Origin of the sequence: Actinoplanes sp. NPDC049598 (assembly GCF_040675435.1) — a bacterium.
GTDB lineage: Bacteria > Actinomycetota > Actinomycetes > Mycobacteriales > Micromonosporaceae > Actinoplanes.
In genome coordinates, this window is sequence record NZ_JBFAOX010000028.1 from 1 (window position 1) to 57,007 (window position 57,007).

Genomic DNA, 57,007 nt, shown 5'->3' on the forward strand with positions numbered 1-57,007 from the left:
GCCGAGGCGGCCAAGACGGTGACGATCTCCCGCAAGGGCTTCGCCGCGGTCGGCGGCACGCTCGGCGCGGGCATGCTCATCCCGATCGGCTGTCGGCCTTGGGGGTGCGGCGGGAGCGGATGTTGGCGACGACCGCGAAGAGGACGCCGACCGCGAAGATCAGGGTGCCCATGACGTTGACCTGGGGTGGGATGCCGACGCGGGTGGCACCCCAGATGAACAGCGGGAACGTCTCGGTGGTGCCGGCCGTGAAGTTGGTGACGATGAAGTCGTCGATCGACAGGGCGAACGCCAGCAGCACCCCGGAGAAGACCGCGGGCAGGATGATCGGGAAGGTGACCTTCCAGAACGTCACCAACGGGGTGGCGCCCAGGTCGGCCGCCGCCTCCTCGACCGAGCGGTCCAGCGTCATGACGCGGGCCCGGACCACGGTGGCCACGAACGAGATCGAGAACATCACGTGGGCGATCGTGATCGTCACCGCGCCCAGGCCGATCTGCAGCGAGGCGAAGAGCGTCAGCAGCGACGCGCCCATGATCAGCTCGGGCGAGGAGATCGTGGCGAACATGATCAGGTTGAGCGAGCCGGAGCCGCGGAAGCGGTAGCGGCCCAGCGCGTATCCGATGCCGGTGCCCAGCGCGCCGGCCAGCAGGCTGCTCACCAGCGCGATGACCAGCGAGTTGATCAGGGCCTGGGTCAGGTTGGAGAGCTCGAACAGCTTGCCGTACCACTTGAACGTGAAGCCCACCCAGGACTGGTTGTAGCGCCCCGGGGTGTCGTTGAACCCGAACGCGATCATCACCGCGATCGGCAGCACGAGCCAGGCGATGATCACCCAGACGTAGGCGTGCATGAAGCTCGCGCCCTTGATCCGGCGGCGCGGCTTGACCGGCGCCTCCGAAGAAGGCGCGGAAGAAGAAGGCGCAAGGAGCGTCGTCATCGCGCGGCCACCTTCATGACGTCCTCGGTGCCGAGCATCCGGGCGTACAGGAACACGCCGATCAGCAGCACCGCCATCAGCACGAACGAGAGCGCCGAGGCCGTCGGATAGTCGGAGTTGACCAGGTACTGGGCCTGGATGACCTGGCCGATCATGGTGGTGCCGGCCGAGCCGAGCACCGCCGAGTTGACGTAGTCCGAGCTGGCCGGGACGAACGTCATGAGCACGCCGGCGAACACCCCGGGCACGGCCAGCGGGAAGATCACCTTGCGGAAGGTGGTGGCCGGGTTGGCGTACAGGTCACGCGCCGCCTCGACCACGCGGGGGTCGATCCGCTCGAGGGCCACGTAGATCGGCAGCACCATGAACGGCAGGAAGTTGTAGACCAGGCCGCCGATCACCGCGAACGGCGTGCCGAGGATGTGGAACGAGTCGCCGACCAGGCCGATGCTGCGCAGTGGGCTGATCACCGGGCCCTCGTCGGCCAGGATCTGCCCCCACGAGATCGTCCGGAGCACGAACGACACGAAGAACGGCAGGAGCAACAGGAAGAGGTACGTGGACTTGCGCTTGCCGCCGTGGAAGGCGATCCAGTACGCCACCGGGAAGGCCAGCGCGATCAGGATGATCGTGGCGATCGCCCCGTAGATCAGGGAGCGGACGATCTGGGACTCGTAGGCCGAGAGCGCGTCCACATAGGTCTGCCAGTGCCCGGTGAAGCGGTAACCGTTCACGATGTCGCCCTCCTGGAGGGAGAGCGACAACATCGTGATCATCGGCACCGCGAAGAAAATCAACAGCCAGATGCCGCCGGGCAGAACCAGCAGGTACGGCGCGAGCTGTCGTTTTACGCGGTTCTTCATGTCATCCCAGCACGATAGGTTCGAAGGTCTTCTGGAACTTCTGCTGCTCCGACTGCGACTCGAACGCCACGTAGTAGTGCAGCTTGCCGTACTCGGCCGCGGTCGGGAACACGAGCTTGCTGTTCGCGACGGCGAGCTGCGTCTCCTTGTCGTCGCCGGTGAGCTTGGCAGCGTCGGACCGCATCTGCGCCTGCGCGCCCGGCACCGGGCACACGTAGTTGATGTAGTTGGCCAGCGACGCGGCGATCGGGACCTCGTAGAAGAAGTCCATCAGCATGAGGGCGTCGACCGGGTTCTCGGCGGTGACCGGGATGGTCATGTTGTCGGTCCAGATCGTGCCGCCCTCTTCGGGGATGACGAACTGGAAGTTCTTGTTGTCCGAGAGGTTCTTCTGGAAGATGTCGCCCGACCAGGCCTGGGTGATCCAGATGTCGCCGCGGCCGAGGGCGTCGACGTAGCTCTGGTCGTAGTACTTGCGGACGAGGCCCTTCTGCTCCTTGAGCTTGGCCGCCGCCTTGGCCCAGTCCTCGGGGGTGGCCTTGGCCGGGTCGGCGCCGACCGCCAGGAGGCCGAAGTTGGCCAGCTCCTGGATGTCGGAGAACATGCCGATATGGCCTTTGAAGGCCGGGTCCCAGAGATCGGCCAGCTTGGTGATCTTGCGGCCGGTCTTGCTCTCGTCGTACGCGATGCCGGTCATGCCGGAGGCCCACGGGATGCTGTACTGGTTACCCGGGTCGAACGCCTCCTTCTTGTAGGCGGCGCCCGCGTTCTTGGCGTAGTTCGGCAGCTTCGACAGGTCGAGCGGGGCGAGGAAGCCCGAGTCGCGGAACTGCGTGAACTGGAAGCTGTTGGTGATGACCATCAGGTCGTAATTGATGGACTGGCCGGCCGACAGCTGCGGCTGCACCTTGGCGAACCACGGGCCCATCTCCTGGATGACCTCGTCGTACTTCACCGTGATGCCGGTCTTCTGGGTGAACTGCTTGAGCTCGGGCTGCTTCGGGTCCATGTAGAGCGGCCAGCCGGCGAAGCGCATCTTGTTGTTCTTGACCTTGCCGTTCCAAAACTGCGCGATGGCGTCGGGGGCGGCGCTGGCCGGGGCCGAGGCGCCCTTGCCCTGCACGCCGCAGGCGGCGAGCGCGGCGGCCGAGGCGGCCAGACCGGAGAACTTGAGGGCGTCACGCCGGCCGATGCGCCGCTGGGTCAGACCGCGGAGCAGGGAGGGGTCGGAAGAATTCGGCGCAGACATATCAGACTCCGATCATGTATGAGTGCTGGGGGGCCCAGGTCAAATAGACTCGGTCGCCGCGATCGGCAAGATCGTCGGCGCTGGAGGCATTTTGATCGAAGACAGTAAAGTCCGCACCGGCCGCTGTGGCTACGGTGTAATTCGTTGAGGTTCCGTGATAAACAACCTCGGTGACTGTGCCCGAGAGCACACTGCCGCCGGTTGCCGTCACCGGCGGCACGCCACGGTGTAGGTCGATCTTCTCCGGCCGGATCGAGACCTCGATCTTGTCACCGGGCCGCGCCGAGCCCTCGGCCGGCACGACCACCCGGTCCTGCGCCGTGTAGGAGAGCAGGGCCAAGCCGCCCTCGACCCGCTCGACCCGGCCGTCGACGATGTTCGAGGTGCCGATGAAACCGGCCACGAAGCGCGAGGCCGGCTTCTCGTAGATCTCCCGCGGCGAGCCGAGCTGCTCGATCACGCCCGCGTTCATCACCGCGATGCGGTCCGACATGGTCAAGGCCTCGCCCTGGTCGTGGGTGACGTAGACGAAGGTGATGCCGACCTCGCGCTGGATCCGCTTGAGCTCGATCTGCATCTGCTGGCGCAGCTTGAGGTCGAGCGCGCCCAGCGGCTCGTCCAGCAGCAGCGCCCGCGGGCGGTTGACCAGGGCCCGGGCCAGCGCCACGCGCTGCTGCTGACCGCCGGACATCTCGCGGGGCGAGCGCTTCTCCATCCCGGTCAGCGAGACGATCTCGAGGATCTCGCCGACCCGGCGCTTGATGTCGCTTTTGGAGACTTTCTTGCGCTCCAGCCCGAACGCCACGTTCTGGTACGTGTTCAGGTGCGGGAAGAGGGCGTACGACTGGAACACCATGTTGACGTCGCGCTTGTTGGCCGAGACGTGGGTGACGTCCTGGCCGTCGAGGAAGACGGTGCCGGCGGTCGGCTCCTCGAACCCGGCGATCATGCGCATCGTCGTCGTCTTGCCGCAGCCGGACGGCCCGAGCAGCGAGAAGAACTCACCCTGGGCGATCGCCAGATCGGTCCGCTTGACCGCGGGCACGGTCTCGCCGTGCGACAGGTAGTTCTTGAGCACGCCGGCGAACTCGATCGCCGGGGTGCCGGCGGCCGGCGCTGTCCGGGGCCGGGTCACGCTGTGCTGGGGGGTGGTCATGGCGTTCCTCTTCGCGGTGGGGTGGCGTTCGGTGCGGTGGTGAAGGTCAGCCCAGATAGCTCATGACGTGCTTGAGTCGGGTGTACTCCTCGAACCCGTACATGGACAGGTCCTTGCCGTAGCCCGAGTGGCCGAAGCCGCCGTGCGGCATCTCCGAGACGAACGGCAGGTGGGTGTTGATCCAGACGGCGCCGAAGTCGAGCCGCCTCGAGACCCGCATCGCCCGGCCGTGGTTCTGGGTCCAGACGCTGGCGCTCAGGCCGAACCGGACGTCGTTGGCCCAGCGGACGGCGTTGTCCTCGTCGTCGAACTCCTGAACCGTGATGACCGGGCCGAAAACCTCGTCCTGGATCATCTCATCCCGCTGCCTGAGTCCAGACACGACGGTCGGCTCGAGGAAGTAGCCCCGGTCGCCGATCCGCTTGCCGCCGGCCACGATGCTGGCGTGCTCGGGCGCCCGGTCGAGGAAGCCCTGCACCCGGGCCAGCTGGTTGGCGTTGTTGACCGGGCCGAAGTAGGCCTCGGTGTCGTCCGGCCCGCCGACCCTGGTGTCGCGGGCGGCCTGGGCCAGCGCCGCGGTGAAGTCGCTCGCGACCCGCCCGTGCACGAGCACCCGGGTGGCGGCCGTGCAGTCCTGGCCCGCGTTGAAGTAGCCGGCGCCGGCGATCGCGGCCGCCGTGGCCTCGATGTCGGCGTCGTCGAAGACGATCACCGGGGCCTTGCCGCCCAGCTCGAGGTGGGCCTTCTTGAGGTCGGCGGCGGCCGCGACCGCGACCTCCATGCCGGCCCGGGTCGAGCCGGTGATCGAGACCAGCTGCGGCGCCGGGTGGGCGACCACGGCCCGGCCGGTGTCGCGGTCGCCGCAGACCACGTTGAGCACGCCCGGCGGCAGGAACTCGGCCGCGATCTCGGCCAGCAGCAGGGTGCTGACCGGGGTGGTGTCGGACGGCTTGAGCACCACCGAGTTGCCGGCCGCGACGGCCGGCGCGAACTTCCAGACCGCCATGACCATCGGGTAGTTCCACGGGGTGATCTGCGCGCACACGCCGATCGGCTCGCGCCGGACGTACGAGGTGTGGTCGCGCAGGTACTCCCCCGCGGACTTGCCTTCCAGATTGCGCGCCGCGCCCGCGAAGAAGCGCAGCTCGTCGACCATCGGGCCGATCTCCTCCTGCCGGGTGGCCTCGACCGGCTTGCCGGTGTTGCGGCACTCGGCGGCGATCAGCTCTTCGGCCCGCGCCTCCACGGCGTCGGCGATCTTCAGCAGGGCCCGCTGCCGCTCGGCCGGGGTGGCGTCGCGCCACACCTCGAAGCCCTTGTCCGCGGCGGCCATGGCCGCGTGGACGTCCCGGGCCGAGGAGACCGGCGCGAGCGCGTACGCCTCCCCGGTGCTGGGGTCGATCACCTCGGACGTGACCCCGTCAACGGCGTCGGTGTGACCGCCACCGACGAAGTTGCGCAGAACGGGCAGCGCGGCGCTCACTGAATATGACCTCCGGGAAAGGCGCTGTGACAGCTCCCACACGAATCGACGTGAGGGACCTTGACACACGCGACGGACTGAAGACAAGGGAATCCGAAGTAATTTCCAAACCTGAAACGGAATCCGGCGTTCAGCACCGGCTCCAACTACGCAATCCGGGGTTAGCCTGCGTAATACCTGTCGGCCACCGAGAGCGCCCCGTCGAGGATCGCCAGGCCTTCCTCGACCTCGGCCGCGCTCACCGTGCACGGCGGCGCGACGTGCACCCGGTTGAAGTGGGTGAAGGGCCAGAGCCCGCGCTCCTTGCAGGCCGCGGCCAGCTCGTTCATCGGGCCGGCGGCCGCGCCGGCGGCGTTGAACGGCACCAGCGGCTCGCGGGTCGCCCGGTCCCGAACGAGCTCGATCGCCCAGAAGACGCCCAGTCCACGCACCTCGCCGACGCTCGGGTGCTTCTCCGCCAGCGACGCGAGGCCCGGCGCGATCACGTCGTCCCCGATGGCTCGGGCGTGCTCGACGATCCCCTCCTCCTTGAAGATCTCGATGGAGGCGACCGCGGAGGCACAGGCGAGCGGGTGGCCCGAATAGGTCAGCCCGCCCGGGAACGGCCGCTCGCGGAACGTCTCGGCGATCTCGTCGGAGATGACCACGCCGCCGAGCGGCAGGTAGCCCGAGTTGACGCCCTTGGCGAAGGTGATCAGATCGGGCGTGACGCCCCAGCGGTCGACCGCGAACCACTCGCCGCACCGGCCGAAGCCGGCCATCACCTCGTCGGCGATGAAGACGATCCCGAACTCGTCGCACAGCTGGCGCACGCCGGCCAGGTAGCCGGGCGGTGGCACGAGGACGCCGTTGGTGCCGACCACGGTCTCGATCAGCACGGCGGCGATGGTCGCCGCGCCCTCGAAGACGATCGTGTCGCGCAGGTGGGCCAGGGCTCGCTGCGACTCCTCCTCCGGGGTCGAGGAATAGAAGGGCGAGCGGTACGGGTATGGGCCCCAGAAGTGCACGACACCGATCGCCGTGGGCTCGTTGGCCCAGCGCCGCGGGTCGCCGGTGGCGGTGATCGCGGTCGACGTCGAGCCGTGGTAGCTGCGGTACATCGACAGCACCTTGTGCCGGCCGGTGTGGCCACGGGCCAGGCGCACGGCGTTCTCGTTGGCCTCGGCGCCGCCGTTGGTGAAGAACACCTTGTTGAGCGGGCCGGGGGCCAGCTCGCTGATCAGGCGGGCCGCCTCGCCGCGCTTGTCGTTGGCGAAGGCGGGCTGGATCGTGCAGAGCTTGGCCGCCTGCTCCTGGATCGCCGCCACCAGCTTGGGGTGCTGGTGTCCGATGTTGACATTCACGAGCTGCGACGAGAAGTCCAGATATTTCGTGTTTTCGTAGTCCCAGAAATAGGAGCCACTGGCCCCCGCGACGGGCATCGGGTCGATCAGGCCCTGCGCCGACCAGGAGTGGAAGACGTGGGCGCGATCGTCGGCGCGGACTTCGTTTTCCATGAAGATCATCGATTCGTCGGGAAGCCGAGGTCGATCGAGGACGTGCCGGGATCCGGCCACCGCGACGTGACGACCTTGGATCGGGTGAAGAAGTGGATGCCGTCCGGCCCGTACATGTGGGTGTCGCCGAACAGCGACGCTTTCCAGCCGCCGAACGAGTAGTAGGCCACCGGCACCGGGATCGGCACGTTGACGCCGACCATGCCCGCGTTCACATCGAACTGGAACTGCCGGGCGGCGCCGCCGTCGCGGGTGAAGATGGCGGTGCCGTTGCCGTACTCGTTGTCGTTGATCAGCTGCACGGCCTCGGCGTACGTCTTCGAACGGACCACACAAAGCACCGGCCCGAAGATCTCGTCGGTGTAGACCTCCATGTCCGGGGTGACGTTGTCGAGCAGCGTGACGCCCAGGAAGTAGCCGTCGCCGGGCACCTCCGCCTCGCGGCCGTCGGCGATCACCGTCGCGCCGGCCTCGACGCCACGGGTCACGTAGCCGGCCACCTTGTCCTTGTGCTGGGCGCTGATCAGCGGGCCCATCTGCGACTCGGGATCCGTACCGGCCCCGATCTTGAGCTTGGGCAGGCGCGCGGCGATCGCGTCGACCAGCGGGTCGGCCACGTCGCCCACCGCCACCACCACGGAGACGGCCATGCAGCGTTCGCCGGCCGAGCCGTAGGCGGCGTTGACCGCGGCGTCGGCGGCCGCGTCGATCTCGGCGTCCGGCAGCACGATCATGTGGTTCTTGGCCCCGCCCAGGGCCTGCACGCGCTTGCCGTGGCTGGTGCCGGTCTCGTAGATGTACTTGGCGACCGGGGTCGAGCCGACGAAGCTGACGGCGGCGATGTCGGGGTGGGTGAGCAGCGCGTTGACCGCCTCCACGTCGCCGTTGACGACGGTGAAGACGCCGTCGGGCAGGCCGGCCTCCCGCCACAGCTTGGCCAGGAAGAGCGCCGCCGACGGGTCCTTCTCGCTGGGCTTGAGCACGAAGGCGTTGCCGGCCGCGATGGCCGTGGTGCACATCCACAGCGGCACCATGGCCGGGAAGTTGAACGGGGTGATGCCGGCGACCACGCCGAGCGGCTGGCGGATCGAGTAGACGTCGACGCCGGTGGCCGCCTGCTCCGAGAAGGAGCCCTTCATCAGGTGCGGGATGCCGGTGGCGAACTCGGCGTTCTCCAGGCCGCGGGCCACCTCGCCGGCGGCGTCGGAGAGGACCTTGCCGTGCTCGCTGGTGATGATCGCGGCCAGGTCGCCCGAGTGCGCCGCGAGCAGCTCACGGAACTTGAACAGCACCGCCGAGCGCTTCGACAGCGAGGCGGAACGCCACTCCTTCGCGGCTTCCTTGGCCACCGCCACAGCGTCGCCGACCTCGGCGGCCGAGGCGAGGTCGACCTCGGCGGTCTGCTCGCCGGTGGCGGGGTTGAAGACGGGCCCGACCCGGCCGGACGAGCCGGCCCGCTCGGCGCCACCGATCCAGTGCGCGATTCGAATCATGAGCGGAGATTACGTAACACCTCTGGACCGAACAATGGCCGAATCGTACTGTCACAAAATCCATCCAACCGCCCCACCCGCCACCCTTGAACGGACTGAAGGCTTTGCTTGACGAGGTGAAACATCACCTGACCGACATCTCCGCGCGAGGCCTGGCCGAGGCGATCGGGCGTGCGGTCGGTGATGGGGCGCTCAACCCAGGAGCCAAACTGCCGCCCGTACGCAAGGTCGCCGCGGCCCTGCAGATGTCGCCCACCACCGTCAGCGCAGCCTGGCAGCTCCTCCGAAGATCGGGAACCATCCGGACCGACGGACGTCGCGGCACCATCGTCGCCGAAGATCGGCTCAGCGGCCCCGGGCGCTACCGGGCGGCCCTGCGCGGCGGTTCCGGTTTCGCGCTGGACCTCTCCACGGGCGTACCGGACCCGGCCCTTCTGCCCCCGCTGCCGCCCCTGGCCGGCCTCTCCCCTGCGCCGACCAGCTACCTCGACGAGCCCGTCCTGCCTGCGCTGGCCGCGTTGCTGCGTGAGACCTGGCCGTACGCCCCCGAGCGCCTCGCGGTCTTCGACGGCGCCATGGACGCGATCGACCACATCGCCTCGGCCCTGCTGCGCATCGGCGACCGCGCCGTCGTCGAGAACCCCTGCTTCCCGCCCCTGCTGGACCTGCTCGACGCCCTCGGCGTCCAGGTCATCGGGGCCGGCACCGACGCCGAGGGCATGCTCCCGGACCAGCTGGCCGCGGCCCTAGCCCAGCGCCCGGCCGCCGTCTTCCTGCAACCGCGCGCCCACAACCCCACCGGCGCGTCGTGGTCGAGCTCGCGGGCGGCCTCGCTCGCCGCCGTGCTCGCGCGATCACCCCAGGTGTACGCCGTGGAGGACGATTCCGCCGGCGACGTGTCCTCCGCCGAGCTCCACTCCCTGGGCACCCACCTGCCGCGCCAGACCGTCCACGTCCGCAGCTTCTCGAAATCGCACGGCCCCGACCTGCGCCTGGCCGCCGTGGCCGCCCCCGCCGCCGTCCTCGACCCGGTCCTCGAACGCCGCCTGCTCGGCCAGGGCTGGACCAGCCGCCTCCTGCAACATCTCCTGCTGACCCTGCTCACCGACGAGCCCTCGACAGCCGCCGTCGCCCACGCCCGCGCGACGTACGCCTCCCGCCGCCACCAGATCGAGAAGGCCCTGAACCTCCCCCCGGGCGACGGCCTCAACCTGTGGCTCCCCGTCGCCGACGAACAGGCGGCCCTGATCTCCCTGGCCAGCGCCGGCATCTCCGCCGCCGCCGGCACCGCCTTCACCGTCGGCCCCGCCTCCCCCCACCTCCGCGTGACCGTCGGCCTGATCACCACGGATCACGCCGCCATCGCCACCCGCCTGGCCGAGGCAGCCCGCGCTCCCGCCCAAGCGGTGCCCCGTTAGCAGCCCGAACCGCAAGCAAACGCCCGGAATCCAGCCTTTTGAGCTGTGTTGCATCACCCGAACGAGTGTCATGGGACCAGTTGCTTAGCAACTACTGGTCGTGTGACTATTTCGGCCATGAGCGCATGCGACACTTTGCCCATGACCGAGGCCTTCTTCGATCACCCTGAGCCCTGGACGGAGGCGGAGTACCTCGCGCTCGGCGAGACATCTAGTCGAATCGAGCTAGTCGACGGGGGACTTCGGGTGAGCCCGGCAGGAAACATCGCGCACCAAGCCATCTCGGACAATCTCCATACCGTGTTGCAGCCGGCGGCGCAGTCAGCACATATGCGCGTCGTCTCCGCAATCAACGTTCACCTGTCGCCGGGGCGGATTCTGATTCCTGATCTCGCTGTCGGCACCATGCCACGGGTAGGCGTCCTGGCCGACGCGGCGACTGTCGAAATGGTCGTGGAGATCCTCTCGCCCAGCAGTGTCACCATGGATCGCACCGAAAAGCGGGAACTCTACGCGGCAGCCAAGATCGATTGGTACCTGCTGGTCGAGCCCGACATGCCCGACTACGAAGGCGTCACGCTCCGATTGCTCCGTCGCCGGAACGGCGGCTACGACGAGGTGGCCGTCGCCAAACATGGCGAGACTCTGCGGCATGATCGGCCATTCCCCATCGAGGTCAACACCGACGCGCTGCTCGATTTCTGAGCAGTCATGAGCCCTCTGACCGAGGCCGAGTACCTGGCCATATACGAGCCGGCGCGGCGGATCGAGTTGATGGACGGGCGGTTGCGGCCGAGTCCGGCGCCGAGTTGGCCGCATCAGGAGATGTCGTGGCTGCTTGTCGGGGCGTTGCGAGCAGCGGTGGAGGCGGCCGGGTTTCGGGTGGCGGCTTCCGTCAATGTCCGGCTCGACATCGACCGGATCGTCATTCCCGACATCGTCGTCACACGGGATCCGGCGCCGGGGCTGGTGATCGACGCGACCGATGTCGTGCTGATCGCGGAGATCGCGCCCGAGACGGCGCTGACCGACCGGGGGCTGCGGATCCGCTATGCCGCGGCCTACGTGCCCTGGTACCTGCTGATCGAGCCGCACCGGCCCGGCCCGAACACGATCAGGATCCAGCTGTTCCGGCTGGAGCACGGCCACTACATCCTCCAGACCGCCGCCGTCTCGGGCGAGTTGATGACCGCGGCCAAGCCGTTCGCGATGGCGCTGCGGCCGGAGGAGTTCCTGTTCGTGCCCTAGCGGCGGGCGGGGCGGAAGCTGTCGAACACGAGTTGGAGGTCGGCGCGGTAGCGGTTCCAGTCGGCGTCGCGGGTCTGCCAGTAGAAGCCGTACGCCTGGGTGGTGGCCGTGATGACGCCGCGGTTGTTGACGTGCTGGCGGGTGCCGCCGCGGGTGAAGGTGAACTCCCAGTCGGCGGCCTTGCGGAAGTAGTCGACCTCCTTGATGTGGATCTCACGGTAGGACGGGAAGTCGCCGGCCGAGACGCGGTAGTCGGCTTTGGAACGCCAGTCGGCTACCGGGTCGGGCTGGGGCTTGCGGGTCTGGTCGATGCCGAGGACCCGGCCGGAGGTACGGAAGTAGACGATGGAACCCTCCTGGGAGCGGGTCCATCCCTCGGGGACGTAGACGGCGAAGCCGGACGGGTCCTTGTAGTCACGCCAGCCGTCCGGCAGCGCGGGCAGGCCCGAGCCCGAGCCGCCGGGCGCGGTGGTGGCCGGGGCGCTCGAGGCGGCGGCCGATGTGCGGGCCGGGGTCGCGCTCGGGCTGTTCGACGCGGAGGCGGAAGCGGAGACGGAGGGCGCGGCGGACGGCGTCGAGGTGGCGGCCGGGGGTACGGAGGCCGGCGCCGCGGGCGGGTCGGCCGTCGTCTGGTCGCCGGCCGAGTCGCTGCCGGCCCGGATCACGGTCCAGACCACGCCGGCGAGCAGGAGAACGGCGACCGCGACCGCCAGCATCAGCCGGGTCCGGTGCGACCCGCGCGCCGCGGTCGGCGCCGGATCGGCCGGAACCACCTCGATCGGCGCCACCTCAGCCGGCCGCGTCCCGGCCGGCAGCGCCTCGGCCGAGCGCGTTCCAGTTGGCAGCGCCTCGGCCGAGCGCGTTCCAGCTGGCAGCGCCTCGGCCGAGCGCGTTCCAGCTGGCAGCGCCTCGGCCGAGCGCGCCTCAGCCGGGCGAGCTTCAGGTGACGGTGCCTCGGCCGCGCGCGTTCCAGGTGAGGGGTTCTCGGAAGGCGCAATCTCCGCCGGCTGCGATTCAGCCGCTGCGGCCCCAGCCTGCGCGCCTACACGCTGCGCGTCTACGCCCTGCAGATCTTCACCCGGCGCGCCTTCGGTCGGCGTGCTTTCAACGTCCGAGCCCTCGGCCTTTGGACCGTTGGCGGGTATCACCGCAGCGGGCGACTCCTCGGCCGGCTGGGCTGAGGGGGGCGGGTCCGACGGTGGGCGCTGGGACGGGATGGGCGTGACCGGCGCGCCGAGGGCGGCCGAGGCGTGGTTTTCACGCGAGAGGTCGCCCGGGGCGACCTTGCGGTTGGGTGGGGTGTCGACGCGTACCACCGAAGCGTGGCCGTAGGAGCCGGAAGTCGCCGCACGCAGCAGGTGTTCCGCCTCGGACGCGTCGATCCGGTCGGCCGGATCCTTCTGCAGGAGGCCCAGGAGCAGGGGCTCGAGGGGTCCGGCCTGGCGGGGCGGGTCCGGCTCGTCGGCGGCGAGGGCGGTCAGGGTGGCGATGGCCGAGGTGCGGTGGAACGGGGACTGGCCCTCGACGGCCGCGTAGAGCGTGGCGCCCAGGGACCACAGGTCGGAGGACAGGCCCGCCGCGCCCGTCTTGGCGCGTTCGGGTGACATGTACTCGGGGGAGCCGATCAGCATGTCGGCGCTGCTGACCAGGGCGTCGCCCTCGATGGTGGCGATGCCGAAGTCGGTGAGCAGGACGCGGCCGTCGTCGGCGAGCAGGACGTTGGCCGGCTTGACGTCCCGGTGATCCACCCCGGCCTTGTGGGCGGCCTTGAGCGCCGCGATGAGCTCGAGGCCGATCCGGGCGGTGCGGCGCGGGTCGAGCGGGCCGTCGGCGTTGAGCACCGCCTGCAGCGAGCGGGACGGCACGTACTCCATGACGATCCACGTGCGGTCGTCCACCTCGAGCACGTCGTAGATCTGGACCACGTTGGGGTGACCGAGGCGGGCCGCGGCCCGGGCCTCGCGCAGCGTGCGGCGGCGGGCGGCGTCCGCGTCCTTGAGCCCCTCGGTCAACAGCTCCTTGATGGCGACGTCACGCTGGAGGACCTCGTCGCGGGCGAGCCAGACGCGGCCCATGCCGCCCTGACCGAGGGACTCCCCGAGCCGGTAGCGGCCGGCGATCAGGGTCGTGGCATCGGGCATGCCGGTCGATATACCCCACCCGGCGCGCGCTCAGACCTGCACAGATGGTTCCACTCGCTCCGGAATGTGCAATACTTCCGGCACTCGGAGTCGAAAGTTTCGAAACGTGGTCCGAGCGAGCGAGGAGAGTCGGATGGCCGTGGGCGGGCGACGGGTGACGATCGCGACCATCGCGGAGGCTGCGGGCGTCTCGGTCCCTACGGTGTCACGAGTGCTCAATGGGCGCACTGACGTGTCACCGGAGACACGCGACCGCATCGAGCATCTTCTCCGTGAGCACGACTACCGCCCTCGTAACTCTCGGCAGCCGCTGCGGGCCGGGCTCATCGACCTGGTGTTCCACGATCTGGACAGCCCATGGGCGGTCGAGCTGATCCGCGGCGTCGAGGAGGTCACGCACGCGGCCGGGGTCGGCACGGTGATCTCCGCGGTGCACCGGCGGACGGCCTCGACCCGGCAGTGGCTGCAGAATCTGCGGTCGCGGCAGTCCGACGGGGTGATCCTGGTGATCTCCGACGGGGCCGGCCCGGTCAGCACGGAACTGCACCGGCTCAACGTGCCGATGGTGATCATCGACCCGGCCGGGGGTGCGGCGGCCGACGTGCCGACGATCGGCGCCACCAACTGGTCGGGCGGCCGCAGCGCCACCGAGCATCTGATCTCGTTGGGGCACAAGCGGATCGCCCTGATCGAGGGCCCGCGCAGTCTGCTGTGCAGCCGGGCCCGGATGGACGGCTACCGGGCCGCGCTGGAGTCGGCCGGCCTGCGGGTCGACCGCAAGATCATCGAGCCCGGTGACTTCAACCACGAGTCGGGCTTCGCGGCGGCCGAGCGGCTGCTGAGCAAAGAGGACCGGCCGACTGCGATATTCGCGTCGAGCGATCAGATGGCGCTGGGCGTCTACGAGGCGGCGCGGCTGCGGGGGCTGCGGGTGCCGGACGATCTGAGCATCGTCGGCTTCGACGACCTGCCCGAGGCGCGCTGGTCGTCGCCGCCGCTGACGACCGTGCGCCAGCCGCTGGCCGACATGGGTGGGCTCGCCGCGCGAACCGTCCTGCGGTTGTCGCGCGGCGAGCCCATCGAGACTCCCCGGGTGGAGCTGGCCACCGAGATGGTGGTCCGGGAAAGCACCGCTCCCCTTCGGCCTTAGTTACTTGCCGAGTTACTTGCCGAAGCCGGCGGTCAGACCACTGAGCAGCTGGCGGCGGCCGATCGCGTAGAGGATCACGATCGGCACCGTGGTCAGGGTGACCGAGGCGGCGATGGCCGGCACGTTGATGCCGAACTGGCCCTGGAAGTTGGCCAGCGCCAGCGGGATCGCGCGCTGATCGGGGCTCTGGGTGAGCACCAGCGGAAGCAGGAAGCCGTTCCAGATGTTCAGCGCGCTGTAGATCGTTACCGTGACCAGGGCGGGCCGGGTCAGCGGGAACGCCAGGCGCCACAAGGTGCCCCACTCACTGGCGCCGTCCATCCGCATCGACTCGAAGAGCTCCTTCGGGATGTCCCGGATGAAGTTCGACAGCACGATCACGGACAGCGGGATGGCGAACGCGATCGACGGCAGGATGATCGCGAGCAGGGTGTCGTACAGCTTCAGCTTGATGATGATCAGGTAGACCGGGATGATCACCGCCTGCAGCGGGATGGCCAGACCGGTCAGGAAGATCCAGTTCATCGCCTTGAGCGTGCGGTTGCCGGCGCCACGCACGACCGCATAGCCGGCCATGAAGCTGACCGCGACGGCTGGGACGACCGCGCCGGCCGTGATGACCACGCTGTTGAAGAAGTACCGGACGAAGTCCGCCTCGATGACAGCCTTGTAGTTCTCGAACGTCAGGTCGGTCGGCGGGGCCAGGGGGTTGGTGATGAAGTACGTGTCCTGGGTCTTGAAGCTGGTGATGACGATCCAGTAGATCGGCAGCATCACGACGAAGAGCCAGAGCCAGCTCAGCGAGCCGCCGAGCCAGTTGTAACCGCGGAACCGGCTCTTCTTGACCCGGGGGCCGGGAGTGCCGGTGACGGTCGTGGCCGGAGTCCGCTCGGTGATGGTCGACAACTCAGACTCCTTCCAGCTGGCTCTCGTCGGCCCGGCCGCCGAGTCGCCGGAACAGCAGCGACAGGATGAGTCCGACGAGGACCAGGATGACGGCGATGGCGCTGGCCGGGCCCATCAGGTTGGCCTGGAAGCCCTTCTGGTACATCTGCAGCGCGAGGGTCCGGGTCGAGTCGCCGGGGCCGCCGCCGGTGAGTAGGTAGATCAGGTCGAAGAAGAGCAGCGAGCCGACCACCATCAGCGTCGACGATGTGATGATCGTGTACTTCAGCTGGGGCAGCGTGATCGAGAAGAACTGCCGCATCCGACCGGCGCCGTCGATCTGGGACGCCTCGTACAACGATGTGGGGATCTGCCGCACCGCGCCTTGGTAGATCAGCGTGTGGAACGGGATGAACTGCCAGGACACGATGAAGATCAGGGTGGCCATGGCGAGCGTCGCGTTGCCCAGCCAGTCCTGGTTCAGTGACTCGATGCCGAGGCCGGCGCCGAGGCCGAAGTTCGGGTCGAGCAGCGCCTTGAACGTGATGGCGATGGCGGCCGAGCTCAGCAGCAGCGGGATGAAGTACAGCACCGCGAGCAGCTCACGGTAGCGCTTGCTGGTGGCCAGGAAGGTGCCGAGCAGAATCGACATCGGCGTCTGCACCAGCCACGACAACGCCATGATCAGGAAGGTGATCCACAGCGCGTGGGGCAGGCCGGGGTCGGAGAGCGCGGCCTTCCAGCTGGTCAAGCCGGTGACCTCGATGTCGCCGATGCCGTTCCAGGTGGTGAAGCTCAGGAACATCACCCCGAACAGCGGGATGATGCCGAAGAGCGTGAACCACACGAACGCGGGCAGCGCCATCCAGGTGACGGAGCTGGAGCCGCTCCGCCCGCCGCTGGACTTGTTGCTGCCCTTCGTCCGTACGACGGGCGGAGCGATCGTGGTCACTTGCCGATGACTCCGTTCATGGCGTCCACCCACTGCTGCGGGGTGACCTGCAGCTGGAACAGCTTCGCGATGTTGTCCAGCAGCGTCTCGGCGGCGGTCGGGCTCAGCGCCTGGTCCCAGGACTGGGCGAAGACCTTGGCGTTGGAGGCGATGGTGGACATGTCCTTGAGGAACGCCGCGTCGTCTCCGGTGAACAGGCTATCGCTGTTCTTCAGAACCGGCACGCCGCCGGACTTGACCCAGCCGGCCTTCTCGTCGTCGTCGACCAGCGTGGTCGAGAAGAACTTCTTGGCGATGTCCTTGGCCTCGGTGGAGGCCTTCGACGAGATCGAGAGGTACTGACCGGGGTTGCCGACCGTGTTGCTCGGGTCGCCCTTGCCACCCTCGACGGTCGGGAAGTTCATCCAGCCCAGGCCGCCGTCCTTGACGAAGTTGCCGCCGTCGGCCTTCTGGATGCCGTACGACCAGGAGCCGTGCAGCATCATGGCGGCCTTGCCGGTGTAGAGCAGGGCCTGGTCGGCGTTCGAGTCGGCCGTGGTCGACGAGAAGCCCTTCTGGAAGCCGTTCGCCTTCACCAGATCCTGGATCTTGGTGAGCATGTCCAGCACGGCCGGGTCGGACCAGGCGCCCTTCTCGCCGGCGAAGACCCGGTCGAAGACCTCGGAGCCGGCCGTGCGGTCGAGCAGGAACTCGAGCCACATCATGTTCGTCCAGCGTGACTGTCCACCGAGGGAGAACGGAGCGATCTTCTTCTCGTTGAACTTCGGCACCAGGGCCATGATCTCGCCCCACGTCTTCGGGGGCTGGACGCCGACGCGCTCGAAGACCTTCTTGTTGTAGAACAGCACGATCGGCTGCACGGTCTCGATCGGCAGCGCGTAGATCTTCTTGTCGACCGTGGCCGCGCCGAACGACGACGGCAGGATCTTGTCCTTGACCGCGGCGTTCTGGTCGAGCCACGAGGTCAGGTCCTCGACCTGGTTGGACTTGACGTACTCCTTGAGGCCGCCACCGCCCCAGCCCCAGATCATCGTCGGGCCCTGGTCGGCGCCGAGAGCCGTCTTGATCTTCTGCTTGTACGCGTCGTTCTGGAAGAACGTGGGGGTGATCTTGGTGTCCGGGTTGGCCTTGTTGAACCGGTCGATCGCCGCCTGGCGGATCGGCTCGCCGGGCTCGCCGCTCAACGACCAGTAACTCGCCGCGCCGCCGCTGCCACCACCGCTGTTGGAACCGCCGCTCTTGTCCTCCGGGCCGGAGCTGCCACAAGCCGCCAGAGCGGCAGCACCAGCAGTACCCGCGGCCAGGCCGAGGAAGTTACGCCTATTGATCACGCTGATCTCCGTATTAGTGTTTTGCCGCTCGGATTGGGTGGTCGTCCGCGTCACAGAGACTGCAACTTTCGTACAACGACCGCAAGTTAACGTGAGGTTTCGTTAACGTAGGGTTTCGTGGTGATCATGTCAAGGGTCTTGCCGTGGTCGCGCTCCCACAGCAAGAGTGGACGCCGTCTCCGCCCGTTTCGACAGGGCATCCTAAGATCACCCAGCGCCGAAAGTTCGCGCTGTGAAAACACTGAAAGTTTCGGAACCTCTGAGGAGTCGCGCCGTGACCGTAGAACATCGATGGCAGGATCCGGCGCTCGAAGTCGCTGACCGCGTTGACGCCCTGATGGCCGCCATGACCATCGAAGAGAAGGTCGGACAGCTGGGCAGCCGCTGGGTCGGCAACGACATGCAGGAGGAGGAGCAGACCGACCCCGAGGAGACCCTCAACGTCGCTCCGATGCAGGACGTCTTCGCCGCATCCGGCACCATCTCCCTCGAAGAGGCCAGCCGACGGGGCCTCGGCCACCTGACCCGGGTGTACGGCAGCAAGCCGCTCACGCCGGCCGAGGGCGCCGCCGAATTGATCCGTCAGCAGCAGATCGTCCTCGCCAACTCGCGGCTCGGCATCCCCGCCCTGGTCCACGAGGAGTGCCTGACCGGCTTCACCGCCTTCGGCGCAACGGTCTATCCCGCCGCCATCGCCTGGGGCGCTACCTTCGACCCGGAGCTGGTCGAGCGGATGGCGGCCGCCATCGGCCGCGACATGGCCGCCGTCGGCGTGCACCAGGGCCTGTCCCCGGTGCTCGACGTCGTGCGTGACTACCGGTGGGGCCGGGTCGAGGAGACCATCGGCGAGGACCCGTACCTGGTGGCGCTGCTCGGCGCGGGCTACGTGCGCGGCCTGGAGAGCGCCGGGGTGATCGCCACGCTCAAGCACTTCGCGGGCTACTCGGCCTCGCGCGGCGCCCGCAACCACGGCCCGGTGTCGATGGGGCGGCGCGAGCTGCTCGACATCATCCTGCCGACCTTCGAGACGGCGATCCGCGAGGGCGGGGCGCGCTCGGTGATGAACTCCTACTCCGACATCGACGGGGTGCCCGCCGGGGCCGACCCGTGGCTGCTCACCACGGTGCTGCGGGACCAGTGGGGCTTCACCGGCACGGTCGTCTCCGATTACTGGGCGGTGCCGTTCCTGGCCTCGACCCACCATGTCGCGGCCGACGAGACCGAGGCCGGCGTGCAGGCGCTGACCGCCGGCATCGACGTGGAGCTGCCGGACACGCTGGGCTTCTCGGCCGCTCTGATCTCCCAGGTGCCGGAGTCGCTCATCGACCGGGCGGTCCGCCGGCTGCTCACCCAGAAGGTCTCTCTCGGGCTGCTCGACCCCGATTGGACCCCCGAGTCGTCGGTGGCCGCCGCCGGAGACGTCCGACTCGACTCGTCCGGCAACCGCTCGCTGGCCCGCGAGATGGCCGAGAAGTCGATCATTCTGCTCGACCCGGGAACGGCGCTGCCGCTGCCGGCCTCGAGCCGGATCGCCGTGGTCGGGCCGGCGGCGGACGACCCGCGCACCTTCATGGGCTGCTACGCCTTCCCGAACCACGTGCTGCCGCGCTACCCCGAGATCGGCCTGGGCATCGAAGTGCCGACCGCCGTCGAAGCGCTTCGGTCGGAGTTCTCGGACATTTCGTACGCCCGCGGCTGCGACGTGAACACCGGCGACCGCTCCGGTTTCGCGGCGGCGGTGGCCGCGGCCCGCGACGCCGACGTGGTCGTGGCGATGGTCGGCGACCTGGCCGGGCTGTTCGGGCACGGCACCTCGGGCGAGGGCTGCGACGCCGACGACCTGCGCCTACCGGGCGTGCAGGCCGACCTGGTCGAGGAGCTGCTGGCCACGGGCACGCCGGTGGTCGTGGTGGTGGTCAGCGGCCGGCCGTACGCGCTGGGCGACATCGCCGGCCGCACGGCCGGGCTCGTGCAGGCCTTCATGCCGGGCGAGGAGGGCGCCTCGGCCATCGCCGGCGTGCTCTCGGGGCGGGTCCAGCCGGGCGCGAAGCTGCCGGTGCAGATCCCCCGCACCACGGGCGGGCAGCCCGGCACCTACCTGCAGCCGTCGCTCGGCGCCGAGAACACCGGGGTCAGCAACCTCGACCCGACCCCGCTGTTCGCGTTCGGGCACGGCCGCTCGTACACCACGTTCGAGGTCGACGACCTGCGCGTCTCCGCCTCCTCGCTGCCGACCGACGGCGAGTTCACGGTGACCGCGCGGGTCCGCAACACCGGCGAGCGGGCCGGCGACGAGGTCGTCCAGCTCTACGTACACGACGTGATCGGGCAGGTCACGCGCCCGGTGAAACAGCTGACCGGCTTCGCCCGGGTGCCGCTGGAGCCCGGCGAGGCCAAGGACGTCGAGTTCACGGTGCACACCGACCGGCTCGCCTACACGGGCCGCGACCTCAGCACGATGATCGTCGACCCGGGCGAGGTCGAGATCCTGGTCGGCACCTCGGCCGCCGACCTGCCGTGCCGCGCCACGATCACCCTGACCGGCCCGGTCCGCGAGGTCGGCCGGGGCCGCCGGCTCATCACCCCGGTCGAGGTCCGTAAGGCCTGATTAGACGCACGTCGATCCGCCCGTTCCGAAAGTTCGGGCGGGTCGGCGTCGAAAACTCTCGGCCGGTTCCCGGGACCTTCCGGTCCGAAACTCTGCCCTTGAGCCCTCTGCTCCGTTTCCCTTTTGTTGTACGGCCTTCCACATCGTGGGCTTAACGGCGTTTCAGCCGGCGGTCAGCAGGTGGGCCAGTTCAGTTCTCGACCGCACACCGAGACGAGCGAACACGTTGCGCAGGTGATGGTCGATCGTGCGGGGGCTCAGGTGCAGCTGCCTAGCCACCTCCCGGTTCGTGGCGCCCTCGGCGACCAGGCCGGCGATGCGTTCCTGTTGCGCCGTCAGGGGCGTACGCCCCACCGGGCCGGCCTTGGCCCCCGCCGCCCGCAGCTCCCGCATCGCCTGCTCGGCCCAGGGCCGCGCGTCCAGCCGGTGGAAGGTGTCGGCGGCCCGGCGCAGATGATCGCGGGCCTCGGCCGGCCGCCGCCGGCGCCGCAGATGACGGCCGTAGAGCAGCCCGGTGTGGGCCAGCGCGAACCCCGGATCGTCGTCGCGCCCGTGCCACCCGAGCGCCTCCCGGAAGTGATCCTCGGCGGCGTCGGGATCGAGCGCCGTGAGCGCCCGGCAGCGCGCCCGCAACGCGAGCCAGCCATGCTGCCCGGTCCGCCCGGCCCACTGGTCGAAAACACCGATCGCCGCGGGTTCCTCCCCGGCTGTCCCGGATGCCTGTGGCCCGCCTTTCTCCCAGCCGTTCTCCCCGCCCCTACCCCAGCCGTTCTCCCCGCCCCTTCTCCGGCCGTTCTCCCCGCCTCGATTCAGGTGCGCCGCGGCCTCCACCAGGTGCGGGGTGACGGCGACGCGCAGGACCAGGGAGCCGCCCCCGGCGACGATGCCGGCCAGCCGCTCGGCCGCCGCCGCCGGTTGATTGCCGGCCAGGTCGAGCAGGGCCTCGGCCCAGACGCCCAGGGCCCGCACCTCGGGCTCGGCGTGCCGCACGGCGCCGACCCGCTCGAGGGCCGACTCCCGGTCACCGACGAACGCGGCCAGCAACGCCAGCAGGGCCAGATGAGCGTCGGCCAGATCGGGACGGCCGGCCCCGCGGGCGACCGCCACCCCGTCGAGCGCCGAGGCGGTCGCATGGTCGTACCGCCCGGCGGCCAGGTCGGCGAAGGCGGCCACCTCGAGCGCCGCCGGCACCAGAGCCGACGCACCGTTCTCCCGCGCCAGCCCGGCGGCCTTCCGGGCCAGCCGGGCCGCGCGCTTGTCCTGCCCCAGCAGGATGCCCGTGTTGGCCGCCCGGATCAGCGCGGCCGGGTCGGCGGTCCGCTCCGCCAGCCGCAGCACCTCCCGGAGGCGGATGAATGCCGCGTCCTCGGCCCCCGTCATCAGGTCGGCCACGCCGGCGACCTGATGCACGGCCATGGCCCGTCCACCCATCCGCCCGTCCGCGAATCGGGCCGTCGCCCGCCGGGCCAGTTCCGGGTAGCGCCCCGGCTCCCCCGTCCGGCTACACGCCTCCCCGGCCAGCAGCAGGGCGTCGAGAGCCCCGTCCGGGTCGGCCGGCATCAGCTCGGCCGCCACGTCGAGCAGCACGTCCCGCGCCTCGGCCGGCGCCGCCCGCAGGTTGATCTCGGCCAGCACGCCCCGGGCCCGCGCCCGCACACCGGCGCTGCCCCGCAGCTTGCCGGCCCGCCGCACCAGCAGCCCCGCCTCATGCGTACGCCCGGCCGCCATCAGCGACCGCGCCGCCGCCAGCAACGCCGCCGAGGCCCCGCGCGGGGTGGCGCTCAGCTCGGCCGCCCGCCGCTGCGCGATCGCGGCCTCCCGCGGCGCCGCTTGCTCCGCCTCCATCATCAACTCCCGCGCGAGCTCCTCGTCCGGCCCGGCCGCCATCGCCGCCAGATGCAGCAGCGCACCGAGTTGCCGCCCAGCCGACCCCAGCACCCCGGCCAGCGCCAGATGCGCCGCATGCCGCCGGCCGACCGTCTCCTCGGCGAGGATCACCGACCGGACCACCTCCGGCGTGAACCGCACCCCCTCCTCCCCCACGACGACCAGCTCAGCCCGCTCGGCCGGCTCGAGATCCGACAGCGACGCCCCGGCGCCGGCCACTTTCAGCAGTTCCGCCGGGCGGACCGTGGAGTCGGTCGCGGCCAGCAGAAGTAGTGTGCGAGTGGACGGCGGCAACGCCGGCAGCACAGCCCGCAGGCGCAGCCGGAGCCGGCTGTCCGGCGGCAACGTGCCGGGAAGAGCCGCATAGCCCCGCCGCTGCTCCGGCGTCAGCGTGGTGGCGAGGTCGGTCAGGGCCGCCGGGTTGGCCCCGGCGATCTCCAGCAGCCCGGTCGCGACGTCGTCGGTGATGTCCGGCGCCCACCGGCGCAGCAGCTCACGGCACGCCTCCTCATCCAGCGGGCGCAATTGCCGCAGCGGCAACCCGGTGAGAGCAGCGTCATGGGTGACCGAGGCCAGGACTGCGACCGGCGCCCCACCAAGGCGGCGGGCCACCAGCCGGATCACCTGACGGGTCGGCTGATCCAGCCGGTCGGCGTCGTCGAGCAGGCAGAGCATCGCCCGGCCGCGCGCCGCCCGCCGCAGCAGCGCCACCACCGCCAGGCACAACGTCAGCGGCCCGCCCCCGGGCTCACGCCCGCCCGCCACCGCGAGCAGCGGTTCCCGCCACTCCGCCGGCAGCTCCCGCACCGTCCCGTCGAGGGACTCGACCAGTCGCTGAAGCCCGCCGTAGGCGATGCCGGACTCGTCCCCATGCCCCGGAACGGACACGACGGTCCACATCAGGCCTCTCGCGGCCGGTGGTTGATCGAGCACGGATCTCCGGGCGGCCTCGAGCATCGTCGTGCGGCCCTCGCCCGGGCCGGCCGTCAGGACCAGGGCGCCGCCGCGCCCGGCCGCCGCTTCTGTGAGCAGGTCGGTGATCGCCGCCAGGTCGGCGTCACGGCCACAAGGGACAACTTCATGCACTACCGGTGCATTAAGCATGCGGCGAGTCTGTCGATCCGCCCGGCCCCGGGGAAGCCCTTTTCGGTTGATGAAATTTCGCGCTCGTTAACGCCCGGTTGCCGACACTGGTGATTTCGCCGATGCGCAATGGCCCGGGAGCGGCAAAAACTGACCGCCATCAATCTCCTACCCCCGAGGAGCGTGTCAGGTGCAGCACCTTCGCAAGGTCTTCGCCGCGGCGGTCGCCGCCGTGGCGCTGTCCGTCACGGTCGGCGTCGCGCCGGCCCGGGCCGCCGACAATCCGTACGAGCGCGGCCCGGCCCCGACGCAGGCCGCGCTGGACGCCAGCCGAGGTCCGTACAGCGTCTCCACCCAGAACGTCTCGTCGCTCGTCACCGGCTTCGGCGGCGGCGTCATCTACTACCCGACCACGACCAGCGACGGCACGTTCGGCGCCGTCGCCATCTCGCCCGGCTTCACCGCCACCTGGTCCAGCCTGTCCTGGCTCGGCCCGCGCATCGCGTCGCACGGCTTCGTGGTGATCGGCATCGAGACCAACACCCTGCTCGACCAGCCCGCCCAGCGCGGCGACCAGCTGCTGGCCGCGCTGGACTACCTGACCCGGCAGAGCTCGGTACGCACCCGCGTCGACGCCTCGCGGCTCGCCGTGGCCGGCCACTCCATGGGCGGTGGCGGCACCCTCGAGGCCGCCCGCGACCGTCCGTCGCTGCAGGCCGCGATCCCGCTCGCTCCGTGGAACCTCACGAAGTCGTGGTCGGGCAACCGTGTCCCGACGCTGATCGTCGGCGGCGAGTCCGACACGGTCGCCCCGGTCGGCACGCACTCGGAGTTGTTCTACAGCAGCCTCAACTCCGGCTCGGAGAAGGCGTACCTGGAGCTCAACAACGCCAGCCACTTCTTCCCGCAGTCGGTCAACACCCCGACCGCCCGCCTCGCCGTGTCCTGGCTGAAGCGCTTCGTCGACAACGACACCCGCTACGACCAGTTCATCTGTCCCGGCCCGAGCGGCCTGTCCATCGAGGAGTACCGGAGCACCTGCCCGCTCTCCTGACCGAGTCCCGACTCCCACAGCGGACGGCCGGCGGCGACCCCGCCGGCCGTCCGCCCTTACGGGGAAGGGCCGGGTTCTCACCGATTCCGGGACGGCCGCCCGATTTTTACGCTCCGTGCATGAGATTGATGGCTGTCGTCGCACCCCTGTTGATGCTCTTCTACGGCCTGGCCCGGTGGGTGGACGGCTGGGACGGCGACCGCGGCAACGGCCCGGCCTGGGACCTCGGTCATTCCGCCTTCTTCGTGGCGATGGTTCTCTTCGCCGTCCTGGCCATCCAGATGCGCCGGCTCCTGGTGGTGAAGCGACGTGCTACCGCAGTGGCCGCTTCCGTCGCCACCGTCGGGGTGGTCTTCGGCGTGGGCTGCTTCCTCTGGGTGATCACCGGCGATCTCTTCGACAGCTTCCAGGAGAGCGCGCCGCTGCCCGGCGCCCTGGAGACCACCGGCCCGGCGCTGTTCGGCCTCGGCATGGTCGTGCTGATGGCGTTGCTCGCCGGCGTGCGCGTTCTGCCCTGGTGGAGCCCGGCGCTGTTCCTGATCGGCTTCCTCGCGATCCCGGTCGACCTGGATCTGTTGCCGTTCGCCTCGGCCGCGATCCTGATCGCCTTCGTCCCGCTGGCCCAACCCTCCCGCCTCGTCCGGCGGCCCGCGCCGGCCGACGTGCAGAAGCGCTGAGAGCGTTCACACGCCTCGCACCCCGGCGTGACAGGACAGGACGGCGGCCGACGGTGTGGTGAAACACCTTCGATATACGCAGGACACGATCCGGCACGTGTGCGAGCCCTGTCAAGGCTCGGGTTTTTCCAAGTCATGATGCATGGTCATTAATGTCACGAACAGATAACGGGCGTGTAATGAGCCCTTGACAGCGCGTACACCCACCACGCATGTTTGCGTTCACATTTCGCGGCGTGGTGGGTGACCTTCATCTATGCGCGACCGCTGGCCGGGTCCCACCTACCCGCGGAGGACGTTCTCGCATGAAGGCACAACCGTGGTGATCTCGCGGGCCGGCACGGACGGCGCATGACCCGCCGCCCCGTGATGTCCGATGTGGCGGCAAAGGCCGGGGTGTCCCACCAGACGGTCTCGCGCGTGCTCAACGGACATCCGCACGTCTCCCCCACAACCCGGACCCGGGTGCTGGCCGCCATCGCGGAGCTCGGGTACCGCCGCAACCTCTCGGCCCGGGTGCTGGCCACCGGCCGGTCCAACGTGGTCGGCGTGGTCGCGCAGAACACGACGCTGTACGGACCGTCCAGCATGGTGCAGGCCATAGGGGAGGCGGCGCTCGGCGCCGATCTCTCCCTCACCGTCGGGCATGTGGCCGGCTACGACGCGACCGCGGCCTCGCGCCGGATCGTGGAGCGGCTGGTCCAGCAGGGCGCGGCCGGCCTGGTCTTCATCGCCCCGGTCGACGCGGCCGCCGAGGCCATGCGCCTCGTCCCGCCCGGCATCCCGATCGTGACCGTCGACGGCCTGCCCGAGTGGAACGTCACGAACGTCTCCGTCGACCAGTACGCGGGCGGCCGGCTCGCCACCGAGCACCTGCTCAAGCACGGCCACCGTACGGTCTGGCACGTCGCCGGCCCGGAGCAGTGGCACGGCAGCCGGGCCCGGGAGGCGGGCTGGCGCGCCGCGCTGGCCGAGGCCGGCGCCCAGGCCCCGCCGATGTTGCGCGCCGGATGGACGGCCGCCTCGGGTTACCAGTGCGGCCGCATGCTGGCCCGCATCCCCGACTGCACGGCCGTCTTCGCCGCGAACGACCACGTCGCGCTCGGCGTGATGCGGGCGCTGGCCGAGCACGGCCGGAGGGTGCCCGAGGACGTCAGCCTGGTCGGATTCGACGACGTGCCCGAGGCCGCGTACTTCCATCCGGCCCTGACCACGGTCCGCCAGGAGTTCGCCGACGTGGGCCGCCAGGCGCTGCGCCTGCTGCTCGACCAGCTCGTCTCCGGCTCCCGCTCGGCGGCGTCGGCGCTCGTCGAGCCGGCCCTGGTCGACCGGGACACGGTGGCTCAGCCCGCGACGACCGGGAGCAGAGCATGACCGTCGACCACACGGCCGCCGGGGAGATCTGGTTCCTGACCGGCAGCCAGGACCACTACGGCGGCGACGCGCTGGCCGAGGTGGCTGCCCAGTCGCAGCAGGTGGTGGCCGAGCTCGACAGCTCCGACACCGTGCCGCTGCCGATCGTGTGGCGCCCCGTGCTCACCGACGCCGACGGGATCCGGGCCACGATGGTCGCCGCGAACACCGACGACCGCTGCGCCGGCGTGATCGCGTGGATGCACCGGTTCTCCCCCGCCAAGATGTGGATCAGCGGGCTGGCCACGCTGCGCAAGCCGCTGCTGCGCCTGCGCACCCCGGCCGATCTGCCCCGGCCCTGGACCACCGCGGCTGCCCTGCCGGCCCGGCCGCAACGATCCGCGACGTCGCCCGTGGCCAATGACCACGGCGCGGCGTATCAGCTGCTCGCGGGAGGGCTGTGATGAGGCGATATCCTGCCCCGGGTGAGCGTGAAGCGCGGACGGCCGCCGGGCATGATGGACGTGGCCCGGCTGGCGGGGGTGTCCCATCAGACGGTCTCACGGGTGCTCAACGAGCACCGGAACGTGAGCGAGCAGACCCGCCTCAAGGTGCAGGCCGCGATCGCCGAGTTGGGCTACCGGCCCGACCGGGCCGCGCGCGCCCTGGTCACCGGCACCTCGAAGGTGATCGGCGTGGTCACCCAGAACACGGCGCTGTACGGCCCCGCGATGATGCTGACCGCGTTCGAGGAGGCCGCCCTGGCGACCGGATTCGCGGTCAACGTGGGTAGCGTCCGCAACCTCGACGAGCGCTCCATCGCCGACGCCGTCGAGCGCCATCTCGACCAACGGGTGGCCGGTCTCGTGGTGATCGCCCCGGTGGCCAGCGCCGGCCCGGCTCTGGCCCAGCTCCCCGAGGACGTGCCGCTGGTCACCATCGACGGCGATCCGGAGCGCACCAGCACCCTGGTCACGGTCGACCAGGTGGCCGGCGCCCGGGCGGCCACCGAGCACCTGCTCGAGGCCGGCCACGACACGGTCTGGCACATCTCCGGCCCGTCCGACTGGTTCGACGCGGCCGGTCGCGTCCGCGGCTGGGAGTCGGCGCTGCGCGACGCCGGCCGGGAGATCCCGCCGCTGCTCACCGGCGACTGGGGCGCGGCCTCCGGCTACCGCAACGGCCAGCTGCTCGCCCGTCTGCCCGAGGCGACCGCGGTCTTCACCGCCAACGACCACATCGCGCTCGGCCTGCTGCGCGCGCTCAACGAGCACGGGCGCCGCGTGCCCGAGGACGTGAGCATCGTCGGCTTCGACGACGTGCCCGAGGCCGAGTACTTCACCCCGCCGCTGACCACCGTCCGGCCCGACTTCGACGCCGCGGCGACGGCGACCCTGGAGCTGCTGCTCGCCCAGATCGAGCAGGAGGCCACCGCCGACGCCGCGCGGCGGACCATCGCCCCCTCCCTGGTCGTCCGCGGGAGCGTGGCGCCCCCGTCGACGGCCTGACGCGCCCAGATCACCCGCCGGGACCATCAGGGGAGTGATGGTTCCGGCGGGCCCGCGTACCCTCTTTGAGGTGCCGCTGCTATTGGTCCTCGACGGGAACAGCCTTCTGCACCGGGCGTACCACGCGGGCGCCGGTGACGGCTGGGTCGACGCCGACGGCCGCCCGATCTGGGCCCTGCGCGGTCTGTTCGGATATCTGGCCCGGGCTTCGGCTCATCTGCGGCCCGACGCCCTGATCGTCGGCTTCGACTGCCCCTCGTCCTCGGCGCGGCGGCTCTCCTACCCCGCGTACAAGGCCCATCGCCCCGACAAGGCGCCCGATCTGACCGCACAGCTGCTGGAAGCGCCCTCGCTGCTGCGTGACGCGGGCGTCTGCACGGTCGTCCACGAGTCATGGGAAGCCGACGACGTCCTGGCCAGCTCGGCCGCCGCCGCCCGCCGCGACGGCTGGCGCTCCGTGCTGATGACCAGCGACCGCGACGCGTTTGCCCTGCTCGACGAGCACACGTCGGTGCTGCGGGTGCGCAACGGCGGCTTCGACGAGGCCGTCCTGGTCGAGGCCGCCGGCCTGTCCGGCCTCTACGGCGTGCACCCCGGGCAGTACCGCGACTTCGCCGCCCTGCGCGGTGACCCGTCCGACAATCTGCATGGCGTCCGCCGTTTCGGCGCGGCCACCGCGGCCAAGCTGCTGGCCGCGTTCGGCAGCGTCGAGGCCGCTTGGAAGGCCGACGCCGCCTTGCTCCGTGCGACCGTGGGCGAGCACGCCGCCCGGCACTTCACCGACCCGTCGGCCCGCGAGATCGTCGACCGCAACCGCGAGCTGATGACCATGCGGCTCGACTTGCCGATCCCGCCGCTCGCGTCGGCCCGGCTCCCATTGAGCATGACTGTGATGAGAAAGGCACTGCGGGCCCGCGGCATCAATCTCGGCCCGTCGCTGTGGGCCCTGACCGGCGGCGCTCCCCCGGTGGCCGAGGACGGCGCCGACCCGATTCCCGAGGTCAGGCCGTGGGTGTTCCGGGGTGGCCTGAGCACCCGGCGGGATCCGACGCCGGGTCAGCTCGCCCTTTTCTAGGGTTCCGGCCGCCCACGTTTCACTTGATCTTCAGACTGACGCCTAGTTGCCAACTCTTTGCAACAGCATCTCCGCGCCAATATGCTTCGGTCGCTGGGAACTTTCTGAGAGGAGGCCAGTCATGGACACGACGGCGATGCACATCGCCAACGGCATCGTGAACGGTCCGGTGTCGGCGATCTTCGCGGTCTTCGCCGTTGTGGCGCTGGCTTTCTGCGTCCGTAAGGCCCGGGCCGACCTGGACGACCGGCTGGCCCCGATGGCCGGCCTGGTCGCGGCGTTCATCTTCGCCGTGCAGATGCTGAACTTCCAGGTGCTGCCGGGCGTCTCCGGCCACCTGCTCGGCGGCACCCTCGCGGTGATCCTCGTCGGCCCCTGGGTGGGCGCGCTCTGCGTCTCCACCGTCCTGATCGTGCAGTGCCTGCTGTTCGCCGACGGCGGCCTGACCGCCATCGGCCTCAACATCACCAACATGGCGCTGCTCGGCACCGCGGCCGGCTACCTGCTGGTCGTGGGTCTGCTGCGCTTCCTGCCGAAGACCCCGGCCGGCCTCGGCGCCACCGCCCTGATCGCCTCGATCATCTCGGTTGTCGTCGCCTCGCAGGGCTTCGTCCTGGAGTACGCGCTCGGCGGCACCACCGAGCTCTCCCTGCCCTGGATCTCCGGCACCATGGCCGGCGTCCACGTGCTCATCGGCATCGGCGAGGGCGTCATCGCCGCCACCACCGTGGCCACCGTCGCCCGGGTCCGCCCCGACCTGGTGTACGCGCTGCGGCGCTTCCGCAAGCCGGTCAACCTCGAGGTGGGAGCCACGGCATGAACAAGCGACTCGGATGGTTCCTGGCCGGGGGCCTGCTCGTCGCCCTGCTGCTCGCCGGCGTGGTCAGCAGCTTCGCCTCGGGCAGCCCCGACGGCCTCGACTACACCGCCCGCGAGGGCTGCACCTTCAACGCCGAAGGCGAGATCACCGGCGGCACCTGCATGGCCCAGCAGGAAGGCGACCACCAGATGTCGGACAGCCCGCTGGCCGACTACGGCATCAAGGGCATCGACAACGAGTACCTCTCCACGGGTCTCTCGGGCGTGCTCGGCGTCCTGATCACCTTCGCCATCGGTGGCGGAGTCTTCTGGCTGGTCCGCCGGCGCAGGACCGCCGCCGACGTCGAGCACGCCGACTGATGGGCACCGGGCACGCACACCCCCTGCACCTGCTGCGCGAGAGCCCGGTCCACCGGCTGGCGCCCGAGGTCAAGATCGTCGCGGTGCTGCTCTTCACCATCATCGTGGTGATCACCCCGCGGACCGAGTTCTGGGCCTTCGGCGGCTACCTCGTCCTTCTCGCGGGAGTGGCGGTGGCGGCGCGGGTGCCCGCCCTGTGGCTCGCCAAACGGGCCACCATCGAGCTCCCGTTCGTCCTGCTGGCCGTGGCCCTGCCTTTATTCGGCCAGGGCGAGCGGATCACCTGGCTCGGCCTGTCGCTGTCGGTCGACGGCCTGCACGGCGCCTGGAACATCTTCGCCAAGGGCACCCTCGGCGTCCTCGCCTCCCTGCTGCTGGCCGCGACCACCACCATGCGCGACCTGATCCTCGGCCTGGACCGCCTCCACTGCCCCACGGTCTTCACCCAGATCGCCACCTTCATGCTGCGGTACCTGGACGTCCTGGCCGACGACGCCCGCCGCATGCGGATCGCCCGCCTGGCCCGCGGCTACGATCCCCGCTTCCTCTGGCAGGTCAAGGCCTTCGCCGTCAGCGTCGGCGCCCTGTTCCTGCGCGCCTACGAGCGGGGCGAGCGCGTCTACCTCGCCATGGTCGCCCGCGGCTATCAGGGCCGGCTCCCCCGTCTCGACGACGACCGGGCGCCCACGGCCCAGTGGCTGGCCGCGTCGGCCCTGCCGGCCGCCACCGCCGGGATAGCCCTGGCCGCGGCCCTGGGATGATGTCCGGGATGAGCGGAACAGACACAGCGCTGCGGGTCGCCGGCCTGCACTTCGCCTACCCCGACGGCCACGTCGCCCTGCGCGGCGTCGACCTGACCATCCCCACAGGCGAGCGGGTCGCCCTGCTCGGCCCGAACGGGGCCGGTAAAACCACGCTGGTGTTGCATCTCAACGGCATTCTTCACGGCGGGGCGGGAATCATCGAGGTGGCCGGCGCCCGCGTCGACCCCGCCGACCGCGCCGGGCTGGCCGAGATCCGCCGCCGCGTCGGCATCGTCTTCCAGGACCCCGACGACCAGCTCTTCATGCCCACGGTCGCCGAGGACGTCGCCTTCGGCCCGCAGAACCTGGGCGTACGCGGTGACGAGCTCACCGCCCGCGTCGACGAAGCCCTCGCCGCGGTCGGCATGTCCGAGCACCGGGACCAGGTGCCGCACCACCTGTCCTTCGGCCAGCGCCGCCGCGTCGCTGTGGCCACCGTGCTCGCCATGCGCCCCGAGATCCTCGTCCTCGACGAGCCCTCCTCCAACCTCGATCCGGCCAGTCGCCGCGAGCTGGCCGAGATCCTGGAACCGCTGCCCGTCACGGTCCTGATGGTCACTCACGACCTTCCCTATGCGCTGCAGCTCTGCGCCCGCTCGGTGATCCTGGACGACGGCCGCATCGTCGCCGACGCTCCCACCGACGGCCTGCTGGCCGACGAGGATCTGCTGCGCGCCCACCGTCTGGAGCTGCCCTTCGGCTTCGACCCGGTGGCCGCCGCGGCCCGTCTGCGCGCCTGAGCGGGCCCGCGGCAAGATCACGCTTTTGTCGAGTCAAACCGGTGGGCCGAGCGCCGTGCGAAGCCTCGCCCACCGACACGTGCGCCCTCGACCATAGACCCGGCGCCACCCCGGGCCCGGAGTTATCCACATTGGCCGACCCGCCGCGGAAGTTATCCACAGGCGAGCAGATCGGCATGGCGGCGGCCGGTCCGGCGGCCTAGCTTCTCCCGCATCCGAGCGAGAGGAGCCGCAGCCATGACCCCACAGGTCCTATGCGGAGAGAGCGCCGTCCGAGCCCAGCGCGAGGATCACGAGCTCGCCCCGGTGGTCGGTGGCGGTGAGGCGCTGGTCATCCAGGCGCTGCAGGGTGGCCACCCCGCTGCCGAACTCGCCGGCCAGGCGCGGCCCGACCGGCGGGCCGGCCCAGTCCACGGTCCAGGCGAAAAGGCGGAAGTCGTACGAGGCGGCGACGACCACCGTGGCAAGGGCCGAGCCGAGCAGGGCGACTGTGCGCACCGGTTCCGGCGCGCGCAGCGTGACGCCCAGCTCCACCTCGTAGGCCTGCGGGTCGAGCCGGGTCAGCCTGATCGCCTGGTGGGCGGCCGAGACCACGATCCGGTCGCCGAGCGCGTCCACCGCCCGCACGGGCAGCTCGTGCTCGACGATGACCGTGCGCTCGGCGAGCGGGCCCGCCGTCACCGTGCGGCCGTCGGCGATGACCATGCCGTCGCGGAAGCTGACCGTCGGCGAGGTCGGCTCTCCTGCTTCCTGCCGCGAGTACCCGCCGGAGAACAGGTCGAGCAGGTACGGCCGGTCGCCGAACGAGGCGACCGCGACCGCCGGGCCGGCCACGGTCAGCGAGCGTGGCCGGATGGCCGGGTCGGTGTGCCGCCAGAGCGTGCGGTCGTTCGTGTCGAGGGTGAGAACGGTGCCGTCGTAACCACCCGCGATCACGTAGCGGCCGTCGGGCGACCAGGTGATCGCCCGCAGCGGCACGCCGGGCGAGCGCAGGGTCCGGATCGGGTCGAGCTGGGGCGTGCGCAGCTCGATCGTGCCGTCGCGGCGGGCCAGCGCCAGCGTGGTCCCGTCCGGCGTCCACGCGCAGGCCTCGGCCGCGGGCGCCTGCCGGGCGGCCAGCGGGTTGGGGTCGCCGGCCAGGTCGCGCACGCGGACCATGCCGCTCGTGCCGACCGAGGCGACCAGCCCGGTGGGGCCGACGTCGAGACCCAGGCAGTCGCCGACCTCCCCGAGGTAGGCCTCGTTGAACGCGTGCCAGACCGCGGCCCGGCCGTCGCCGAGCTGACAGAGCAGGTGCTGCCCGTCGGGCATCCAGTGCACGGCGGTGACGGGCGCCGGGTGTCCGTTGAGGACCTTCATGAGCGCGGGCGGGCGGTCGTCGACCACTCGCCAGACCGCGGCCGTGCCGTCGGCCGATCCGGTGGCGAGCAGATCGGTCGCGGCCGGGTTGAAGGCGGCGCCGAGGACGGCCGACCGATGGGCCAATTCGGTCAACTTCGTCGGCCGGGCCGGGTCGCTGGTGTCCTGCACGAGGACCCCGCCGCCGTGTGAGCCGCTGGCGAGCCGACGGCCGTCGGCACGGAACGCGACACAGCTGACCGGCGCGGCGGCGGCCGCGGCGCTCCCTGATGTCACCCGAACCATGCTGGACATCAAGACGCAACGAGTCAATACGGCAATCGGTCAGGAGACGGGTTGAAGACGTACAAGATCCACCCTTCGGTACGACTGGGCCGAGGTCGCCGGGAGCGCACCGACGGCGTCCTCGATGGCCGCACGCAGGCGGGCCTGCTCGCCCGGGCGGTCGCGATGCCACGCGGTGCCCCAGATCCGGTGCAACCGCCAGCCGAGCCCGGCGAGCATCTCCGCGCTGATCCGGTCGCGGTCCCGCGCCGCGGCGATCGACGCGTAGCGCGGCCCGTCGCACTGGATGCCCAGCGCGAAGACCTCACCCTCGTACGCGGGGTGCCGCACGCCGATGTCCACGCGATAGCCGGCGGCGCCGACCGCCGTCCGCGTCCGGTATCCCCAGGACTGCACGAGCGTGGCGATCTCGTCGGCCAGCAGGTCGACCGCGGTCGAGCGCGACGCCGGCGCCAGGCCGCGCTCCGCGTAGTCCAGATAGGCGGCCAGCTGGCGGACGCCCTCGTTGGCCGACGCCGGGATGTCCCGGGCCCGGATCGACGAGACGATCTCCACGCGCCTCCGGGCCCGGGTGATCGCGACGTTGAGCCGGCGCCAGCCGTTGCGCTGGTTGAGCGCGCCGAAGTTCGTGCTGATCTTCCCGTCCTCGTCGTGCGCGTAACCGATCGAGAAGATCATGACGTCGCGCTCGTCGCCCTGCACCGACTCGAGGCTCTTGACGAACAAGCCGTTGAGACGGTCGCCGTCGAGGTAACGCTCCAGCCCCGGGTGCTTGGCGACGGCCCGGTCGAGGGCGGCCTCGATCGCCTCGGCCTGGGCCACCGAGAACGTGACCACGCCGAGCGACTCCTCGGGCCGGGTGGTGAGGCGGTGCACGATCCGCTCGGCGACCCGTTCCGCCTCGACCGGGTTGTCCCTGGTCGTGCCCCGGCGATAGACGCCGCCGGCCGGGATCAGCTCGACGCCGGCATCCGGATCGGACTCGGTGGCGCCCGGGAACGTGATCAGCCGTCCCTGGTAGAACGCGTGGTTGGCGAAGGCGATCAGCGCCTCGTGCCGGCTGCGGTAGTGCCAGGCGAGGCCGAGCGTGCGGAAGGCGCCGCAGGCCTTGGCCAGCTCGAGGACGGACTGGAAGTCGTTGACGTCGGTCGCCACGTCGCCGGCCGGCTCCTCGTCCGCGTCGAGGTCGACCGCCGCCGGCGCCTCGGCCGACACCGAGAAGAACGACGTGGGCGGCAGTTGTTTGTCGTCACCCGCCGCGATCATCGCCGAGGCCCGGTAGACGCAGTTGACCGCGTCGCCCGGCGTGATCTGCGAGGCCTCGTCGAAGATGACGACGTCGAAGCTCAGGTCGGACGGGAGGAACTGGCTGACCGCGAGCGGCGACATGAGGAAGCACGGCTTGATGGCCAGCACGGTGTCGCGGGTGCGCCCGATCAGGTCGCGCACGGCCAGATGCCGGGTCTCCTTCATCCCCTCGCGGCGCAGCAGCGCGACGTCGTCCGCCCGGCGCCCGGCCGCCTTCCGCTCGGTCAGCGCCGCCGCGATCGTCGCGGGCGCGGCGTCGGCCAGCGCCGCGTCCATCCGGCGGAACTCCGCGACCAGCCTGTCCCGCTCGGCCGAGCCGCCCGGGTGCAGCCGGCGGTCAGAGCGGATCACAGCGTCGGCCCAGGCCGCGAGCAGGGCCCGGCCGAGCACCTCGCGGATCCGCTCGGGCGGCAACTGCTGCTCGGCGCAGGAGTCGACGGCCGCGTCGAGGCCGTGGGACGCCAGCACCCGGCGCGCGGACAGATAGCCGAACCACTCGTCCTGGCCGGTCCGGTCCTCGATCAGATCGTCCAGGAGCTGGCTGCCGTACGCGTCGAGGGCAGCGCCGATCTCCTCGTGCCGGGTGGTGGCGAACGCGGCGAGGATTCCGTTGCGCGCTTGTTCCCAGGCGCCGGCCCGCTCGGCGAGGGCGCCCGCGCCCTGGTTGTCGCCCAGCGCCGCCGCCTGCTGTTCGCTCAGCGGCCGGTCCGTGCCTGTGGCGAGCCGCCGGGCGGCCGACGCCCACCCGATCGCCTCGTCGAGCCCGTCCCCCAGCCCGGCGAGCGTGTCGCCCAGACCGGCCAGCCCGTCGCCCGGCCCGGCCAGCCCCTCGCCCGGCCCGGCCAGCCCCTCGCCCGGCCCGGCCAGCCCCTCGCCCGGCCCGGCCAGCCCCTCGCCCGGCCCGGCCAGCCCGGTCAGCGCTGCATCCTGGTCCGTCCGGGCGGCCAGCTCCTGCTCCGCCTCCACGACGGCCTTGCGCAACCGGGCCAGGCGCAGGGCCTCGGCCAGGTCGACCTCCCGCTCGCAGGCCCGGCTGTAGGCGCGCAGCGCCGTCGCGGCCGTCTTCAGCGGCTCCACCCGCGCCCGCAGCGCCGCGATCTCCTCCCGGATCGTCTCGGCCTCGGGCTCACGCGCCCGGCGCGCCTGCCCGGCGATGCGGGCCAGACCCGGCACCGGCTTGCCGAGCTGGTCGGCGACCTGCTGCACCGACTCCGGCGGCGAGAGCCGCAGCAGTTCACCGGCTACCTGCACTGCCTCGTGAATGGCGCGATAGTCCGTGGCCTGGCGCTGCCAATAGCGGCCCAGCAGCGGCGCGTACTGCCGCTCGGCGGCGACCTGTTCGCGCAGCGCCACCTTCCACGCCACCGCCGTCCCCAAGTGGGCCACCGCCTCGGCCGGCGCCATCGACGGCACGGCGAACGCGGCCACCGCCTCCCAGTCGCGGCGGTACGCCCGGAACAGCTTCCGGAGGCCGCGGTGCACGTTGGTGAGCCGGTCGGCGAGCTGCTCCACGGGCTGGTCGACGATCGACTCGTGGAAGTAGCGGCGGGCCTGCGCCTCGGCCGCGGTCACCGCCTCGGCCGAGCGGCGCAGCGCCGTCGCGGCGGCCGACACGCCGGCCAGCACGCCGGGGCCGAACCAGAACGGCTCGGGCCGGTTCGGCCGCGAGGCCAGGTCGGCGATCGAGGCCAGCCGGGACAGGTCGGCGAACGTGGCCACCGGGGGCAGGCCGAGCCGGGAGGCGAGCGGGCCGGCGTCCCGCAGCACCTCGTCGAGCGCGTCGGCGTCCTCGCTGTGCCGGTGGGCGGCTTCCTCGGCGGCGTCGGCGACGAGCGTCCGCGGCTCCAGCGCGGGCGGCTCGACGTCGGGCAGTTCGTGCCACTCGACGCCGGCGGCCGCTTGGACGGCCGCTCGGGCCTGCCGCACGGCGCTCAGGTCACGGCTGCGGCGCTCGGCCGCGCGGCCGATCGGCTCCAGGCTGGCCATGGTCAGCCATTCGGCAGGCAGGTCGGCCGGGCGGTGCGCGGCGTGGGTGACCAGAGCGGCGAGCCGGCCGGCCTGGGACGGCCGGGTGATGCCGAACGCTTCCGCGGTGGCCCCGTGCCGGCCGGCGGCCTCGGCCAGCGCGCGCAGGGCGGCGCGGGCGCGGCGCAGCCGGTCGTCCAGCGGCTCGCGCTCGGTCACGTCCCTCCAGAGGAAGTCGCCGGTGGCCGGGCGCCAGCAGCGGGCGAGATCGTCGGCGGCGTCGCCCACGCGTTCGAGCGACTCGGGGGTCAGCGCGTTGACCGAGAGCTCGGGCCGGGGCACCTCGACGGTGTCGAGCGAGCCGAGCACCTCGTAGAGGCTCAGTCCCAGCGGCTCGCGGACCTCGTTCATCGCGACCGCGTAACCGCTCAGGCGCTCGCGGCGTTCGCGCAACTGCTCCTTGTCGACGGGGCGTCCGGCGCTGGGCAGCGGCAGGTCGTCGAGGGCGGCGGCGAGCTCGCGAGCCACCTCCTTGCGGGTCGCCTTGTGGCTGTGCAGCTCGAGCAGGTAGCCGTCGAGGCCCGCGGTCGCGAGCCGGTTGCGTACGACCTCCAGCGCGGCCGCCTTCTCCGAGACGAACAGGACGCGCCTGCCCGCGTGCAGCAGGCAGCCGATCATGTTGGCGATCGTCTGCGACTTGCCGGTGCCGGGCGGGCCGTCGAGCACGAAGCTGCGGCCCTCGACCGCGGCGGCGACGCAGGCCCGCTGGGACGCGTCGGCGTCGAGCACCAGCGGCATCTCCTCCGGCGGCGCCAGCCGGTCGACGGCCGCGGCCGGGATCGGCTCGAACGACGTGCCCGGCTCGCCGCCGGCCAGGGCGCGAACCAGCGGATGAGCGGCGATGCGGTCCTCATTGTCGAGCAGGTCGCGGTACATCGCCTCCTTGTGGAAGGAGAACGTCGAGAGCAGCACGGTCTCGTCGGTGTGCCAGTCGCGCCCGCCGATGGCCTCGGCCAGCCGGCCGAGGTAGCCGGGCACGTCGAGTTCGGCCAGGCTTCCGGCCGCCGGCAGATCCACGCCGAGCCGGCGCAGGCGTACGGCCAGGGCGGGGTTGACCACCGGGTCGTCGCCGGTGACCCGCAGCTTGGGCACGTCGCCCGGGCCCAGCGCGGTCAGCTCGACCGGGATCAGCAGCACGGGGCTGGTGAAGGCGACGTCCTCCTCGTCGCGCCAGCGCAGCATGCCGGCGGCGAGATGCAGCACCGGCACGCCGCGGTCGAGGAAGTCCTGGCGCGACTTGCGCAGCAGGCGGCGCAGCTGGCCGCCGAGCGCGGCCGCGGTCAGCTCGGTCCGGAAGAGGCCGCCGGTCTCGGGCTTCGCGCCGAAGGCGAGGAAGCCGTAGTCGCGGCCGTCGCGGATCGCGCGCACGATGTCGCCGGCCGGCGGGCCTTGGACGTCGATCGTGCCGGACTCGGATCGCTTGAAGTTGAGCAGCCGGTTCCCGGCGTCGAGATTGACCAGGCCGTCACGCCAGGCACGCAGGGCCGCACGCTCCGCAGAGAACTCGGACATGTTTCATATTTCACCAACTGCCGCTGGCGTTCGCTGGAGAATCAAGAATCACCAGTAGACGTCCTCGTCGGCCTTGCCGTAATCGCTGATCTCGTCGAGGCGGCCCTCGCCGGCCAGGCGCACCCAGGCCGGGTTGCCCAGCAGCACCCGTCCGAGCGCGATCAGGTCGTACTCGCCGCGGCGGCGCCGCTCGAGCAGCTCGGCCATCCGCCGCGAGCCGACGAATTCCCTGGTCAGCCCGACCGAGCCGACCGTGATGGAGGGCAGGCCGGTGAGCCGCTTGGCCCAGCCGGCCAGGTTGAGCGGGCTGCCGTCGAAGACCGGCTCCCAGAAGCGCCGCTGCGAGGCGTGCAGCACGTCGGCGCCGGCGCTCGCGAAGGCGGTGAGGATGTGCGCGAGCTCGTCGGGCGACTCGGCGATCCGGGCGGCGTAGTCGCGCTCCTTGAACTGCGAGAACCGCACGATCAGCGGCATCGAGGCCGGGATCTCGTGGCGAACCGCGCGGATCACCTCGGCCGGGAAGGCGGCCCGGTCGGCCCCGAAGCGGTCGGGGCGGCGGTTGGTGAAGGGCCACAGGAACTCGTCGAGCAGGTAGCCGTGGGCAGCGTGGATCTCGACGGCGTCGAAGCCGGCGCGCACGGCGGTGCGGGCGGCCCGGGCGTACGCGTCGAGGAGCGCCGGGAAGTCGTCGCCCGTCATGGCGTGGGTGGCCGGCCGGCCCGCCTCGGGCACGGCCGACGGCGTCCAGGCGGTCACCCCGTCGACGGGCTCGCGCCGGCTGCCCAGATGCCAGAGCTGAGCCGCGATCCTGCCGCCGGCCGCGTGCACCTCGTCGGTGACCCGCCGCCAGCCCGCCTCGTGCATGCGGGGGACGTCGGTCTCGTGCCCCGCCGACGGGTGGTCGATCAGCACGCCCTCGGTGATGATCAGGCCGACGCCGTTCTCGGCCCGCCGGCGGTAATAGGCGGCCGTCCGCTCCGTCGGCACCCCGCCCGGCGACTGCGAGCGGGTCATCGGCGCCATCGCGAACTGGCTGCTCAACGACATTCCGGCCAGTGTGGCGGGCTCGCTCAGGGCGCTTGTGGTCATCATGGAGCCACGGTAAAACTTGACACCCGTGTAAGGGTCAAGAGGAGTTTCTGTGATGCGTATCGGAGATCTCTCCGCGGCGACCGGCGCCAGCCCTCGTTCCCTGCGCTACTACGAGGATCAGGGCCTGCTCAGCAGCGCGCGGAGCACCGGCGGGCAGCGGCACTACCCGGAGACCGCGGTCGAGCGGGTGCGCCTCATCCAGTCGCTGCTCTCGGCCGGCCTGAACAGCGCCACCATCCAGGACGTGCTGCCCTGCATCAACAACGAGGCCATCCGTACGCCGTGGCTGGCCGCCCGTCTCGACTCGGAGCTCGAGCGCGTCGAGGCGCAGATCGAGGACCTTCGCCGGACGCGCGAGATCCTGGCCGGGCTGGTGGAGCAGTACCGGGTCGAGCCGGGTGTCACCACCGGGAACGAGGTCGGGGCGGCGAAATTGTCGTAGGCCCGTGCCATGCTTCCGGGCGTGCGGGTGGACTTCGAGAGCGAATTGTGGATCTGGGATGCGCGCAAGGACGAGAGCTGGACGTTCGTGAGCTTGCCGGTGGAGGTGTCCGAGGAGATTCGGGATCTCACCGAGGGGATGCGGCGCGGGTTCGGGTCGCTGCGGGTGCGGGCCTCCGTGGGCACCAGCACGTGGCAGACGTCGATATTTCCGGACAGTCAGAAGGGGGCGTTCGTCCTGCCGATCAAACGGGCGATCCGCAAGGCGCAGAACCTCGAGCCCGGCGACACGGCCGCGATCACGGTCGAGCTGCTCGACCTGTGACAGCCGGCCACCCGGGGGTCAGGCTGTGACGCGCGGGCCCGGGTACGCGGTGGGACAGCCGGCCACCCGGGGTCAGGCTGTGACGCGCGGGCGCGGGGACCCGGTGGACAGCCGGTCACCGGGGTGGCGGGGCCGTCAGAACCAGCGGCGGCGGCGGTAGTGGCCGTGGTGGCGGTAATGGCCGTGATGACGGTAGTGGCCGTGGTAGCCGGGGGCCTGGCGGTAGTGGCCGTGGTGGCCGTAGCCGCCGGGGTAGGCGCCCGGGTGGCCGTACGCGCCGGGGTGACCATAGGCGCCGGGGTGGCCGTGCGTGCCGGGGTGGCCGTAGGCGCCGTAGCCGTGGTGGCCCTGGCTGCGGGCGATTCGGTGGTTCACTTCGCGCAGCATGCCGTCGACAACCGCGTTGTGGCCGCCTCGGTGTGAGCGCTTCTGGAGTTTCGAAGCGACCATCGACAGCACAAACCTCTTGAATCCACCGCTCATCGGTTCCAGCCTTCCTGCCTGGTGACCGTCAACGGTAAGTGGCGATGTCGAGTACCCGCTGTGACCTGGCTGGCGGTTTGCTGAGACGGGACGGCCGGCGGGGTGGCGAGACGCCCGCCGGCCGTCCTCTACAGCGCGGCGAAGGTGGCCCAGCCCGGGGCCCTGGGGGTCACCCGGAGGGGCATGTGCGCCTCCGCGGGGGTGCGGTCACCCTTGCGCTGATTGCAGCCGCCGCAGGCGGCCACGGTGTTGGTCCAGGTGTTCAGGCCGCCGCGCGAGCGGGGCAGCACGTGGTCGATGGTGGAGGCGGGCCGGCCGCAGTAGGCGCAGCGGCGGCCGTCGCGGGTCAGAACGCCGGCCCGGAACCAGGCCGGGCCCCGGCTGTGCCGCCAGCGCGTGACGACGTACGACACGAGGCGCACGACCTTGGGCATCGGCCAGACGCCGATCACCGCGTCCGGTTGGGACTCGTGCACCTCGGCCACCTGCCGCACCAGCATGCGGACGGCGTGCCGCAGGCTGACCCGGTGCAGCGGGCCCAGGTCCGCGTTTATCACGAGCACGTCGCTCACGAGACACCTCCAAAAAGAACCGTCGCCCGTCCGGGGGTTGAACCCGGTCTTCCGGATTGAGAGTCCGGTGGTCTACCTTCCTCAGCCTCACGGGCGTCAATGCGAAAAAGAAAACCGCCCTGTCCCGAACGGGAGGGCGGCAGCCGATGTGGAAACAGGCCTACTGCCGCCGGTGGGGCTCTTCGAACCGAAGCTCCGTCATCGATCTCTCCTGCGTCCTCGTCCGCTTGGGTGATCCCTAGATTAGAGATCACCCAAGCGTGCCTCAATCGATTAAACGCCGCACAGGGCGGGGGTGGGAGGGCGAGGCGGGGCGAGTAGGCCGGGAAGGGCGTGGGCCGGGGGGGTAGGCGGGTGGGAAGGGTAGGTGCAAAGGGAGCAGGCCGGAGGGTGGGCGGCAAGGGGTGGGCGGCAAAGGGGTAGCCGGCAAAAGGGGTAGGCGGCAAAAGGGCGGGCGGCAAAGGGTGGGCGGGCGAAACGGTAAGCGGGAAGGAGGTGGGTGGAAGGGAAGGTGGAAAGGGGTGGGCGGAACGGTAGTCGGGAAGGGGGTGGCGGGAGGTGGAAAGCTCAGCCCTTGATAGCCCCGGCCGTCATGCCGGCCACGATTCGTTTGTTGAAGAACAGGAACATCAGCAGCGGCGGGATCGTGATCAGCAGGATGTCCATGAAGAGCAGGTTGTACTGCGTCGAATACTGGCTGGAGAAGTTGTAGAGCGTCAGCTGCACGGTCGCGTTCTGATCGCCCGGCAGGAAGTACAGCGGATTGACGAAGTCGTTGAAGACCGTCACCGACTGCACGACCACGACCGTGATGATGACGGACTTGAGCAGCGGCAGGATCACCCGGAAGAACAACCGGAGCGGCCCGGCCCCGTCGATGATGGCCGCCTCGTCCAGTTCGCGCGGGATGGTGGAGATGAACGCCCGGAACAGCAGGATGCAGAACGACAACCCGAACGCGACCTCGACCAGGATCAGCCCGGGCATCGTGCGGAAGAGTCCCATCTTCTGCAGCACCCAGATCGTCGGCACCACCGCGGGCGGGATGATCAGGCCGGAGAGGACCAGGAAGTTGATCAGGCCGGTCCACCGGGTGCGGCGGCGCTGCAGCACGAAGGCCACCATCGCCGCCAGCACGACCAGGATGGTCACCGAGGCCACGGTCAGGATCGTGCTGTTGATGAAGGCGATGATCAGCATGTAGTCGCGGGCCTTCACGACGTCCAGGAAGTTCTGCACGAGCTGGAACCGGGTCGGCCACGAGAAGTCGAGCAGCGACGCCTGCTGCCGCGACTTGACCGCCGTCAGCAGGATGAACGCGAACGGCACCAAGAACACCACAACGGACAGCAAGATCGCGACGACGCTCAGGAGAAGGTTGCGGCGGGGCCGGCGAGGGCGGGTGGGGCCAAGAGCGCTCACAGCTCCACCTCCTTCTTGTTCAGATACCGCGACAGCGGGAAGATGATCGCCGTCACGAGCAGGAACAACACCACGTTCCCGGCCGTCGACAGTCCATAGAAACCCGCCTGGTACTGCTTGTAGATCACCGACGCGATCACGTCCGACGTGAACCCCGGCCCGCCCCGCGTCATCGCCCAGATCAGATCGAACGACCGCAGCCCGCCGATCAGCGACAGCAGGATCACCGTGAACGTCGCCGGCCGGGCCAGCGGCAGCACGATCCGCCGGAAGTTCTGCCACGCCGTCGCCCCGTCGACCCGGGCCGCCTCGAAGTACTCCTGCGGGATCGACACGATGCCGGCGATGTAGATCAGCGTGGCCAGCCCGACGCCTTTCCAGACGTCGACCAGGGCGACCGACAACAGGGCGTACGACGGGTCGGTGAGCCAGCCCGGCCCCTGGACCCCGATCGCCGCGAGCGACTGGTTGATCAGCCCTTCCTCCGGGTCCATCAGGATCGTGAAGGTGAGGCCGACCCCGATCGTGGACACGAGCACCGGGAAGAAGACCACCGAGCGCAGATAGCCCCGCCCGATGATCTGCGAGGTGAGCAGCACCGCGAGGCCCAGCCCGAGCACCACCTTGAGGCCCGAGGTGACCACCGCGTAGATGACCGTGTGGGTGAGGCCGGAGACGAGGGCCGGCTCCTGGAAGAACGTCACGTAGTTCTCGAAGCCGATGAACTTCGAGCTGAACATGTTCCAGCGGGTCAGGCTGAAGTAGAACGACGTGACCGTCGGGATGATGAACAGCAGCGCGTAGACGATCGCGGCCGGCAGATAGAACCAGTGCGGGTACGGGCTGCGAGCGCGTTGGCCGGCCGGCCCGGCCGCGCGCGAGCGCGACCGGGCGGACGACTTCTCCACTATCGCGGTCACAGCGGCCTACCAGCCCTCGAGTCCGAGCTGCTGCGCCTGCTTCTTGACGTCCTCGTCGTAGAGCTTGGCGGCGGCGTCGGCCTTGCGGATGCCGGAGCCGACCTCGACGCAGATCTGCTCGAGGGCCGGGCCCTTGACCGGGGAGAGGAACTCCAGGGCCAGGCCGGAGGCCCCGGACTGGTCCACGTAGGCCTGCAGGTCCTTGGTCACCTGGGGCACCGAGGCGGGCAGCGTGCAGCCCTTGACCGCCCAGGCCCCGGAGGGCGGGCTGGCGTTGCCGAACGAGGTGCAGCCGTCGGGGCTGGCGATGAAGTCGAGGAACTTCTTGGCCGCGGCCAGCTTGTCCCCGGTGGTGCTGGTCGGGATGTAGACGCCGGAGGGCGCCCAGACGGTGATGCCGTTGGTGGCGGCGTCGTTGCCCGGGATGGCGAACAGCCCGATCTTGTTCTCGCTGCCCGGGTTGTCGGTGATCAGCTGGGTGATCATCGAAGAGAGGATCGGGTACTGCGCGCCCTCACCCTTGGCCAGCTTGCGCAGCGCGTCGGTGAGCTTGGCCGAGGCGAAGTCCTTGTTGACGTAGCCCGCGTCCCGGACCTGCTGCAGGTGCTCGAAACCGGCCCGGGCGATCGGGTCCGTCGCGTACTTCACCTCGTTCTTGGTGTATTTCGCGGCCCAGCCGGGCGACGCCTTCTCGACGTTGTAGTAGTCGCCGAGCACGAACAGCTGCGACGTCCAGGTCTCGCCGTAGGACTGGATGACCGGGTCGACACCACCCGCCTTGATCTTCGCGTTGTTGGCCATGAAGTCGTCCCACGTCTTGGGGACCTGCAGGCCGAGCTTGGCGTAGACGTCCTTGTTGTACATGATCGCGCCGGCGAAGAAGGTGCCGAACGGCGCGCCGTACACCTTGCCGTCGGTGGTGACCGTGGTCTTGAAGTTGTCGTCGAGCCGGCCGGCGAACCCCTCGCCCGAGACGTCCACGACGTTCTTCTGCGGGGCCAGGGCCTGGAACAGCGAGCCCGAGTTGTACTGGAAGACGTCGCTCATGTCGCCGGTGGAGAGCCGCGTCTTGACGATGTTGTCGCCCTCCGTGCCCTGCGGCCGCGTCTCCACCTTGATCGTGATGTCGGGGTTCTTGGCGGTGAAGTCCTTGGCCAGCCCCTCGGCCGCCTTGACCGTCTCCGGCTGGTTGTCGGTCAGGAACGACAACGTGACCTTGCCGCCACCCTCATCGTCGCTGCTGCCCAGGTCGCCGGCGCTGCACGCGCCGAGAACCAGAGTCGCAGCCGCGAAAACAGACAGAGCTATTCTGCTTCGTTTCATCGGTGCTCCTTAATTTCCCTGAGAGAGGAGGGTGTTCAGGCGGGCGGCGAGCTCGTTCCCGCCGGGGATGAAGCCGTGCGCGGTCGCAGCGTCGACGAATTCACTCGCCGGCGCGTCCAGGAAGGGCGCGAGCCGGTCGGCCAGGACGGCCTCGTCATCGGCTACGCCGGCTTCGCGCGCGGCGGCCAGGGCCTTGTCCCAGCTGGGTTCGTGGTCCATCAACTGCCGGAGGGTCAGGTCCACGGGCACGGCGATCAGCGAGCCGTACGGGTCGTCAACCGTCCAGGAGTGCCGCCCGTGCCCGACCTCGACCGAGTGGCCCGCCCCGGGGATCAGCACGACGGCCCGCGCGCCGACCGGGATGACCACCTCGAGGTGCAGCGATCCGTCCGAGCGCCGCCAGGAGACAGAGGCCTCGCCGTACGGCGTCAAGTGCCTGGCCGAGGCGAACGACAGGTGCCGGCTGGGCAGCGGGCGCACCTCGATGAGCCGGTAACCGGGCTCGGCCGGGGCGAGACCCGCGACCCGCCGGTGCAGCCAGTCGGCCACCGCCCCGAGCGCGTAGTGGTTGAACGAGGTCATCTCGCCCGGGTTGATCGAGCCGTCCGGCAGCATGCTGTCCCACCGCTCCCAGACCGTGGTCGCGCCCATGGTCACCGGGTACAGCCAGGACGGGCAGCCGGTCTGCAGGAGCAGGCGGTACGCGAGATCGGGATGCCCGGAATCGGCCAGCGCGTCGGTCATCAGCGGCGTGCCGACGAACCCGGTGCTGATCCGGAACCCGGAGGTCCGGACCAGGTCGGCCAGCCGCTCCCCCGCGTGCCGGCGCTGCTCCTCGGTGGGCAGCAGCGCCCACTGCAGGGCCAGCGCGTACGCGGTCGGCGCGTCGCTGAGCACCCGGCCGCCCGCGGTCACGTACTCCCGGGCGAACGCCTCCCGCACCCGGCCGGCCAGGTCTCCGTACTCCCGGGCCGTCTCGCCGTCACCCACCGCGAGCGCGGCCTTGGCCACCAGCGAGGCCGAATAGGCCAGATGGGCCGTGGCCACCACGTCGGGGTCGGCCTTGGCCCGGAACGGATCGGCCGGCGGCGCGGCCGGGTCGAGCCAGTCACCGAACTGGAACCCGCCGCTCCACAGCAGGTCGGCCCCGGCCAGCCCGGCGATCCGGTCGACCCAGGCCCGCATGCTCGGCAGCTGCCGTTCGAGCAGGCCCACGTCGCCGGTGCGCTGGTAGAGCACCCACGGCACCACGGTCGCGGCGTCGCCCCAGGCCGCGGCGGCCGGGCCGGGCTGGCGGATCACGTCCGGCACCACGTGCGGGACCGAGCCGTCCTTCTGCTGCTCGGCGGCGAGGTCGGCCAGCCAGTTGCCGAGGAACCCGGCCGTGTCGAACAGGAACGTCGCGGTCGGCGAGAACACCTGGATGTCCCCGGTCCAGCCCAGCCGCTCGTCGCGCTGCGGGCAGTCGGTCGGCACGTCGACGAAGTTGCCCCGCATGCCCCAGACGACGTTCTCGTGGAAGCGGTCGAGCAGCTCGTGCGACGACGCGAACCACCCCGTCCGGCGCAGGTCCGAGCCGACCACGACCGCCTCGACGTCCTCCGCCCGCAGCCCGTCGACGCCGGTCACCTCGGCGTAGCGGAACCCGTGGAACGTCAGGTTCGGTTCAAGGTCAACTTCTTCCGGACCCCTCAGGACGTACGCGTCGGAAGCGCGGGCCGTGCGCAGCGGCCGCACCCCGAGCTCCCCGTTCTCCAGCACCTCGGCGTGCCGGACGACGACCTCGTCGCCGGCCTTCTGGCCACGGACGCGCAGGCGGACCCAGCCGACCAGGTTCTGCCCGAAATCGACCAGCGTCTTGCCGGACGGCGACGAGCCGACCTCGACCGCCGGCACGACCTGGGTGATCCGCACGGGCGGGCCGTCCGGCGCGACCAGCAGCGCGAGGTCGGCGTCGACGACATCCACCGGCGTCTCCGGGCCGGGCTCGCGGCGCAGGTCAACGCTCTGGCCGTCGTACAGGTCGTCGCTGGTCACGTTGCTCTCGCGGGCCGTCCACGAACCGTCGGTGGCCAGCACGTGGGTGGCGCCGTCGGCGGTGAGGATCTCCAACTGGGCCAGCAGCGCGAGCCGGTCCCCGTACACGCCGTGCTTGCCCTGGAAGCCGAGGCGGCCGCGGAACCAGCCGTTACCCAGCAGCACCTCGAGGCGGTTGGGGCCGGAAGTGATCAGGTCGGTGACGTCGTGCGTCTGGTAGCGCAGACGGTGCTGGTAGGCGGTCCAGCCGGGGGCGAGCTGCTCGTCACCGACCCGCTGGCCGTTGAGGTGGGCGATGTAGAGCCCGTGCGCGGTGATGTAAAGGCGAGCCCGGACGACGCCGGCCGGGATGTCGATGGTGCCGGCCGCGCTGTCGGCGCCGGCCGGGATGTCGACGACGCCGGCCAGGAGCGGGGCCGGGGCGCCCCAGGCGCCGATCTCGCGCGGGCTGACGAAACGGGCGGACCAGTCCGCCGGGCTCAGTGGGCCGGTCTCGACCGTGCGGGGTGCGCTCCATTCGCTCCACGAAGCGTCGTCGCCCACTCTGATCCGTACGGCTGCTTGTTCCTTAGGCGCGAGAGGCGCGCCCGGCCAGGGCACCAGGATCTGCTCGTGGCCGGCGACCGGGAAGGTCTCGGCCTGATCGCCGCGCGTCACCTCGACCTCGTAGCGGGTCTGCGCGTAACCGTCGGGGGCGGCCGGGACCTGCCAGGAGAGGCGCGGACTGGCCGTGCCGATACCGGTCACGGATCCGGGGTGGTGTTCGAAGCGGAGGTCGGTGGGTGCGGCGATGTCCGGCATGTCTCTCCAGGAGGTTTACGCGTGAAACGATTCAAAGGCGGTGGGGCGGACCGCGTGTTCGATGTTTCGGACTGATGGCGAAGCCGTTTCGCTTGGCCTCGATCCTGCGTTCCGGCCCAGGCCACGGCATAGCCCGAGATGAACCGGAGGTAGCACGAAATTCACCTGGGGCCTACGGTGAGGCATGACCGACGAGCCCCCCGTCGAGACCACCGGCACGCTGCTGCACTTCATCGAGGGTTCCGCCGTGTGGGCCGGGCACTACCTGCATGAGGACATGCATCCCGTGCACACGCACTCGTTCGTCGAGATCGCCGTGATGATGGGCGGCAAGGGGACGCACCACAGCTTGGCCGGCCGCCGCGAGCTCTCGGTGGGCGACGTGGTGCTGCTGCGGCCGGGCGTCTGGCACGGGTACGAGGAGTGCGAGCGCCTCGACCTGTTCAACTGCTGCTTCTCCACCGAGCTGATGCAACGCGAGCTCGCCTGGACCCGGCAGGATCCGCAACTGGGGCATCTGCTGTGGACCGGGCCGTACTCGGGCCAGCGGCGCGGCATCCTCTACGCCCACCTGGGGGCGGACGCGCTCGCCGCCTCCCTCGAACACCTCGACGGGTTGCAGAAGCTGCGGTCACAACCGCCGGGGCCTTATCGCGGCGACATGGTCGGCCGGCTGGTGCTGTTCCTCAGCGCCCTGGCCCGGGTCGTGGCCGAGTCGGACGAGGTCGACGGCGACGCGGCCGGCACCCACCACGCGGTCCTCGACGCCATGCGGATGATGGAGGCCCGCCCCGACTACCAGTGGACGCTGACCGAGCTGGCCGCCGAGCTGCACCTCGCCCCCGGCTACCTCGTGCGGCTGTTCAAATCGGCGACCGGCCTGCCACCCATGGCGTACCTCTCCCGCCACCGCGTCGAGCTCGCGGCGGCCCGCCTCCTGCACACCGACCAGCCCATCAACAAGATCGGCGAGTCCGTGGGCTGGCCCGACCAGAACTATTTCGCGCGCCGCTTCAAGTCCCACTACGGCCTGAGCGCGTCGACCTACCGGTCGCGCTTCACCCGCACAGTCAAACGCTAGCCGTACGCGTCAGCGCAGCCCAGCCGCCGGTCCAGCCGCGCGTCAGCGCCGCCCAGCTGACCGTCCGGCCGCGCGCGTCAGCGCCGCCCAGCTGACCGTCCGGCCGCGCGCGTCAGCGCCGCCCAGCCGACGGTCCGGCCGCGCGCGTCAGCGCTTCTCCCCCGCGCCGAACAGCCGGTCGAGGTGCGCGTCGAGGGCGGCGGTCGCCTGCTCGGGCGTGTATTGCCCGCCGAGCACGTAGAGGCCCAGCCCCTCCATGAGCGCCAGCAGGGCGGCCGCGTCGGCTGCGTTCCCGGGCGCGTTTTGGGGCGCGGTCTCGGGCGCGTTTTGGGGCGCGGTCTCGGGCGCGTTTGGGGGCGCGTTTTGGGGCGCAGCCGCGTTCTCGGGCGCGGCCGGTAGCAGGCCGGCGATGAAGCCGACCATCTGCTGCGTCTCGGTGTGCAGGTTGGCCGTCGCCTGGGGGCGGACTGCGGTGTAGGCGAGGAAGGCCAGCGCCACCCGGCCGTCCTCGCGGCTCGCCTCGTCCAGCGGGAGAAGCGCCGTCAGCAAAGTGCGCAACAAATCCTTCGGATGCGGGTCGTCGCCGAGCCGGGCGATCGCCGCTTCCGCCCGCAGCTGGCTGCGCTCCTTCACCACCGACAGCGCGAACGTCATCATCTCGTCCTTGGTGCGGAAGTAGTGCTGCACCATGCCCGCGCTGACGTCGGCCGCGGCCGCCACGTGCCGCAGGCTGACCGCTTCCAGGCCCTGCTCGGCGGCCACCCGCATCAGCGCGTCGGCGATGAGCCGCCGGCGCTCGGTGTGGTCGACCTTCTTGGGCATGCCAGCGATGCTTTCACGCCGGTTCCGGCTGCTTCGCCCGGGCCGCCGCGATCAACTCGTCGGGTTGGTCGGCGTAGATCCGTACGGCCGAGATCTCAGCCTTTGACTCTGCTGCCCCTGCGGCTTTGTCGAGGGCCGGCAGCGGCGCGCCCTTGAAGGCGCGGACGTCGGCGCCTGGCCGCAACACGATGTCCACGCTGGTCTGGCTGGCCATCGCGATGTGCACCGCACCGTCCTCGATCTGCACCGACTTGCTGGAGGGCAGCGACCGGTAGCGCTTGCTGACCGACGCGATCTCCGTCCACGGCACCGTGAAGTCGATCCCGTTGCCCAGCCGCACCCGGATCCCGTCGTCGCCGACCACGTGCGGATGGCGCTGGAGGCCGGCCGCGAACCCGATCATCCAGAGCAGCCCCCACACCCCCAGCACGAGCACGATCCACCGGGCCGGCTCCCACGGCACGACCTTGCGCACGATCAGGTCGAAGACCGGGATCTCCACCGCGGACAACCCGATGAACACCCCGAGGATCGGCTTGACCACCCCGTGATAGCCGAAGCCCTGCTCGTCCGGCGCCGGGCGCCGCAGCACCCACGCGAACAGGTTGCGCCACATCGCCGCCTCGGTCGCCAGCAGCTGTCTCATCATCCCCGGATCACCGTCCCCGCCCGCCCGTCGACTGTCACGACTTCGCCCGTACGGATCCGCTCGGTCGCCCCTTGCACGCAGATGACGGCCGGAATCCCGTACTCCCGCGCCACTGTCGGCCCGTGGGCCATGACCGCCCCCGTCTCGGTGACCAGCGCCGCCGCCGTCAGGAACAGCGGCGTCCACCCCGGATCGGTCGTCGCGGTCACCAGCACCTCACCCGGTTCGAGGTACGCCTCGGCGGGATCCCGCACGATCCGCGCCCTCCCGGTCACCCGCCCGGCCGACGCCGCCACCCCGCGCAGCTCCGCCCCCTCGTCAACCGGGAGGGTCGCCTCCACATCAGTGCCGTCCGACAGCAACGCCACCGGCACCACCCGCCGCCGCATCTCCCGCCGATGCACGGCCTTGCGCGCCTCGATCACTTCCCGGGCCGGCACGTCGTCCACCTCGTCGATCGTCAGGAACATGATGTCGGCCGGATCGTCGAGGATCTCCGCCCCGACCGCCAGCAGCTCCCGCCGCATCTGCTGCAACCGGTAGAGCCCGGCGAATTTGCCCGCTTCCCGCAGCCCGGCCAGCTCCCGCGCCCGCCCCAGCAGAAACCCGGCCGGCCTGTTCTTCCGGCGCAGCTCCCGCAGTGTGCGCTCGGCCCGATCCGCCGCCCGGGCGAACCGCCGATCGGGCGCCTGCCCCGGATCGGTGACCCGCAGGTAGTTCTGGATCGCCGCCAGAACCGGAGCCGGATCCTCGGCCCAGCGGGGCACCCCGATGTCGACCTCGGCCGCCCCGCGATGCCCGTACTTGCTCAGGAACCCACCCAGCCCGATGTCGGGCAGCGTCCCGTCCCGGTAGCGCCCGGCCAGCTCGGCCGCTGGCGTGCCGAGCAGCAGTTCCCGGTGCTCGCCGACCCCTTGGGCGACCCGCCACAACGCCAGATCCATCTCGATCGTCACGTTGTGCGGCATCCCGCCCAGCGCCACCCGGATCTCGTCCGGCCCGGCCCGGCCCCGAAGCAGATATTCCGGTCCGGCCGCCGCCAGCATCCCCGCCGCGATCGGCCACACCAGATCATCCGGCGACTCGGCGCTCTCCCACTCCCGCACCGCTCGCAGCCGCTCAGCCCTCCCCCGCCCGGGACCGGCCTTTAGCCCCCCGCCAGGATCAGCCGCGAGCTCCGCGCTGGGACTGGCTGCGAGCCTCGTGCCGGGGTCCGACGCGGCCGCGGCCAACCGGATTCGCTCCACCACGGCGGCGAGACGCTCGCGGGCGGCGGCCGGACGGGCCAGCGCGCGGCCGATGCCGAAGACCGCCCGGGCCGCCGTGGCGGGCGACGGCGTGCCTCCCTGCTTCGCCCGGCCCGGCACCGGAGCGAACCGCGGATCGTCCATGACGTGGCGGATCGCCGCCTGCGCCCGCGGCCCGAAGTCGACCGCGAGCAGCTTCACCAGGCGCTTGCGGGCCTTCGGATCGCGCACGAGATCGGTCATGTCGCCGTAGAGCCGGCCCCCGATGTCCGTGATCTCCACGTGCAGCCCGAGCGGCTTCAGCATCGCGGTGACCAGAGCCTTCAGGGTCGACATCCCCATCGGCGTGACCGGCTGCAGCATCCCCTGCACGTGCCCGAACTCCAGGTAGACCCGAAGATCCTCGCTCGGCGGCGGCAACGGGAAGAGCGTGGTGATCGCCCGCGACTGCAGCAGCCACAGCTCCCCACTCGCATCGACCGCCCACTCGACGTCCTGCGGCACCCCGAAATGCCCCTGCAGCCTTTCGCCGGCGCCGCGCAGGGCGAGAAGCAATTCCACGGTCAGACATCCGCCGGCCGCGGGCCCCGCCGGTTCCGACCTGAGCACGTAGTGGTCGACCGGCCCGCTGCCGTCCACCACGGCCGGGCCGCCGCCGGGTGCCGCGTCGACCGTCATCTCGGCGCGGCAGCCGGTCAGCGGGTTGGCCGTGAACAGGACACCAGCGACCTCGGCGGCCACCATCCGCTGCACGATGACGGCGATCGGAGAGCCCGGAGCGTCGCTGCGCGCCCCGCGGTAGGCCACGGCGCGGGGTGCGGAAGCCGACCGTTGGCAGGCCGCGACGGCTTCCAGCAGAGCGTCCGGGCCTTCGACGTCGAGGAAGGTGTCGTACTGGCCGGCGAAGCTGGCGTCGGGGCCATCCTCGTCGGGGGCGCTCGACCGGACGGCCACGGGACCGCCGCCGAGCGACCGGTAGGCCGCCACGATCTCGGTGCGCGGCAGGTCGTGCGCTGCGGTGGTGATGCAGAAGCCGGCGGGGACTTGCTCGCCCAGCCGGATCAGCTCGCCCAGGGCGGCGGCTTTGCCTCCGACGAGGGAGCGTGGCGACGCCGAGCACTCCTCGAGCCCGATGACCTGCATCGTCGTCACCCTCCCACTTTTGCAATGCACTCGTATTGCAATCAGCGTAGCGCGGATGCAATACGACTGCAATGTCAAAGCTTGGCGTCAACCCGCGGTTCACCGTGGCGAAACATTGACTGGGTGCACGATGCATTCGTACGTTGTGTGCCTCGGCGGTGTGGCCCCGGCCACGCCCGTCGGCGCGTGCTCCGGCGGTGGCGGATCCCTTCGCTTCCGCCACCGCCGGTCAAAGCGCAGCCGAGCCGCGGCGCAGACCACCCGCGTGGAGCAATTTGCGGAGAAACCGGAACCTCGGCCCCGCCCGGATCGTCTGATCCGGCATGACTCGTCTCCGTAACACCCTCATCGCCGCCGCCGCTCCCCTGGCGCTGCTCTGCGCGTGCGCGCAGCCGGACGGGGCGGGGGCCACGCCCAGCGGATCGGCGCCGGCGGCAAGTGCGCCCACGTCGGGAGAGGGGGCGAACTACCTCGTCGCGCGGGCGGAGTCGGCCGGTGGGTTTGTTCCGGCGGACCGGACCGTCGGGGCCCTGCCCGAGGTCAGCGTCTACGCCGACGGTCGGGTGATCACCGAGGGGCCGGTGCCGGCCATCTACCCGGGTCCGGCGCTGCCCAACGTCCTGGTCAAGCAGATCACGCCGGAGCAGGTGCAGGAGTTGTCGCGGCAGGGGGTCGAGGCCGGCGTCAGGAGCGGCGTCGACTTCGGGCGGCCCAATGTGGCCGACGCGCCGACGACCAAGGTGACCGTGCGCACCGATCAGGGCACGCAGTCGGTGGCGGTCGAGGCGCTGCGCGAGAGCCAGGCCAACGATCCGATGCTGACCCAGCCGCAGCGGGACGCCCGCAAGAAGCTGGCCGCATACGTCACCACGCTGACGGGGCTGGCCGGCGAGACCGCGTACGAGCCGGAGGAACTCGCCGTGCTGGCCCGGCCCTACACCGCTCCCGGTGGCGCCGACCCGAAGAGCCCGGAGATCGCCTGGCCCGGGCCGGCGTTGCCGGGTGCCTACCTGAACCCGACCTTCAAGATCGGCTGCGTGACGGTGAGCGGGGCCGAGATGGAGAAGGTGCTGGCCGCGGCCGGCAAGGCGACCGCGATGACGCCGTGGACCTCGGGCGGCAGCAAGTACCTGATCACGTTCCGGCCGCTGCTGCCGGACGAGTCGGGCTGCGCCACCTTCACGGTGACCAAGGGCAACCGATGACGCCGATCGGCGACCCGATCGAGCCCGGGCCCGACGACGACCGGGACGAGAAAGGGCCGGGACAGGCGACGCCCGTCCCGGCCCGGCCGGCCTGCCGGCCTTCGCTCACTGAACGCCGAGGAGATCCACGACGAAGATGAGGGTCTCGTTCGGCTTGATCACACCGGCCGCGCCGCGCGAGCCGTAGCCCAGGTGCGGCGGGATGGTGAGCTTGCGGCGGCCGCCGACCTTCATGCCGACCACGCCCTGGTCCCAGCCGCCGATGACCTGGCCACCGCCGAGCGGGAACTCGAACGCCTCACCCCGGTTGTACGACGCGTCGAACTCCCGGCCGGTCGAGTGCGCCACGCCCACGTAGTGGACGCTGACGTACTGGCCGGGCTTGGCCTCGGGGCCGTCACCAACGGTGAGGTCCTCGATCACGAGCTCGGCGGGCGGCTCGCCCTCGATCGGGCCGACGTCGGGCTTGTCCATGAGTTCTCCTTAGGTGTTCGTCGAACCCGACCACTCAATCACAGCGGCCCGCGGGCACCGTCGGTGACGTGCTGAACGACTCACGCCGATTCTCCGTATAGCTGTTTCGTGAGGATCTACCGTCTCGCGGCGTGCGCTCTCGCCGCGGCCCTGGCCGGTGCGGCAGCGCCCGCCGCACCCGCGAACGCCCACGGCGCGCCCACCACGCCGATCAGCCGGACCGCGGCCTGCGCCAAGGGCGGTGAGGACACCGGCGACGCCGCTTGCCGGGCCGCCAAGAAGGCCAACGGCGGCGCTTTCGGCTCGTTCGACAACCTGCGCATCGCCGACGTCGGCGGGCGGGACCGTGAGGTCGTGCCGGACGGCGAGTTGTGCGGCGGCGGGCTGGACGCGTTCAAGGGGCTCGATCTGCCGCGCGACGACTACCCGGCGACCAAGGTCACCGCGGGCGAGTCGCTGAGCGTGCGCTACCGGGCGACGATCCCCCACGCGGGGCAGTTCCGGCTCTTCCTGACCAAGGCCGGCTACGACCCGGCGGCCAAGTTGACCTGGGACGACCTCGGCCGCAAGCCCCTGGCCACGGTCACCGATCCCCCGCTGACCGACGGGGCGTACGCGATGAAGGTGAAGCTGCCCCAGCGGACCGGGCGGCACATCCTGTACGTGGTCTGGGAGACCTCCAGCACGCCGGACACCTACTACTCCTGTTCGGATCTCGTGTTCCCCACCGCGGCGATCGCACCGCCGCCAGCGAAAGCGACGAAAGCCCCGACGGCGCCGGCCAAGGCGAAGCCCGCGGCGACAAAAGCGGCAGAACCCACTCGAACGACGGAAGCCGCGCCGGTGGAAACGACCGAAGCGCCGGCGCCGCAGGCCGCGGTCACCCCCGTCTCGAACACCAATGACGTCACTCTCGGTCACCAGATCATCATCGGTGCGTTGGTGCTCGCGGTCGGCGCCGGAGCGTACGCCGTGGTCACCGGCCTTCTTCGCCGGCGCCGCGAAAACCGTTGAACCGCAACGGGAGTCGATTCGTACTGATGGCAAGCAGGTCCCGTGCCCTCAGGGGACAGACGAAAGGCCGAGCATGAGTCGAGTTGGCTACGGAGAGGCGTCACACGGAGCCTCGGACCCCGATGCGGAGAGCTCCGATCTGTACGCCTTCGTCAGCCCGGACGCCCCGGAGACCGTGACGATCATCGCGAACTACGGGTTCCTGAACCTCGAGTTCGGCGACGACGTGCTCTACGAGATCCACGTCGACTACAACGGCGACGCCCGGCCCGACCTGACGTACCAGTTCCGGTTCCGCACCGAGCTGCGCAACAACAAGACGTTCCTCTACAACACCGGACCGATCGATTCGCTGGACAGTGAGAACTGGAACCGGCGCCAGTTCTTCTCGGTCACCCGCGTCGACGCGTACGGCAAGAGCAGTGTCCTGGCCACGCACCTGCCGTGCCCACCGCGCAACCTGGGTGACTCCACTCCTGGCTACGACGCTATGGCCGCCGCCGCGATCGCCGAGCTGCCGGGTGGCGAACGGGTCTTCGCCGGCCCGCGCTCCGACGCCTTCTTCGTCGACCCGGCCGCCGTCTTCGAGCTCGGTGGCGATGGCCGGGCCCAGGCCACCGGCCCGGCCATCGTGAACAGCATCGCCATTCAGCTGCCTCACCCCGGCCAGATGATCGGCGTGTGGACCACCGCGAGCCGCCGGGAGCTGCACAGCCGGGGCGACGACGTGCTGGTCGGCCCGATGGTCCAGGTGTCGCGGCGGGCCAACCCGCTGTTCGCCGAGCTGTTCGTCCCGGCCGCCGACCGGGCCCGGTGGAACGGCATGCCGCCCTCGGAGGACAAGCGCTTCGCCGACCTGGTCGAGCACCCGGTCGTGGCCGCGCTTCTGCCCGAGCAGCACCCGGGCCACTTCGACCGGCTGGCCGAGCTGGCCGACCGGCGCTCCGATCTGGTGGCGATGCTGCTCACCGGCGTGCCGGAGGGCCTGGTGGACGGCTTCCGCACGTTCACCGGCGACATCCAGGCCGACATGCTGCGCCTGGACACGACCGTGCCGCCGGCCGCCGAGGAGAACCCGTTCGGCCTGCTCGGTGGCGACTTCGCCGGCTTCCCGAACGGCCGCCGGATCGGCGACGACGTCACCTCGATCACGCTGCGGGCCATCGCCGGCGCGACGTTCCCCATGGTCGACGACACGTACGAGCCGGACCCGGCCGCCACCCTGGCCGGCGCCGAGGCCCGGGCCCGTACGCACGGCGTGAGCTTCCCCTACCTGACCGCCCCGGAGGTTTTGCCGTGAGGCCGTCCGGGCAGGGGTTGGTGGTGCTCAACATCGGTGCCGGAATAGGCGCGCTCGTGATTCATACCGGGCGCAGCATGCACGGTCATGACATCGAGATCAGCCCGGTGGAGGATCCCGCGCTGCGCACCCAGGCCACGGTCCGGGCGCGGTACGTGCGGGGCGGCGTCAGCTACAGCGTCGTCGTCGACTGTCTGCGGGCAGGTCGCTACACCATCTGGCGCGACCCGGTGACCCCACTGGCGGAGATCGATGTCCCGGGTGACCGGGTGGCCGAATTCACCTGGCCGGTGACCGCGCTCGCCGCGTGACTGTGCCTGCGCCGCATCCGGTCTAGGGTGGACGCCATGGTGGCGGTCAGACAGACCCGGCCGGTCGCCCCGGGGGTGGACAAA

Annotated in this window: 48 protein-coding genes and 1 tRNA gene (1 of these 49 cut by a window edge); 23 read left to right on the forward strand and 26 right to left on the reverse strand. The window is 70.8% G+C overall.

Annotated elements, in window-relative coordinates; all coding sequences use genetic code 11:
* Window positions 1-76 precede the first annotated feature (76 nt).
* The 7 genes from AB0J66_RS40655 to AB0J66_RS40685 all read right to left on the reverse strand — a co-directional run bounded on the left by AB0J66_RS40655 (window position 77) and on the right by AB0J66_RS40685 (window position 8,680).
* Window positions 77-940: an ABC transporter permease gene (locus AB0J66_RS40655; protein WP_364672617.1), complete on the reverse strand. Its 864-nt coding sequence runs from the start codon at window positions 938-940 to the stop codon at window positions 77-79.
* Window positions 937-1,803, reverse strand: coding sequence for an ABC transporter permease (locus AB0J66_RS40660; RefSeq protein WP_364672619.1), 867 nt, complete (start codon window positions 1,801-1,803; stop codon window positions 937-939). Before AB0J66_RS40660 ends, AB0J66_RS40655 begins: the two co-directional genes overlap by 4 nt.
* A 1-nt stretch (window position 1,804) precedes the next feature.
* The gene (locus AB0J66_RS40665) at window positions 1,805-3,052 is read right to left on the reverse strand and encodes a spermidine/putrescine ABC transporter substrate-binding protein (protein ID WP_364672621.1); all 1,248 of its coding nucleotides are present in this window, start codon (window positions 3,050-3,052) and stop codon (window positions 1,805-1,807) included.
* A 1-nt stretch (window position 3,053) separates the two neighbouring features.
* A complete protein-coding gene (locus AB0J66_RS40670) occupies window positions 3,054-4,208 on the reverse strand; it encodes an ABC transporter ATP-binding protein (RefSeq protein ID WP_364672623.1) in 1,155 nt (384 codons plus the stop codon).
* A gap of 46 nt (window positions 4,209-4,254) precedes the next feature.
* Window positions 4,255-5,691 (reverse strand): aminobutyraldehyde dehydrogenase, encoded by a 1,437-nt coding sequence (locus AB0J66_RS40675; protein ID WP_364672625.1) that lies wholly within the window; start codon window positions 5,689-5,691, stop codon window positions 4,255-4,257.
* 161 nt (window positions 5,692-5,852) lie between these two features.
* On the reverse strand, window positions 5,853-7,187 hold the full coding sequence (locus AB0J66_RS40680; protein ID WP_364672627.1) for an aspartate aminotransferase family protein: 1,335 nt from the start codon (window positions 7,185-7,187) through the stop codon (window positions 5,853-5,855).
* A 5-nt stretch (window positions 7,188-7,192) separates the two neighbouring features.
* Window positions 7,193-8,680, reverse strand: a complete 1,488-nt coding sequence (locus tag AB0J66_RS40685; protein ID WP_364672629.1) for a CoA-acylating methylmalonate-semialdehyde dehydrogenase — start codon at window positions 8,678-8,680, stop codon at window positions 7,193-7,195.
* Window positions 8,681-8,796: 116 nt separating this feature from the next.
* On the opposite strand from AB0J66_RS40685, the gene AB0J66_RS40690 reads away from it, so the two are divergent.
* The 3 genes from AB0J66_RS40690 to AB0J66_RS40700 all read left to right on the forward strand — a co-directional run bounded on the left by AB0J66_RS40690 (window position 8,797) and on the right by AB0J66_RS40700 (window position 11,346).
* Window positions 8,797-10,098, forward strand: a complete 1,302-nt coding sequence (locus tag AB0J66_RS40690; RefSeq protein WP_364672631.1) for an aminotransferase class I/II-fold pyridoxal phosphate-dependent enzyme — start codon at window positions 8,797-8,799, stop codon at window positions 10,096-10,098.
* A gap of 141 nt (window positions 10,099-10,239) precedes the next feature.
* Complete coding sequence (locus tag AB0J66_RS40695) at window positions 10,240-10,803, forward strand: Uma2 family endonuclease (RefSeq protein WP_364672632.1); 564 nt, start codon at window positions 10,240-10,242, stop codon at window positions 10,801-10,803.
* A gap of 6 nt (window positions 10,804-10,809) precedes the next feature.
* On the forward strand, window positions 10,810-11,346 hold the full coding sequence (locus tag AB0J66_RS40700) for a Uma2 family endonuclease (RefSeq protein ID WP_364672634.1): 537 nt from the start codon (window positions 10,810-10,812) through the stop codon (window positions 11,344-11,346).
* Here the strand turns inward: AB0J66_RS40700 and AB0J66_RS40705 are convergent.
* Window positions 11,343-13,487 (reverse strand): protein kinase, encoded by a 2,145-nt coding sequence (locus AB0J66_RS40705; RefSeq protein ID WP_364672636.1) that lies wholly within the window; start codon window positions 13,485-13,487, stop codon window positions 11,343-11,345. The two genes, AB0J66_RS40700 and AB0J66_RS40705, sit on opposite strands and share 4 nt — an antisense overlap.
* 133 nt (window positions 13,488-13,620) lie before the next feature.
* Here AB0J66_RS40705 and AB0J66_RS40710 point away from each other — a divergent pair, with 133 nt between their 5' ends.
* On the forward strand, window positions 13,621-14,637 hold the full coding sequence (locus AB0J66_RS40710; RefSeq protein WP_364672638.1) for a LacI family DNA-binding transcriptional regulator: 1,017 nt from the start codon (window positions 13,621-13,623) through the stop codon (window positions 14,635-14,637).
* A 12-nt stretch (window positions 14,638-14,649) separates the two neighbouring features.
* Here AB0J66_RS40710 and AB0J66_RS40715 read toward each other — a convergent pair whose 3' ends face one another.
* From AB0J66_RS40715 to AB0J66_RS40725, 3 genes are read right to left on the reverse strand one after another with little or no spacing between them, the layout of a single operon-like run.
* Window positions 14,650-15,543 carry a carbohydrate ABC transporter permease gene (locus AB0J66_RS40715; RefSeq protein ID WP_364672639.1) on the reverse strand — a complete coding sequence of 298 codons (894 nt, stop codon included), beginning with the start codon at window positions 15,541-15,543 and terminating at the stop codon, window positions 14,650-14,652.
* Window position 15,544: 1 nt separating this feature from the next.
* Window positions 15,545-16,474 (reverse strand): sugar ABC transporter permease, encoded by a 930-nt coding sequence (locus AB0J66_RS40720; RefSeq protein WP_364672641.1) that lies wholly within the window; start codon window positions 16,472-16,474, stop codon window positions 15,545-15,547.
* Entirely contained in the window at window positions 16,471-17,805 is a 1,335-nt protein-coding gene (locus AB0J66_RS40725; RefSeq protein WP_364672643.1) for an extracellular solute-binding protein, read from the reverse strand. The genes AB0J66_RS40720 and AB0J66_RS40725 overlap by 4 nt, the downstream gene beginning before the upstream one ends.
* A gap of 274 nt (window positions 17,806-18,079) precedes the next feature.
* Between AB0J66_RS40725 and AB0J66_RS40730 the strand changes: the two genes are divergently transcribed.
* On the forward strand, window positions 18,080-20,413 hold the full coding sequence (locus tag AB0J66_RS40730) for a glycoside hydrolase family 3 N-terminal domain-containing protein (protein WP_364672645.1): 2,334 nt from the start codon (window positions 18,080-18,082) through the stop codon (window positions 20,411-20,413).
* 162 nt (window positions 20,414-20,575) lie between these two features.
* Here the strand turns inward: AB0J66_RS40730 and AB0J66_RS40735 are convergent, their stop codons facing one another.
* On the reverse strand, window positions 20,576-23,404 hold the full coding sequence (locus AB0J66_RS40735) for a LuxR family transcriptional regulator (protein WP_364672647.1): 2,829 nt from the start codon (window positions 23,402-23,404) through the stop codon (window positions 20,576-20,578).
* Between the two features lie 169 nt (window positions 23,405-23,573).
* Here AB0J66_RS40735 and AB0J66_RS40740 point away from each other — a divergent pair, with 169 nt between their 5' ends.
* From AB0J66_RS40740 to AB0J66_RS40785, 10 genes are all read left to right on the forward strand, one after another.
* Window positions 23,574-24,437, forward strand: coding sequence for an alpha/beta hydrolase (locus tag AB0J66_RS40740; RefSeq protein WP_364672649.1), 864 nt, complete (start codon window positions 23,574-23,576; stop codon window positions 24,435-24,437).
* A 119-nt stretch (window positions 24,438-24,556) separates the two neighbouring features.
* Window positions 24,557-25,114, forward strand: coding sequence for a hypothetical protein (locus tag AB0J66_RS40745; protein ID WP_364672650.1), 558 nt, complete (start codon window positions 24,557-24,559; stop codon window positions 25,112-25,114).
* A 369-nt stretch (window positions 25,115-25,483) separates the two neighbouring features.
* Window positions 25,484-26,488, forward strand: coding sequence for a LacI family DNA-binding transcriptional regulator (locus tag AB0J66_RS40750; RefSeq protein ID WP_364672780.1), 1,005 nt, complete (start codon window positions 25,484-25,486; stop codon window positions 26,486-26,488).
* Window positions 26,485-26,931 carry a hypothetical protein gene (locus tag AB0J66_RS40755; protein ID WP_364672652.1) on the forward strand — a complete coding sequence of 149 codons (447 nt, stop codon included), beginning with the start codon at window positions 26,485-26,487 and terminating at the stop codon, window positions 26,929-26,931. Before AB0J66_RS40750 ends, AB0J66_RS40755 begins: the two co-directional genes overlap by 4 nt.
* 51 nt (window positions 26,932-26,982) lie before the next feature.
* Window positions 26,983-27,975, forward strand: a complete 993-nt coding sequence (locus tag AB0J66_RS40760; RefSeq protein WP_364672782.1) for a LacI family DNA-binding transcriptional regulator — start codon at window positions 26,983-26,985, stop codon at window positions 27,973-27,975.
* Window positions 27,976-28,045: 70 nt separating this feature from the next.
* The gene (locus tag AB0J66_RS40765) at window positions 28,046-29,050 is read left to right on the forward strand and encodes a 5'-3' exonuclease H3TH domain-containing protein (RefSeq protein WP_364672653.1); all 1,005 of its coding nucleotides are present in this window, start codon (window positions 28,046-28,048) and stop codon (window positions 29,048-29,050) included.
* Between the two features lie 121 nt (window positions 29,051-29,171).
* Window positions 29,172-29,870: an energy-coupling factor ABC transporter permease gene (locus AB0J66_RS40770; protein ID WP_364672655.1), complete on the forward strand. Its 699-nt coding sequence runs from the start codon at window positions 29,172-29,174 to the stop codon at window positions 29,868-29,870.
* Complete coding sequence (locus AB0J66_RS40775) at window positions 29,867-30,229, forward strand: PDGLE domain-containing protein (protein WP_364672656.1); 363 nt, start codon at window positions 29,867-29,869, stop codon at window positions 30,227-30,229. Before AB0J66_RS40770 ends, AB0J66_RS40775 begins: the two co-directional genes overlap by 4 nt.
* Window positions 30,229-30,990: a cobalt ECF transporter T component CbiQ gene (gene cbiQ, locus AB0J66_RS40780; RefSeq protein WP_364672657.1), complete on the forward strand. Its 762-nt coding sequence runs from the start codon at window positions 30,229-30,231 to the stop codon at window positions 30,988-30,990. Before AB0J66_RS40775 ends, cbiQ begins: the two co-directional genes overlap by 1 nt.
* Complete coding sequence (locus AB0J66_RS40785; RefSeq protein WP_364672658.1) at window positions 30,990-31,772, forward strand: ABC transporter ATP-binding protein; 783 nt, start codon at window positions 30,990-30,992, stop codon at window positions 31,770-31,772. Before cbiQ ends, AB0J66_RS40785 begins: the two co-directional genes overlap by 1 nt.
* 252 nt (window positions 31,773-32,024) lie before the next feature.
* Here the strand turns inward: AB0J66_RS40785 and AB0J66_RS40790 are convergent, their stop codons facing one another.
* Genes AB0J66_RS40790 through AB0J66_RS40800 form a run of 3 tightly spaced genes read right to left on the reverse strand, consistent with a single transcriptional unit; the run spans window position 32,025 to window position 39,353 of the window.
* Window positions 32,025-33,407 (reverse strand): hypothetical protein, encoded by a 1,383-nt coding sequence (locus tag AB0J66_RS40790; RefSeq protein ID WP_364672659.1) that lies wholly within the window; start codon window positions 33,405-33,407, stop codon window positions 32,025-32,027.
* 48 nt (window positions 33,408-33,455) lie between these two features.
* The gene (locus AB0J66_RS40795) at window positions 33,456-38,261 is read right to left on the reverse strand and encodes a DUF4011 domain-containing protein (RefSeq protein WP_364672661.1); all 4,806 of its coding nucleotides are present in this window, start codon (window positions 38,259-38,261) and stop codon (window positions 33,456-33,458) included.
* 48 nt (window positions 38,262-38,309) lie between these two features.
* The gene (locus AB0J66_RS40800; RefSeq protein ID WP_364672662.1) at window positions 38,310-39,353 is read right to left on the reverse strand and encodes a 12-oxophytodienoate reductase; all 1,044 of its coding nucleotides are present in this window, start codon (window positions 39,351-39,353) and stop codon (window positions 38,310-38,312) included.
* A gap of 52 nt (window positions 39,354-39,405) precedes the next feature.
* Between AB0J66_RS40800 and AB0J66_RS40805 the strand changes: the two genes are divergently transcribed.
* Together AB0J66_RS40805 and AB0J66_RS40810 are read left to right on the forward strand one after the other, a co-directional pair.
* Complete coding sequence (locus AB0J66_RS40805; RefSeq protein WP_364672663.1) at window positions 39,406-39,795, forward strand: MerR family transcriptional regulator; 390 nt, start codon at window positions 39,406-39,408, stop codon at window positions 39,793-39,795.
* A 21-nt stretch (window positions 39,796-39,816) separates the two neighbouring features.
* Window positions 39,817-40,119 (forward strand): DUF1905 domain-containing protein, encoded by a 303-nt coding sequence (locus AB0J66_RS40810; RefSeq protein WP_364672665.1) that lies wholly within the window; start codon window positions 39,817-39,819, stop codon window positions 40,117-40,119.
* A 135-nt stretch (window positions 40,120-40,254) separates the two neighbouring features.
* Here the strand turns inward: AB0J66_RS40810 and AB0J66_RS40815 are convergent, their stop codons facing one another.
* The 7 genes from AB0J66_RS40815 to AB0J66_RS40845 all read right to left on the reverse strand — a co-directional run bounded on the left by AB0J66_RS40815 (window position 40,255) and on the right by AB0J66_RS40845 (window position 47,677).
* A complete protein-coding gene (locus AB0J66_RS40815; RefSeq protein ID WP_364672667.1) occupies window positions 40,255-40,602 on the reverse strand; it encodes a hypothetical protein in 348 nt (115 codons plus the stop codon).
* A 128-nt stretch (window positions 40,603-40,730) separates the two neighbouring features.
* A complete protein-coding gene (locus AB0J66_RS40820) occupies window positions 40,731-41,174 on the reverse strand; it encodes an HNH endonuclease (protein WP_364672668.1) in 444 nt (147 codons plus the stop codon).
* Window positions 41,175-41,196: 22 nt separating this feature from the next.
* Window positions 41,197-41,270, reverse strand: a tRNA-Glu gene (locus AB0J66_RS40825).
* Window positions 41,271-41,741: 471 nt separating this feature from the next.
* A complete protein-coding gene (locus AB0J66_RS40830; RefSeq protein ID WP_364672669.1) occupies window positions 41,742-42,596 on the reverse strand; it encodes a carbohydrate ABC transporter permease in 855 nt (284 codons plus the stop codon).
* Entirely contained in the window at window positions 42,593-43,516 is a 924-nt protein-coding gene (locus AB0J66_RS40835) for a sugar ABC transporter permease (RefSeq protein WP_364672671.1), read from the reverse strand. Before AB0J66_RS40835 ends, AB0J66_RS40830 begins: the two co-directional genes overlap by 4 nt.
* Before the next feature lie 6 nt (window positions 43,517-43,522).
* Window positions 43,523-44,839 (reverse strand): extracellular solute-binding protein, encoded by a 1,317-nt coding sequence (locus tag AB0J66_RS40840; protein WP_364672673.1) that lies wholly within the window; start codon window positions 44,837-44,839, stop codon window positions 43,523-43,525.
* Between the two features lie 9 nt (window positions 44,840-44,848).
* Window positions 44,849-47,677, reverse strand: a complete 2,829-nt coding sequence (locus tag AB0J66_RS40845) for a family 78 glycoside hydrolase catalytic domain (RefSeq protein ID WP_364672674.1) — start codon at window positions 47,675-47,677, stop codon at window positions 44,849-44,851.
* Window positions 47,678-47,861: 184 nt separating this feature from the next.
* Between AB0J66_RS40845 and AB0J66_RS40850 the strand changes: the two genes are divergently transcribed.
* Window positions 47,862-48,758, forward strand: a complete 897-nt coding sequence (locus tag AB0J66_RS40850; protein WP_364672675.1) for an AraC family transcriptional regulator — start codon at window positions 47,862-47,864, stop codon at window positions 48,756-48,758.
* Between the two features lie 147 nt (window positions 48,759-48,905).
* Here the strand turns inward: AB0J66_RS40850 and AB0J66_RS40855 are convergent, their stop codons facing one another.
* Genes AB0J66_RS40855 through AB0J66_RS40865 form a run of 3 tightly spaced genes read right to left on the reverse strand, consistent with a single transcriptional unit; the run spans window position 48,906 to window position 52,619 of the window.
* Entirely contained in the window at window positions 48,906-49,580 is a 675-nt protein-coding gene (locus AB0J66_RS40855) for a TetR family transcriptional regulator (RefSeq protein WP_364672677.1), read from the reverse strand.
* A gap of 13 nt (window positions 49,581-49,593) precedes the next feature.
* A complete protein-coding gene (locus AB0J66_RS40860; protein ID WP_364672679.1) occupies window positions 49,594-50,226 on the reverse strand; it encodes a hypothetical protein in 633 nt (210 codons plus the stop codon).
* A complete protein-coding gene (locus tag AB0J66_RS40865) occupies window positions 50,226-52,619 on the reverse strand; it encodes a PEP/pyruvate-binding domain-containing protein (protein WP_364672784.1) in 2,394 nt (797 codons plus the stop codon). The genes AB0J66_RS40860 and AB0J66_RS40865 overlap by 1 nt, the downstream gene beginning before the upstream one ends.
* 323 nt (window positions 52,620-52,942) lie before the next feature.
* On the opposite strand from AB0J66_RS40865, the gene AB0J66_RS40870 reads away from it, so the two are divergent.
* Window positions 52,943-53,824, forward strand: a complete 882-nt coding sequence (locus AB0J66_RS40870) for a hypothetical protein (RefSeq protein WP_364672680.1) — start codon at window positions 52,943-52,945, stop codon at window positions 53,822-53,824.
* Window positions 53,825-53,929: 105 nt separating this feature from the next.
* Here the strand turns inward: AB0J66_RS40870 and AB0J66_RS40875 are convergent, their stop codons facing one another.
* Window positions 53,930-54,298 (reverse strand): FKBP-type peptidyl-prolyl cis-trans isomerase, encoded by a 369-nt coding sequence (locus AB0J66_RS40875; RefSeq protein WP_364672682.1) that lies wholly within the window; start codon window positions 54,296-54,298, stop codon window positions 53,930-53,932.
* 108 nt (window positions 54,299-54,406) lie between these two features.
* Here AB0J66_RS40875 and AB0J66_RS40880 point away from each other — a divergent pair, with 108 nt between their 5' ends.
* From AB0J66_RS40880 to AB0J66_RS40895, 4 genes are all read left to right on the forward strand, one after another.
* Window positions 54,407-55,312, forward strand: coding sequence for a lytic polysaccharide monooxygenase (locus tag AB0J66_RS40880; RefSeq protein WP_364672683.1), 906 nt, complete (start codon window positions 54,407-54,409; stop codon window positions 55,310-55,312).
* Between the two features lie 73 nt (window positions 55,313-55,385).
* Window positions 55,386-56,612, forward strand: a complete 1,227-nt coding sequence (locus AB0J66_RS40885; RefSeq protein WP_364672685.1) for a DUF4331 domain-containing protein — start codon at window positions 55,386-55,388, stop codon at window positions 56,610-56,612.
* 77 nt (window positions 56,613-56,689) lie between these two features.
* Window positions 56,690-56,923 (forward strand): hypothetical protein, encoded by a 234-nt coding sequence (locus AB0J66_RS40890; RefSeq protein ID WP_364672687.1) that lies wholly within the window; start codon window positions 56,690-56,692, stop codon window positions 56,921-56,923.
* Window positions 56,924-56,959: 36 nt separating this feature from the next.
* Window positions 56,960-57,007, forward strand: partial view of an AraC family transcriptional regulator gene (locus AB0J66_RS40895; RefSeq protein WP_364672689.1) — the 5' end (the start) only. The gene runs 966 nt beyond the window's last position; 48 of the gene's 1,014 nt are visible here — the first part of the coding sequence; the start codon lies at window positions 56,960-56,962; its stop codon lies beyond the right edge, outside the window.

Excerpts from the sequence above, each read along its gene's own strand:
- AB0J66_RS40655 (WP_364672617.1), bottom strand. The coding sequence starts at position 940 with ATGACGACGCTCCTTGCGCCTTCTTCTTCCGCGCCTTCTTCGGAGGCG.
- AB0J66_RS40660 (WP_364672619.1), bottom strand. The coding sequence starts at position 1,803 with ATGAAGAACCGCGTAAAACGACAGCTCGCGCCGTACCTGCTGGTTCTG.
- AB0J66_RS40665 (WP_364672621.1), bottom strand. The coding sequence starts at position 3,052 with ATGTCTGCGCCGAATTCTTCCGACCCCTCCCTGCTCCGCGGTCTGACC.
- AB0J66_RS40670 (WP_364672623.1), bottom strand. The coding sequence starts at position 4,208 with ATGACCACCCCCCAGCACAGCGTGACCCGGCCCCGGACAGCGCCGGCC.
- AB0J66_RS40680 (WP_364672627.1), bottom strand. The coding sequence starts at position 7,187 with ATGGAAAACGAAGTCCGCGCCGACGATCGCGCCCACGTCTTCCACTCC.
- AB0J66_RS40685 (WP_364672629.1), bottom strand. The coding sequence starts at position 8,680 with ATGATTCGAATCGCGCACTGGATCGGTGGCGCCGAGCGGGCCGGCTCG.
- AB0J66_RS40695 (WP_364672632.1), top strand. The coding sequence starts at position 10,240 with ATGACCGAGGCCTTCTTCGATCACCCTGAGCCCTGGACGGAGGCGGAG.
- AB0J66_RS40700 (WP_364672634.1), top strand. The coding sequence starts at position 10,810 with ATGAGCCCTCTGACCGAGGCCGAGTACCTGGCCATATACGAGCCGGCG.
- AB0J66_RS40705 (WP_364672636.1), bottom strand. The coding sequence starts at position 13,487 with ATGCCCGATGCCACGACCCTGATCGCCGGCCGCTACCGGCTCGGGGAG.
- AB0J66_RS40710 (WP_364672638.1), top strand. The coding sequence starts at position 13,621 with ATGGCCGTGGGCGGGCGACGGGTGACGATCGCGACCATCGCGGAGGCT.
- AB0J66_RS40735 (WP_364672647.1), bottom strand. The coding sequence starts at position 23,404 with ATGCTTAATGCACCGGTAGTGCATGAAGTTGTCCCTTGTGGCCGTGAC.
- AB0J66_RS40745 (WP_364672650.1), top strand. The coding sequence starts at position 24,557 with ATGAGATTGATGGCTGTCGTCGCACCCCTGTTGATGCTCTTCTACGGC.
- AB0J66_RS40750 (WP_364672780.1), top strand. The coding sequence starts at position 25,484 with ATGTCCGATGTGGCGGCAAAGGCCGGGGTGTCCCACCAGACGGTCTCG.
- AB0J66_RS40755 (WP_364672652.1), top strand. The coding sequence starts at position 26,485 with ATGACCGTCGACCACACGGCCGCCGGGGAGATCTGGTTCCTGACCGGC.
- AB0J66_RS40760 (WP_364672782.1), top strand. The coding sequence starts at position 26,983 with ATGATGGACGTGGCCCGGCTGGCGGGGGTGTCCCATCAGACGGTCTCA.
- AB0J66_RS40770 (WP_364672655.1), top strand. The coding sequence starts at position 29,172 with ATGGACACGACGGCGATGCACATCGCCAACGGCATCGTGAACGGTCCG.
- AB0J66_RS40775 (WP_364672656.1), top strand. The coding sequence starts at position 29,867 with ATGAACAAGCGACTCGGATGGTTCCTGGCCGGGGGCCTGCTCGTCGCC.
- cbiQ (WP_364672657.1), top strand. The coding sequence starts at position 30,229 with ATGGGCACCGGGCACGCACACCCCCTGCACCTGCTGCGCGAGAGCCCG.
- AB0J66_RS40785 (WP_364672658.1), top strand. The coding sequence starts at position 30,990 with ATGTCCGGGATGAGCGGAACAGACACAGCGCTGCGGGTCGCCGGCCTG.
- AB0J66_RS40795 (WP_364672661.1), bottom strand. The coding sequence starts at position 38,261 with ATGTCCGAGTTCTCTGCGGAGCGTGCGGCCCTGCGTGCCTGGCGTGAC.
- AB0J66_RS40800 (WP_364672662.1), bottom strand. The coding sequence starts at position 39,353 with ATGATGACCACAAGCGCCCTGAGCGAGCCCGCCACACTGGCCGGAATG.
- AB0J66_RS40805 (WP_364672663.1), top strand. The coding sequence starts at position 39,406 with ATGCGTATCGGAGATCTCTCCGCGGCGACCGGCGCCAGCCCTCGTTCC.
- AB0J66_RS40815 (WP_364672667.1), bottom strand. The coding sequence starts at position 40,602 with ATGAGCGGTGGATTCAAGAGGTTTGTGCTGTCGATGGTCGCTTCGAAA.
- AB0J66_RS40840 (WP_364672673.1), bottom strand. The coding sequence starts at position 44,839 with ATGAAACGAAGCAGAATAGCTCTGTCTGTTTTCGCGGCTGCGACTCTG.
- AB0J66_RS40845 (WP_364672674.1), bottom strand. The coding sequence starts at position 47,677 with ATGCCGGACATCGCCGCACCCACCGACCTCCGCTTCGAACACCACCCC.
- AB0J66_RS40850 (WP_364672675.1), top strand. The coding sequence starts at position 47,862 with ATGACCGACGAGCCCCCCGTCGAGACCACCGGCACGCTGCTGCACTTC.
- AB0J66_RS40855 (WP_364672677.1), bottom strand. The coding sequence starts at position 49,580 with ATGCCCAAGAAGGTCGACCACACCGAGCGCCGGCGGCTCATCGCCGAC.
- AB0J66_RS40860 (WP_364672679.1), bottom strand. The coding sequence starts at position 50,226 with ATGAGACAGCTGCTGGCGACCGAGGCGGCGATGTGGCGCAACCTGTTC.
- AB0J66_RS40865 (WP_364672784.1), bottom strand. The coding sequence starts at position 52,619 with ATGCAGGTCATCGGGCTCGAGGAGTGCTCGGCGTCGCCACGCTCCCTC.
- AB0J66_RS40870 (WP_364672680.1), top strand. The coding sequence starts at position 52,943 with ATGACTCGTCTCCGTAACACCCTCATCGCCGCCGCCGCTCCCCTGGCG.
- AB0J66_RS40875 (WP_364672682.1), bottom strand. The coding sequence starts at position 54,298 with ATGGACAAGCCCGACGTCGGCCCGATCGAGGGCGAGCCGCCCGCCGAG.
- AB0J66_RS40885 (WP_364672685.1), top strand. The coding sequence starts at position 55,386 with ATGAGTCGAGTTGGCTACGGAGAGGCGTCACACGGAGCCTCGGACCCC.
- AB0J66_RS40890 (WP_364672687.1), top strand. The coding sequence starts at position 56,690 with ATGCACGGTCATGACATCGAGATCAGCCCGGTGGAGGATCCCGCGCTG.